Raw genomic sequence first — 56004 nt, 5'->3', positions numbered from 1 at the left:
AACGTGTCCAGCGGAGGCGCATCTTCCAGCGCGTACTCGGGCATCACCGCCAGGCCGTTCTCCGCACGCACGACGCGCGTGCTCGGGCCAATGACGCAGAGCCGATACGTTGGCACCCCACGCCCGAATGAATTGGCCGTCCCGAACACATCCAGCGGCCCGACGAGGTCGAGCGCCTGCATGTCGTCGTAGGCGAGAAGGCCGATGGTCCTGATGGAGGGCGGAACGTTCATCGCTCGCATCGTAGATCGTGTCCCGCCAGCGCGCCTCCCCGGAATGCTGGAGGTGGTCCCCTGTGTCTAAAGTCCGCTTCCGGCCAGAAGCAGACATCTCGGCGATTAGCTGGTCAACCGGCAGCAGCCGCATGCGGCTAATCAAACTAGGGGGTCACCATCACCTTGATCGACTCGCGCGCGTCCATCGCGCGGTAACCGTCGGGCACTTTTTCCAGACCGACGTTGCGATCGAACACGCGACCAGGCTGGATGCGCCCCTCCACCACGTCGGGCAATAGCTCATCGATGTAGGCCCGCACTGGCGCCGGGCCGCCGCTCACGGTCACGTTCTTGTAGAACGTCGGCTGCGCGCCCTCAATCACCTCGTAATGCGGCACGCCGACGCGTCCGATGGTGCCGCCGGGGCGCACGATGCCCAAGGCAGTGGCCATTGACTGGTCGCTGCCGACGCACTCGAGCACGGCGTGCACGCCGAAGCCGCCGGTGAGTTCGCGCACGCGCTCGATCGCTTCCTCGCCGCGCTCGCTGACCACGTTAGTGGCGCCGAACTCGCGCGCCAGGGCAAGGCGGTCCGGGTAGCGGCCCATGATCACGATCTGCTCCGCACCCAGCCGCCTGGCGGCAATCACGCCGCAGAGGCCCACGGCGCCGTCGCCGACCACGGCCACCCGCTTGCCGGGGCCGACGCGTGCGGTCACCGCGGCGTGGTGTCCCGTGCCCATCACGTCGGAGAGGCTCAGCAGCGAGGCGGTCAAGGCGTCGTCCTGCGGCGCCGCCAGCGGGTAGAGCGTGCCGTCGGCCAGCGGGATGCGCAGCGCCTCGGCCTGCGCGCCGTTGAGGCCGGCGTTGCCGAAGAAGCCACCGTGCACGCACGCGGTCTGCAGCCCTTCGTGGCAGAAGTCGCAGGTGCCGTCGGAAGAGGCGAACGGTATGATCACGAAGTCGCCGGCCTTGATGTTTCGCACAGGGCCCTGGGTTTTCGGTGCGGTGTCGGCCATGGGGGCCTCCTTGGGGGAAGTGGTGGAAGGCGTGTGACTCACGCAGCGGCGGTTGGGCCGGCGAGGTACTCCTCGTCGGTCACCTTCTTCATCCAGTCAACGACCCTGCCGTCCAGCGCCTCCTGCACGGTGATGTGGGTCATCGCGGTGGTGGGCGTGGCACCGTGCCAGTGCCGGTGATTGGCCGGGCACGTAACGATGTCGCCCGCATTGATCTCGACGATCGGGCCGCCTTCGCACTGCGTCCAGCCCTTGCCCGCGGTGACGATCAGGACCTGGCCGAGCGGATGGGTGTGCCAGGCGCTGCGCGCGCCGGGCTCGAAGGTGACGGTGGCGCCGGCCACGCGCGCCTCGCCCTGGCCCTTGAATGGCATGTCGATGCGCACGGTGCCGGTGAAGTACTCGGCCGGGCCCTGCACGGAGGGCATGGAGCCGTTGCGGATGATTTGCATGGGAACACTCCAATGGATATAGAAGCGGATGTGGAAAGACGCGAGACGGTAGCCTTGCGACCGATCAACTGACGTATTGCTGCCGTCAAAAGGTGCTGGCGCATTCGTCATTCACGACGGTGATACCGCGAGCTATCGACCGGCCCGGGCGGCCAAGTCCGCGGGATAGCGCTCACCTTGCACACGGACGTGCGCCAGCGCCGCATCGATCTGCCGCACGGCATCGCCACTCAGTTCCATGCCCGCGGCGGCGGCGTTCTCATGCAGACGATGCGACTTGGTCGTCCCCGGGATCGGTACGATCCACGGCTTCTGCGCAAGCAGCCACGCGAGTGCGATCTGTGCTGGCGTGGCCTGCCGTTCGCCGGCAATGCGGCCAAGCAGATCGACCAGCGCCTGGTTGGCCTTGCGCGCCTCCGGCGAGAAACGCGGCACGACGTTGCGGAAGTCGTCCTTGGCAAAGGAAGTGTGCTCGTCGATCTTGCCGGTGAGAAAGCCCTTGCCCAGCGGACTGAACGGAACGAAGCCGATCCCTAGTTCATCGCAAAGCGGCAGGATCGCCTGCTCGGGTTCGCGCCACCACAGCGAATACTCGCTCTGCAACGCGGCTACCGGCTGCACCGCATGCGCGCGGCGGATCGACTCCACGCCCGCTTCGGACAGCCCGAAGTGCCCGACCTTGCCTTCGGCGATCAAATCCTTGACGGTGCCGGCCACGTCTTCCATGGGCACCACGGGATCCACCCGATGCTGATAGAACACGTCGATGCGATCCGTACGTAGGCGCTTCAGTGAGCTTTCGGCCACCGCGTGGATCCGCTCGGGCCGACTGTCCATGCCGGTCTGGGAGTCCCCATTCCGGAACCCAAACTTGGTGGCGAGCACCACGTGGTCGCGGAAGGGCGCTACCGCCTCGCCCAACATCTCCTCGTTGAGGGCGCCATAGGCTTCGGCCGTGTCGAAGAACGTAATGCCCTGCTCGAACGCCTCGCGGATCAGGGCGATGCCCTGCTGCCGATCGAGGCCTGGGCCGTAGCCGAAGCTCAGGCCCATGCAGCCGAAACCCAGAGCGGAAACGGTGGGGCCGAGCTTGCCGAGGGTGCGTGTTTGCATTGGGATAGCTCCAGATGAGGGTTCCGAGGCCCGTCAGTCTGGTCCGAAGGTAGCTATCTGATAAGCCGTGAAATATCGAATGGACTTATGATCTCCATCGATCAATCGCTTCGATGTGCTCATGGCAGGCGAGAACTACAACGATCTTCAGGCATTCCTTACTGTGGCGCGCGAGGGCAGTTTCACGCGTGCCGCCGCACAGCTTGGCTTGTCGCAGTCCGCACTCAGCCACAAGATCCAGGGGCTGGAAGCACGGCTTGGCCTGCGCCTGCTCACTCGCACGACACGCAGTGTCTCGGCCACCCAGGCCGGCGAGCGGCTCCAGCAAGCGCTTGCTCCCAACTTCGAGAATATCGATGCCGCGCTCGCCAGCCTGAGCGAGCTGCGCGACAAGCCAAGCGGGGTGATCAGACTCACCAGTAGCGAGCACGCCGCCGCCACCATTCTGTGGCCGGCGCTGGAACGGTTCCTGCCGGATTATCCGGATGTCCGCGTGGAAGTGGTCAGCGACTCCACCCTCACCGACATCGTGGCTGATCGCTTCGATGCCGGTATTCGCCTTGGCGAGCAGATCGCCAAGGACATGATCGCCGTTCCGATCGGCCCGCCCACGCGGCTTGTAGTGGTGGGAGCGCCGGCCTACCTGGATGCCACGCCGCCGATCGCGACACCGCGCGATCTGACCGGCCACGATTGCATCAATCTACGTTTCCTCACGCACGGCGGTCTCTACGCGTGGGAGTTCGAGAAGGACGGTCATGCGCTCAACGTGCGCGTGGAAGGACGGCTGACTTTCAATAGCCTTGAACGCATCCTAGTCGCCGCACTGGCCGGCTTCGGCTTGGCTTATCTACCCGAGGACATGGTGCGCACGCACATCGAGGCCGCGCGCCTGCGCCAAGTGCTGGACGGCTGGTGTCCGCTATTCCCGGGCTACCACCTGTACTACCCGAGCCGGCGACAGCCCTCGCCTGCGTTTGCGTTGCTGGTTGATGAGCTTCGCTATCGCTCTGGCGGTGCGCTGGCGGTTCGTTGAATCGCATTGAGTAGCGGGCACGAGTCTTTGGTGATGCGCTAGGTGCATTCACACGACCAAGTAGCCACGGCGATGGGCCAGCGTCGAGTCTCGCGCACAGACCAGGTTGAAACGGCTCGGTATGTCCGCTTCGTGTCGAAAGCGGACGCGGAACAGTGGTTCACTTTGCTTCGAAAATCGCGCCCTGAACGGCATGCACGTCGATCGCGGGCATTGGGAATGGGTGAGTTGGAGCCTTCCTCTGGAACCGACCGATGACAGTAGCCACAGCCCGCATTCCGTAGACGCGCAATCCTCGCTCAAAGCTTCGGATGTCCCTGTGCTTTGAGATGCGATCTGACACGGTCAGCTGGACTGCTTCTCCAGGACACCGGGGATCGCTGATGTTCGTTACATCCACACCGGCATAAACCTGGCCACGCACAACGACTTCCTTCCCATCAAACATGCCGGGCTCTGCCTGGATATCACAGACACTCGCCTGAAGCGGCTCCATAGCGGACACGTACGAAGGGAGTCCCGCCATTAGGGTGAGTAGGAGGAACACCTGTGACGGCTTACAGCTCATGCACCCTCCACCGAGATGGCTGTGAATATCTTGCTCTGCCGGGAAGCCAATAAGGGGCCTCGTCGCGAGTCTTAGACGCTTGTCGAAGCACGGTTGAGCTCTTGGCATGAGGGCTCAACCATGAAGACGATTCAATGCAGGGCGCCCCGGAACAAGGGTAAGCTCATCGGGCAGAAAGCACCCCTTAGGCTTCGTGAGCTCTGGGCCATTCGGGTGAGACTTCAATTGTCCGGCTCCGTCCGCGACTTAGCGCTGTTCAACGTGGCTATCGATTCGAAGCTTCGCAGTTGCGACCTCGTCAACTTGCGCGCCCGCTATGTCTCGCAAGGAGCCGCGGTGTCGAACCGCGCAATCGTCCTTCAGCGGAAGACCAATCGTCCGGTGCAGTTTGAAATCACAGAACAGACCAGGGCTGCCTTTTGGCATGGATCCACTCAGCCCGCCTCAGTATTGCCGACTACCTATTCCCTGGCGGCCATAGTCACGGCTCTCACCTGTCTACCAGACAATACGCTCGTATCGTCCATGCACGGGTACGGACCATCGGCCTGGATCCCCTACAGCTACGGCACGCACAGCATGCGCCGCACCAAGGTGGCACTCATCTACCGGCAGACAAAGAACCTGCGCGCGGTACAGTTGCTGCTCGGACACACGAAGCTTGAGAGCACGGTCCGCTACTTGGGCGTCGAGGTCGATGACGCGCTCGAGCTAGCCGAGCAGCCGAAGCATGACCGCTTCCGGCCTGGAGCGGACCTCGCCGCAACGAGTCACCACGGCTTTTGCTGAGAATGGGCCTCGAAGCCTGCTCGAGGAAGGCGCCCAACCCCTTATCGGGCCAGGTAGAAGTCCATGGGAATGAGCTCGACGGCCCATTCGCCTTCTTCGCCCAGCGTGGCGGCCGGGTGCATGGACGCGATGCGCAGGGCCTCTTCATGGCTGTCCGCCTCGATGATGAACAGGCCGCCGACGACTTCCTTCGATTCGGTATAGGGCCCATCGCTGACATGTGTCTTGCCGTTGCGCGGGCGCAGCGTCCTCCAGTTCTCCAGGTCGCCAAGCGACGCGGACACCAGAACCTTGCCGGTAGCGCGCATCTTCTCGTCCAATGCCGGGCACTGGCTTACCAATTTCTTGACGTCGTCCGGCGCCATCGCGGCGAATTTTTCGGGGGTGAAATAGGCCAGGCCGAGGTATTTCATAAGCGTCCTTTGGTGGTGGGATGCACTGACGACGAAGCAGGCGGGCGGGAATCGACAATGCTCCGGGAGAGCTTGTAGTGGTCTCGGCCAGTTGCTTCTTAGGGATGAAAGCCGATACCTACTTCGCCAATCCGCAGGCGACTTTTCGTACGGTGCCATCAACCAAGTAGAGAGTTACCTCGGCAAACCCACCGCCTAACCCACCCGGTTTGCTCCTTCCCAGAAAGTAGGTCCACTGTCCGTCGTTCGATGGATGACCTGGCGTTGGATTGCTTTGTACGAAGTCTGGCGCCCCCCATGCTGAGGCAATTCGCTTGGCCGGAAACCCAACAAGCGCGTCGTCGTCGCGAGGGCAGACGAAGCGCGAGGTGCCTTCGGGAGGAAGCGATCGAACGTATTTGAGCTTCGCACAGACGTCCAAAAAGACATCCGGATAGTCGTGCCCATCGTACGCAGAGCAGTCTGCTGTATCGCTTGGCCTCGGGTGGGACGCTTCCGCCTCATCCATGGTCCTGAAAAGCGAATCCAGCTTCTGTTGTTTGCATGCCCTGCCGCAAGGCTGCGTCGCGGTTTCGGGGGGAGGCGACTGCGCATAGGCGGTCGTGGCGTGAAAGGCTATGGCGGCTAGCCAAATGCATCCATACAACCTCGGGAGCGAATGCCTTCTCATGTTCCGGGGCGAAACTGGCCTGGTCATTTCGGCGGCCGTGCTGTTCGGTGGCGCCATGATCACTTATTTCTCCGGCAGAGCGCGCGCGGCTAGCTCGTGCGGACATGTTCCGGCGCCGGAACTATCACATCGTGCGCCGCCGCTCGGAGGCCGGGCGAACGCGGGCCGTCGTCGTCCCGGCGCTCCGGCCCCTGAGCGATGATGTGGCGGTTGCCGCAATCAGGGCCTCCCGCCTGCGCTTATCGTCGCCTCGTTGATGGCGCGCACCTTGGCCTCGTCGACCTTCAGGATCTTTCGATCGTAGGTGAGCAGGCCGTTGTGCTCGCCCTCGACATCGGTGATCTGGGTATACACGCTCCCGGACATGCCCTTGGGCGCGCCCTTGTCCCGCAGCACGGCCGTATTGGCGACATAACCGGCGGTCAGCGCCGCGCGGTCCTTGACGGAGCCGTAGGGGTTGATCGGCGTGTTGGGCCAGACATGGCCGGGGATACCCAGCGTCAGCCCGCCGTGCTCGCCATCGATGGCGGCACGCCGGGCGTCCGGGCTGGGCAGGCCCGGGCCCTGGTAGTCGTGCACGTCATAGACGTCGCCGGCGTGCGGGTCGCCCTTCATGTCGCAGCAATTGGCGCCGCTGCGCGCATCGACCAGCCGCGACGGATCCAGTTGCTTGACCTGCGCGGCCAGTTCGGCAGCCGCGGGAATGCTCCACTGTCCCCAGCCTTCGTTGAAGGGAATCCAGCCGATGATCGAGGTCTCGCCCTTGAGCTGCTCGACGATGGCCGAGACGTCGGCGCGGAAGGTGGCCTTGTCGGAAGCGCTCAACTTGTCGTTCCTTCCGGTGGGCAGAGCCGGCATGTCCTGCCAGACCATCAGGCCGAGTCGGTCGGCCCAGTAGTACCAGCGCGCCGGTTCCACCTTGATGTGCTTGCGGATGGTGTTGAAGCCGAGATCCCTGGTTTTCTCCAGGTCGAACTTGAGCGCCGCGTCGGTGGGTGCGGTGTAGATGCCGTCGGGCCAGTAGCCCTGGTCCAGCGTGGCGAGCAGGAAGATCGGCTTGCCGTTGAGCACGATGCGGTTGCGCCCACCCACCTTTTCTACCGAGATGGTGCGCAGGCCGGCGTAGCTGGTCACCTCGTCATGCTCGTCGCCGCGAGTGAGCACCACCTTGAAGCTGTAGAGGAAGGGATCCTGCGGGGTCCAACGGTGCGGATCGGCTATGGCCAGATGCATCGGTCGCCCCGCCGGTCCGCTGACCTCGCCCACCGGCTTGCCGTCGGCGTAGGCGGTGACCTTCAGCATCGCGCCATCGGCGTTGCCATGCAGCGCGGAGGTGACGGTGAAGGCGTCCAGGCTGCGCTCAGGCGTAAAGGTCAGTTGCGCCACGCTCGTGGCCGGCACCGGTTCCAGCCACACCGACTGCCAGATCCCCGAGGCCGCGGTGTAGAAAATGCCTTCGGGTTTGAGGCGCTGCTTGCCGACCATCACGTTGGCGCCATCCACCGGGGCATGCACGAGGACGATGATCTCCTGCTCGCCGCGTGGACGAAGCGCGCGAGTGATGTCGGCGCCGAAGGCGGTATAGCCGCCGGCATGGCCGATTACCTTCACGCCGTTGACGTAGACCGTAGCCTGGTAGCTCACGGCGCCGAAGTTCAGTCGCACGTGCTGGCCATGGGCGGTGAACGCTGCCGGGATCTCCACCAGTCGACGGTAGACCATGAAGTCCGAATGCTGCTGTACGCCGGACAGCACCGACTCGACCGGATAGGGCACCAGCACCCGTCCCTTCAGCGTGCGCCCGAACGGTGGCACGCCCTGCCCGTCCGTCGCCGCGTACTGCCACAGGCCGTTGAGGTTCATCCAGCGTGGCTGCTCCAGCGACGGTCGGGCCAATTGCGGGCGCGGGTATTCGGGCAGTGCGTTGGCCGGAGCTACCTCGGCCGTCCAAGGGGTCGCCAACGGGGCCTTCCTGCCGTTCCAGACAGACGCCTGGCCGGGTGCCGCCATCGCCGTCGATACAAGGCCCAGAGCCAAGACGCTGCCCATCCAGGCAGCCCGGCAACGTGTTCCGATCTTCGTCATTGGCTTGTCCTCTTCGGTGGCGGCACACGCGCAAGCGCATCGCTTGCGCAGGCTTTGCAGTTGATCGGTTATGGCAGCCATGTTCACTCGCGCGCCGCCGACATCGAGGGCGGCGCATCGCGCGGATCGGCGCCCCAGGCCTCGTTCGGCGCCGCTCCCATCGTGAGCACCAGCTTACCGCCGCGGGCGATCGCCTCGTGGGCCAGCCACGGCTTGTTCCAGGGCTTGCCGTCGAGCGTGGCGGACTGGATGTAGCGGTTTTCGGCCGAGTTGTTGCGCGCGACGATGTCGAACGTCTTGCCGTTGCCCAGGTGCAGGCGGATGCGGTCGAAGATCGGGCTGCCCAGGATGTAGTCCGCGCTGGCCGGATCGACCGGATAGAAGCCCATGGCGCTAAGCACGTACCAGGACGAGGTCGAGCCCTGGTCGTCCATGCCGGGATAGCCGTAGCCGCTGGCGTCGCTGCCGTAGAGATCGTCAAGGATGCGGCGCACCAGCGCCTGCGTCTTCCAGGGCTGGCCGCTCCATGCGTAGAGGTAGGCGGCCTGCTGGTCCGGCTGGTTGCCCTGCACGTACTGCCCGATCACGCCGGTGCAGTCGCGGCAGATGCCCTTCGGATCGTAGGGCGTGGAGAAGAAGGCATCGAGCTTGGCGTTGAAGGCCCCGCGACCGCCGAGCAGGTCGATCAGTCCCTGCACGTCGTGCGGCACCAGCCACAGCGTGGACCAGCCCGAGGCCTCCTTCATCATGAAGTTGTAGTACGGCTCGCGCGGATCGAACGGCGCGATCCATCGTCCATCGGCGGTGCGGCCGCGGAAGAAGCCTACCGACGGGTCGAACACGTGGCGGTAGTTGGCCGCGCGACGGGCGAACATCCGCGCGTCGTCGGCCTTGCCTAACCGGCGGGCGAGGTCCGCCAGCGCATAGTCGTCCCAGGCATATTCGAGCGTGGTGGCCGTGCCCGCCTTGCCGCCGGCATAGGGCGGGCTGGGGTTGCCCGGCGGAACGACGTCGGCGATCCAGCCGTTCTTCATGTACTCGGCCAGATAGCCGCGCGGCCCGTTGGGGTCGGTCGCGTTCTTGCGCAGGTAGGCATACGCCGCGGCATAGTCGAACGGGATGCCACGGCGCAGGGCGCCGTCGTAGAGCAGCACCGCGTGGTCACCATGGAACGAGGTGTTCATGTAGCCGCGCTCGCGTGCCATGTCCAGTTCGGAACGCATGATGTCCTGCACCACGCGTGGCTCGAGCAGCATCAGCAGGGCGATCTGGTTGCGTCCGGTATCCCAGAACGGCACCGGGCCATAGCGGTCGTAGGCGGCGAGCTGGACCCTGCCGTTGGCGTCGGTGAAGTGTTCGCCCTTGCGCGCGAGCAGCCGCGGGCTGGCGAAGGAGTGGTACAGCGTGGAATAGAACAGCATGCGCTGCCTGGGCGTGCCGCCGGTGACTTCCACACGGTCCAGGAGCCGCGCCCAGGTGGCGCGCGCCTGCGCATGCACGCGCTCGAAATCGCCATCGGGGTCTTCGTCCCGCAGCCGCTGCTCCGCTTCCGCCGCGCTGTGGCCGTGGGCCATCCTCACCTGCACCTGTTCGCCGGCCTGCGTGTCGAAGGTGACATAGGCACCCGCGTAGCTGCCCGACACGCTGCGGCGCCCCTCTTCCACGTCCTTGTCGCCGAGACCCCAGTCTTCGTTGCCGCGGGTGGCATGGAAGGTGCCGTAGCCGGCGAACGGCCGTGAGAACTCGGCGACGAACCATGCGCCGTCGCCATCGTCGGCGTGCCTGCCCCTGGCGACGCCCCGGACGATGCGGTCGCCGACGACTTCCACGTCGCCGCCCTCGCGACGCAGGTTCACGACGACGTTGGAGCGATGGCTTGCGGGGAAGGTGAAGCGCATCAGGCTGGTGCGCCGCGTCGCGGTCAGCTCGACGCGGGTATGGAACGTGTCAAGGTCGACCGCGTAGTAGCCGGGGGAGGCCTTCTCGCTCCTCTTGTCGTAATAGGACTGCGCGTAGGCCGGCGGCACGGTCCAGTCGCCGACCACCGGCATGATCATCGGTTGGGCGCCGCCACCGTAGGTCGAACCGCCGCCTCCGGTGAAGCCGATCATCGTCGGGTTCGTGTAGTAGTAGGGCGTAGGCACGCCGGTGGGATAGCTCAGGTCGATGTTGACGTTGACCGGCGCTGCCTCGGTGGCACTCTGCGGCAGGCGCGCGCCCGGCGAGGTAAGGCCGGAATACAGCGGCTCGCCAGGAGGCGGCGCATTGCCGATCAGCGCCGGTTGGTCGAGCGGTGCGGTGCCGACGCGCGGGTCGGCCTCGTCGACGGCCGTCGTGGCGTTCGGCGACGCATCGCCGGCGTGGGCACGGACCGCGTGAATGCCGCCCAGCGCGAGGGTGATCAACCCGATCCCGAGCATTACGCGACGGTGGGGCCGCGACGAGCCGCGGCGACGAGCAGGTGTGACAGCGATTCTCATGGCATTTCCCACAGGACGGGACGCGTCCTTCGCCGCTCCCGTACGCGGCCATCGAGGACGGCGGACATGCGGGTGGCGACTCTACCGGGCCGCACCCGCCGCGGGATCGGGAAACGGTCCCGACCCGCGTGGGGCCGGGCCTAGTCGGCAGCGCCGAACTTGTACGTAACCCCCAGGTAGTACTGGCGCCCGGCGTATTCGAGCTCGTTCAGCCGCGCGGCCGTGTCGTCTCCGAGGTACGAGCGGGGCATGGAACGGGTCAGGTTGATGACCGACGCGGTGAGCATCAGATGCTTGTTGAACTCGTAATCACCGTTCAGATCGATCTGATGGTAGGGCCGCGTATAGATCGGCAATCCAGCCGACAGCCCCTGCATGGTCCGCCCGATCCAGTTGCTGCTGGCGCGCAGCAGCAGCCCGTCCTTTTCGTAGAACAGCGACACGTTCGCCGCGTACTTGGCGCTGCCGATCAGCTCCGACTTGCCCACCTGCGTATCGCCGAGCGAGACCGGGGTTTCGTTGGTCTTGTTGAGCGTGTAGTTGGCGATGTAGCCGAAGCCCGAGTGGTAGGTGTGCTGCGTGTAGAGCTCCACGCCCTTGGAAGTGCCCGAGCGACCGTTGGCGTTGGTGCTGTACTGCAGGAAGCTCTCTTCGGTGCCGCCGACGTTGACCGTGATGTTGTTGACGGTGACCGGCACGACGAAGTTCTTGACCTTCTTCTGGAACAGGTCCAGGCCGACCACCGACTCGGGCGCGTAGTACCACTCGCCGGCCAGGTCGAACTGGGTGGCCGTGAACGGCTTGAGGTCCGGATTGGCGCCGCTGCCGTACCAGCCCGGCGGGGGCGCGCCGAACTGCTTGCGGTCGTTGTAGTACGCCTGGGTGTCGTTGGTCAGGCTGCCGAGCTGGGCCAGGTCGGTGTAGTTGGCGCGGGCCATCGCCTGCGAGCCGGCGGCGCGCAGCACGAAGTCGTCGGCGAAGGTCCAGGCCACGTTGAAGCTGGGCAGCAGTTTGTTGTAGCGCTTGCTGGTGGACGCGTTCGAGGAGCTCTCGATCACCGACTGCTCGCGCGGCAGGTACTGGAAATCACCCGGCGCGCACGGCCCGCCACCGGCGTTAACGCCGCTGGCCGGGCAGATCAGGATGTTGCCCGCCGCATCGTGGTAGTACACCGCGTTGTTGGTGGTGATCTGGTCGGCGACGGTGATGTCCTGCTGCGTGCTGACAAAGCGCAGGCCGACGTTGCCGCGCAGCGAGCCGGTGTCGAAGTTGGCCTGCACGTAGGCCGCCGAGATCTTCTCGTCGATGGACGAGGTGTCCTGCGGGCGGTTGTAGATCGTCCGGTCGTAGGTCGCGTTGAGGTAGTTGTAGTAGGCCGGGAAATTGATCGCCGGGAAGACGCTGTCGTGGTAGGCCTCGTTGTTGCCGTCGAGCATGCTCGGCAGGAGGAAGCCCGCGGGCAGCTGGCCGGCGGTCGGATCGCAGGTCTGGAACTGCAGCGTGGTGCCCTTGCAGTACCAGCGCACCTCGTTGCTCTGCTGCTCGGCGTGGTTCTTACGGTACTTGACGCCGAACTGCAGCGATTGCATCCAGCTGTCGTCGAAGGCCCAGGTGAAATCGGCCTGGGCGAAGTTCTGCGAGGTGTCGGTGTTGACCATGTTGGAGCCGGTCGAGCCGAGGTCCACCTGTCCCGCGCCCGCTAGCATGTTCTTCAGCACGTCCGGCGAGGCGGTGATGGTCGGCCGGCCGTTGATCGTCCACGCGGCGCCGTTGCTGCCGTCCACCCACTGGCCGTTGACGAAGTTGCGCGGCTTGGCCGCCATGCCCAGCTCGATCGACGGGCCGCCGGTCGCCCAGGTGCGGCCGACGTTGAACGATCCGCTCAGGTTTCCCCCGTTGTCCCATTCCCCTTGCAGGTTGATGGTCTGCGAGGTGGCCTTCTCGACCGAGTAGTTGCCGTTGAGCCATGGAATCTCGGTGGAGCAGACGTCGACCGCCTGGCGTTGCGCGCCGGTGCTGGGGTTGGTCGTCGCGTTGCAGCCCTGGCCTGCGGGCGGGAGCACGTAATTGGCGCCGGTGACGACGGTGCCCGACGGATCGAAGGTCAGGCCGCCGGGGGCGAGCAGCCGGCCCTGTTGGTTACTGAAATTGCTATCGTTGGGCAGACCCCACTCGGGGATCTCCAGCGTGTTGGTGATCTGCGATTGCTCGCGCTGGAAGCGGAAGTAGTTGCCGGTCAGCAGCAGATGATCGGTCGGCTTGAACTGCAGGGTGGCCTGGGCGCCCTTGGTCTTGAGGTCGAGCTGATTGCGGCTGGTGGAGAACTGCTGCGGCATCCAGTAGCCCGAATACTGTTTGCCGGCCTGGTCGACCACGCCGTTGCCCCACAGGTCGATGTTCGAAGCGACGCTGCTGTCGTACGGCTGATCGTGCACGTTGACCGGCGGTTGGGCACACGTCGTGCTGTCGGAGCAGTTGTCCGCCCACCAGTGCCAGCTCGATGCGTTGGCTGTGTAGTCGACGTCGCGCCGCTTCTGGTACGTGCCGGCGAGCAGCACGCCGAAGGTCTCGTCCTTGTTCTTCCACGACCATAGCGCCGAAGCCTGCGGCGTGATCCTGCTGCTGTTGTCCGAGCCGGCTCCGTTCAGCGACACGAAGCCCTCGTTCGCCTTCATTTCGAGCGGGCGGCGCGTGCGCAGGTCCACGTTGCCGCCGATGCCGCCTTCGTCCAGGCGCGCCTCCAGGCTCTTGTAGAGCTTGATGTCCGAGAACATGTTGGCCGGCATCAGCGTGTAGTTGAACGAGCGCGTGAGGCCGGCCGAGGTATCGGCCGAGGCCACGTAGTTGCCGTTCAGTTCGGTCAGCGTCAGCTCCGGCGCAAGGCCGCGGATGCTGACTGTCTTGCCTTCGCCGGACTCGCGGGTGATCACCACGCCGGGTACGTGCGCCAGTGCGTCGGCGATGTTCTTGGCGGGGAACTGCGCGATGTTCTGCGCGTTGATGACCTCGACGATCGAATTGGAATCGCGCTTGTCCTGGATGTTCTGGTCGATGGACTGGCGATAGCCGCTGACGATGACGGTCTGCAGGGTGGTGGGATTGGTGGTATCCCCGGGACGTTTCTTGTCCGGCTTCTTCCGTGCGCCATCGGACGCCTGTGCCGGCGCTGGCGATGCGGGAGCGGCGCCAGGCCCGGTCGTTTGCGCAAAGGCCGTTGCCGGTATCGCCAGGCCTCCGGCGATCGACAAGGTGGCTAGCGCGAGCGCGGTATGCAAAGGCTTGCGGGTAAACACGTGCGGCAGGTAAGTCATTCGATTTTCCCCTAACGTGATGCGCCTTTCGAGAGCCGGCGCGGTGATCCCCCGTTTGATCACTGCCTGGATATGGATCGATCTAAATTTCTTGGTTTTCGTTCCCCTCTTCGATGGTCTGCTGTGGAGCCACGGGCCAGGTCTGTGTCGCGGCAGGCGGAAAACCGGAAGCGGTGCGCGCTGTGAAGGCCGGCGAACAGTTGTATTGCCGTTTGGATCGATCTAAGTTACTAGGACGAAAATAAAGCATCGAACGTCCGGGGCTGTCACGCTGCATCGCAAAAACGTTCAGACCCAGCCTCGGGAAGGATCGCGACCGCCGGGCGCCGATCAGCGGACTGTTGGGATGGCCGCCCACCCTTCCCCGCTTCCGGACCGCCATCGCGCGGTCTCGTATGAACCGACGCGCCCAGGCGCGCCGGAGCGCACATCCCGGCGACGGATGCCTATCCGCGCCGGCCTGCCGAACCGCCGACGAGGAGTTGCTCATGCCATCGTTTATGTGCCCAATTGCGCTGGGCTTGGCGCTTGCCTGTTCCGCCGTTGCCGCAAGCGCGGCGTCGGTCCCGTGGTGGAAGCACGCCGTGATCGAGGAGATCTACCCGCGCAGCTTCGGCGACAGCAATGGCGACGGCGTAGGCGACCTGAACGGCATCACGCAGCACCTGGACTACCTGCAGACGCTGGGCATCGACGCGATCTGGATCGCCCCGATGTATCCCTCGCCCCAGGTGGACTTCGGCTACGACATCGCCGACTACGAGCGGGTGGACCCGCAGTACGGCTCGCTGGCCGACTTCGATGCGCTGCTGCGTGCGGCCAAGAAGCACCACATCCGCATCATCCTGGACATGGTGCTCAACCACACCTCGGACAGGCACGCGTGGTTCGTCGAGTCGGCAAGTTCCCGCGACAACCCCAAGGCCGACTGGTACGTCTGGAATGACGGCGTTGCGGCAGGCGCACCAGGCGTCACCGCGTTCCAGAAGCGCTTCGAACACGACGGCAAGGTGCCGCCGAACAACTGGGAGTCGGTATTCGGCGGCTCCGCGTGGGAATGGGTGCCGGCGCGCAGGCAGTTCTACTACCACCGCTTCTACCGCCAGCAGCCCGACCTCAACTGGCGCAACCCGGCGGTCGAGCATGCGATGTTCGGTGCCATGCGATTCTGGCTGGACCGCGGCGTCGCCGGCTTCCGTCTCGATGCGATCTCCACGCTGTTCGAAGATCCGCAACTTCGCAACGACCCACAGCGCCCCGGCACCAACGCCCAGGGCGACCCCAACCTGAGCACCCGCTACAGCGACAACCTGCCCGAAGTGCACGACGTGATCCGTCGCATGCGCGCGATGGTGGACAAGTACCCGGGCGATCGCGTGCTGATCGGCGAGACCTACACCGCGGATGTCGCGGACCTGGACACTTGGTACGGCGGCAGCCGCCGGGACGAGTTGCAGTTGCCGATGAACATGCTGCCCGGCTTCGGCTGGCGGGCGAAGTTCGACGCCGGATGGTTCCGCAAGACGCTGGAGGGTGCGCAGACGGTGCCCGGCCAGCCGCTGATCGTCTTCGACAACCACGACAACCCGCGCTCGATCGACCGATTTGGCGACGGCCGCCATGATGTGCAGCGGGCGAAGGCGATTGCGACGCTGCTGTTGACCTCACGCGCCACGGCACTGACCTACTACGGCGCACCGTTGGGCATGACCACCGCAACCCCGGCGCGTAAGGAGGACGTGCGCGATCCGATCGGCATCACCGGCTGGCCAAAGGAGAAGGGGCGCGACGGCGAGCGCACGCCGATGCAATGGACGCCGGGACCGCAAGCGGGCTTTTCGACCAACCCGCGGACCTGGCTGCCGGTCAACCCCAACCACGTCACGGTCAACGTGCAGACCGAACTTGCCGAGCCCGGCTCGCTGCTCAACTGGTACCGCAAGTTGATCGCATTGCGCCGATCCAATCCCGCGTTGCGCGATGGCGACATGACCTTCCTGGATCGCACCGATCCCGATGTGCTGGTCTATCGGCGCGGCGGCGCCCACCCCGTCACCGTGCTGGTCAACTTCAGCGGCATGCCGCAGAAGGTGAAGACGGGCATCGTGCAGCGGGCGGTACGAACGCTGGCCGCCACCGATCCTGCGCTCGCCAATACAACGACGTTGGATGGCGCGACGCTGCCCGCCTACGCCACGTGGATCGTAACGCCGGCCAAGTAGCGGCGAGCATCGGGGGCCAATGCGTGGCCCCTATGCCCGGTGCCCCCATGCGGCCGGTTTTCGACCGCCCACTCTTGCGCATCCATGGCTCGATCTCCGCCTGAGGTTCTGGAGTCCGGTGTCTCGCGCCGCTCGCCCGGAATCGCGAACGAGAGGCGGCACGGGCACCGGCCGGCACGGGGACCGGGACCGGGGAGATCGAGCGCCGCGTGCGCGCTGGCGGTCCGCCGCTTCGATCCCTATCCTGCGAGCGCCGCTTTTCCACCCGCGAGGAACCGGTCATGACGCCGCTCGACAAACCACTGAAGCGCGAGCTGACCATCGGGGATGTCGCCTATACGCTGGTGCTCGATCCGGACGGCCTGAAGCTGACGGAGAAAGGCCACCGGCGCGGCGTCGAGCTCCGATGGCAGGATCTGGTCAGCGGAGATGCGGCCCTGGCCACGGCACTGCAGGCTTCGCTCCGGGCGAACTAGCTGTTCGCCCCCCGGGCATGCCGACGACGCGCAAGCGAGCGGGTGGAATCCCGGGCGGCAACTAGCCGTGGGCGCGGCTAACCCGCCCCTTTCGCGCGCTTGGCGTCGGCTTCGCGGATGGCGTTCGCCATTGCGAGGCTGGCGTCGTCTCCCAGACTCTGCAACGCGGCCAGCACCCCCTCGCGATCGGCCCCGGTGCGGTTCTGGCTCAGCTTCCACTTCCCTTCCAGGCGTTCGATCGGCAGGCGCAGGCCGATGATGACCTTGAGGTTCTGATCGATGTACTCGGCAGGAACCTCGTCCAGGCGCCAGGGTTCAGCCATGGTCCGCTCGTGACGATCGCTCAGCTCGCGCAGGTGCCGGCGCAGCGCGGCCGGGTTGTCGAAGGTTTCCAGGGTGCCGTGGGCGTGGACGGCGATGTAGTTCCAGGTGGGGACTTCCCTGCCGTGGGTCTGCCTGCCGGGATACCAGCCGGCGGAAATGTAGGCGTGCGGGCCCAGGAAGATCGCCAGCGATGTCGCACCACCGCCGACGGCGTGGGTGTTGGCGCGGGCGATGTGGCCATAGAGCGTGCCGTATGGACCCTCGTCCGGCGCCAGCAGCAAGGGGACGTGGCTGACCTGCAGGCCGCTGGCGGTGGTGCTGACCAGGCTGGCGAAGGCGATGGCATCGATGGCCGCGTGCAGGATCGGGAGACGTGTTTCCTGGAACGCTGCAGGCGTATACATGGCGCGCTTCCGGGCTGGGTGCGATGGGATGGAACCTCGTCGGCGTCCGCGGAAATCAGCGGCCGAAGATGATTTCCTTGCCCTCGTGGTCGCGGTCCCAGCCGCGCAGTTCGTCGCGGATGTGGGCGATGCGCTGGCGGCCCAGCGCGTTGCGTTCCTCGTCCAGCACCTGGCCGTCGAGCAGTTCGGCAAGGCGCTGGGCGGTGGGCAGCATGGCGTCCCAGGCATCCAGCGCGGGGAGCGGGCCCGGCAAGGTCATGAAGAAGCTGAGGCCCGGCGTGCGCAGGGCATCGAGGCGCGTGAGGTCGAAGTTGCCGGGTTTGAGCATGTTGGCCACGCTGAAGATCGGGCCCTGTTCGCGCTTGCCGTCGAGCAGGCGGTGATAGATGCCCATGTCGCCGTATTCGAGGCCGGCCTTTTCGGCGGCGACGATCAGGTCGGCGCCGTTGAACTGCCCGCCGTCGCGGGCCATCACGAACAGCGTGACGATGCGTTCGACCGGCATCTGCGCCGGGCGCCGGCCGAGGTCGGAGCGCGGTGGCGCCTTCGGCGCGACAGCCGCCGCGGGCTGCGCGGCGGGCGCCGGCGCGACGGGTGCCGACGCGGGCGCAGCATCGGCCGGAGCGCGCAACGCGTCGATGATGGCGGCGGTCTGCCCCATCGGCTTGGACCGTGATGCCGGCGCCGTGCGATCGCCGGCCAGGGTGGCGCCGAGCTTTTCCAGCTCCTCGCGCAGGCCGATTTCGAGTTCGCCCTGTTGCGGCAGCGGATCCTCGCCATGCATGCGCGGCGAAGGATGGTCGTCCAGCAGCAGCCCGTCCGCATCGTCCTCGCCCAGCGTGGGCTCGCGGCGTTCGCCAGTGCCCTGGACAGCCGTCATGCGTCGCTTGCCCTGCTCCTTTTTCGGCTGGCCGAACAGCCAGAGGAGGGCAAGCACGACGGCGCCGACGATCGCCAGCGGCACGCCGACGGCAGGGTTCCAGGCAAAGGCGAGCACGGTCATCGATGGATCCTCACGCAGCTCCGGCCAGTTTAGCCGCTTCGGCCAGGTCCACCTGCACCAGGCGCGACACGCCGGGTTCGCGCATGGTCACGCCGCAGAGTTGGCTGGCCGCCTCCATGGTGGCCTTGTTGTGGCTGACGAAGATGAACTGCACTTTCTCGCTCATCTCGCGGACCATGTTGGAGAAGCGGCCGACGTTGGCCTCGTCCAGCGGCGCGTCCACCTCGTCGAGCAGGCAGAACGGCGCAGGGTTCAGGTTGAAGATGGCGAACACCAGCGACACCGCGGTGAGCGCCTTCTCGCCGCCGGAGAGCAGCGAGATGTTGGACGGCCGCTTGCCCGGCGGCCGCGCCATGATCGAGACGCCGGTGTTGAGCAAGTCGTCGCCGGTCAGCTCCAGGTAGGCGTGGCCGCCGCCGAACAGGCGCGGGAACAGCTCCTGCACGCCGGCGTTGACCTTGTCGAAGGTCTCCTTGAAGCGCTGGCGCGTCTCGCGGTCGATCTTCTTGATCGCGCCCTCCAGCGTTTCCATCGCGCTGTTGAGGTCCGCGAGCTGGTTGTCCAGATAGGTCTTGCGTTCGCTCTGTTCGGCGTGTTCCTGAATCGCGGCCAGGTTGACCGGCTCCAGCCGCACGATCTTCTGCCCCAGGTCGGAGAGCTGCGTGCGCCACTGGTTCGCGTCGGCCTCCGCGGGGAGCTCGGCGAGCAGCGGCTCGAGCTCCAGTCCGGAGGCGGCGATGGCCTCGGCGAGCTGGTCGGCGCGCATCTGCAGGGCCTGCGCGGCGAGGCGCTTCTCCGAGACGCTCTCGCGCAGCCTGGCCAGGCCCTGTTCGGCGAGGTGGCGCTGCTGCTCGAGCTTGCGGAATTCGATGTCGCAGTCTTCCAGCGCACGCCGCGCCTCGACCAGTTGCCTGTCCACCAACAGTCGCTGGTCGAGGTAGGTCTGGCGCTCGGCTTCCAGCTCGGCGATCGGGTCGGAGCCGGCGGCGAGCTGCTCGGCGATCTCGCCGCGACGGGCCTCGACCTGGCGCAGCTGGGTATCCAGGCGGGCGAGCGCCTGTTCCAGCGACGCCAGCGAGGAGCGCTTCGATTCCATCGACAGCGCCAGCGCGTGCGCCTGGTCGGCGGCCTCGCGGGCGTTCATGCGAGCTTCCTCGCGCGCCTCGAGCAGCGCGCGGCGCTCGTTTTCCAGCTCGCGGCGCTGGTCTTCCAGGTCGCCCATGTGGTTGACCGACTCGTCCAGGCGCGCGCGGGCCTCGCGGGTCTGCACCTGCAGCTCGTCCAACTGCTCGATCAGCGTGGACAGCTCGCCGGCCACCTTCTCGGCGCGGGCGCGGGCGGTTTCCACCTTGCCGCGATGGCTCTGCAACTGCCCGGCGAGTTCCGACTGGCGGCGATGGGCGTTGTAGAGCTCGCGTTGGGCGTCGTCGCGGGCGCGCTCGGTCTCGAACTTGGCGGTGCGCAGCTCGTCCAGGCGGACAGTGGATTCCTCTAGCTGCGCTTCCAGCGTCTCGATCTGCCCGGCCAGCAGGCGGATCTCGCGCTCGCGCGCCAGCACGCCGACCTGGTTGCCCTGGGCGCGGCGGACGCGCGCCCACTGCGGGGCCAGCCATTCGCCGTCGCGGGTGATGATGGATTGGCCATCGGCCAGCGAGCCGGCGCGGTTGCGCGCCTCCTCCAGCGTTTCGGCGGTGTGCACCTGTGCGAGCAGGCGCTGTGCCGCGGCCGGGCCGCGCACCTTGGCGGCCAGCGTGCCTTCGGCGCCCTGCCCGCCTGCGGCCGAAGCCAGCAGTGCGAGGTCGGCGTGGCCGAGCGCGCCGAAGTCGCCGGCGAGGGCCAGCGGGTCGTCGACCAGCACGCCGTCGAGCAGGCCGGCCAGCACGGTTTCCACGGCCGATTCCCAGCCGGCGTCGACCTGCAGCGATTCGCCCAGGCGGCGGGCCTTGTCCAGTCCCAGGCCAGCCAGCCAGCCGCTGGCGGCGCTTTCTTCCTGGCCCAGCGCGGCATGCTGCAAGGCTTCCAGCGACGACAGGCGGCCACGCGCGCTCTGCAGCTGCTGGCGCGCCTCGTTGAGCGAGGACTGCACCTGGCGTTCCTCGTCCAGCACCTTCTCGTGGGCGAGCTTGTGCTGGTCAAGCAGGCTGCCCAGCGATTCCACGCGTTCGCGCTGGGTGTCGTGCTCGACGTGCAGCTGCTTGGCAGCGGCGTCGAGCGCGGCCACGTCGGTGGCCTTCTGCTCGGCCTCAAGCGCCTCGCGGCGACGGGACAGATCGATCGCCTGGCGATCGAGGTAATTGAGCTTGGTGCGCTCCACTTCCGCGGCGCGGCTGGATTCGCCGGCGGTGCGCGTGTAGGCGTCCCAGCGCTGCTGCCAGTCGGCGAGCTTGGATTCGGTGCTGCGCGCGGCTTCGGCGGTGTCGTCCTGCATCTGCTGCAGGGCTTCGAGTTTGGGCTCGCCCTCGGCCAGCGCCAGGCGCAGCGTTTCGACCTGTTCGCGGTCGTTGGCGATGTGCGCGGACAGCTCGCCGAACTCGCGCTCGGCCTCGCCCTGGGCGCGCTGCAGGCGCTCGGCGGTTTCCTTGTTGAAGCGCACCTGCTGTTCGACACGCGCGATCTCGGCGCCGACCTTGTAGACCTCCGCCTGCACCTCGTTGAGGTGCTCGCTGGCGCCGGTGTGGCGCTCGCGCACGGATTCGAGCTGCGCCTCGATCTGGCGCTGGCCGGCGAGCTGCTTCTCGATCTCGATCTCGGCGGCGGACAGGCCCTCGCCCTCGCCCTCGTGCTGGCCCTTCAGCGCGCGGTATTCCAGCGCGCGAAGTTCGGCTTCCTTGCGGGTCTGCTCTTCCTTCAGCGCTTTCCAGCGCTCGGCGGCGCGGGCCTGGCGATTCAAGTGTTCGAGTTGCTTGTCCACCTCGTCGCGCACGTCCTTGACGCGGTCGAGGTTTTCGCGGGTGGATTTGATGCGGCTCTCGGTCTCCTTGCGGCGCTCCTTGTACTTGGAGATGCCGGCGGCCTCCTCCAGGTGCGTGCGCAGTTCCTCCGGGTGCGCCTCGATGATCTGGCTGATCATGCCCTGCTCGATGATCGAGTAGCTGCGCGGCCCCAGGCCGGTACCGAGAAAGATGTCGGTGATGTCGCGACGGCGGCAGCGCGCGCCGTTCAGGAAGTAGGACGACTGCCCGTCGCGCGTCACCTGGCGCTTGACCGAGATCTCCGCGTACTGCGCGTACTCGCCCTGCACGGTGCCGTCGGCGTTGTCGAAGATCAGCTCGACGGTGGCCTGCCCCACCGGCTTTCGGGCGTTGGAGCCGGAGAAGATCACGTCGGTGAGCGAGTCGCCGCGCAGGCGGCTGGCCGCGCTCTCGCCCATCACCCAGCGGATGGCATCGATGATGTTGGACTTGCCGCAGCCATTGGGCCCGACCACGCCGGTCATGTTGGTCGGCAGGTGCAGCGTGGTGGGGTCGACGAAGGACTTGAATCCGGCGAGTTTGATCGTGGTCAGGCGCATGCGGGCTCAACAGAATCGGCGGGCCCGCGATGGATCGGGCGACAGGTCACTGTGCCAAACGCCGGGCGTGGTCGCAATGCGAACCAGGCGTGACAACAAGCTGGAGGAAAATATCGCAAGTATATGAAATTGCTTTGCTACGGCGCCTTGGCGTCTATCGAAAGCGCATGGATGCCGCGCTCCATCAAGCCTTCCAGCGCGGCGTACACCATGCGGTGGCGCCGGATCGGCAGCACGCCGGCGAAGGCCGGGCTGACAATGCGCACGTGGAAGTGGCCCTTGCCCTCGTTGGCGTGGCCGGCGTGCCTGTGGCCTTCGTCAAGCACCTCCAGCTCGAGCGGCGCCAGCACGTCGGCCAGGCGCCGGCGGATCTGCTCGACCATCGCCTCGCTCACGGCAAGGTCTTGCGGAACGGCTTGACGCTTACGTCCGCATAGACGCCGGCGGCCACGTAGGGATCGGCCGCGGCCCAGGCCTGCGCCTCGGTCTGGCTGGGGAATTCGGCGATGATCAGGCTGCCGGTGAAGCCGGCCGGGCCCGGGTTCTCCGATTCGATCGCCGGGAACGGCCCGGCCAGCAGCAGGCGGCCGGCATCCTGCAAGGCGTTCAACCGTTCCAGATGCTCGCCGCGAGCGGCCAGTCGGCGCTCCAGCGTGTCGGGATGATCCTTGGCGATGATGCAGAACCACATGGCGTGAAAACCTTCGACGGAAAACCGCCATGGTAGCGGACGGGCGCGCGGCTTGCGGAGCTCGCGTGTCATCCCGATGACCCCTGGCTGCGTTAGCGCTGCCAGCCCCCAGCCATCGAGGTCCCAGCCATGCGCCTGATCACCCGTGTTGCCCGCTCTTGCCGCGGCATCGCGTGGATCGCCGCCGTAGCGGCACTGAGGGCCGCGCCGCTGCAGGCCGCGGATGCGCCTTTGCCGCCCGACGCCATCGCCTGGCTGCAGCGGGACGGCTTCGGCGTAGACAGCACGGCCCTCGCCCAGTACCGGCGGCTGGGCCGCGAGGGCCTGCTCGACGCCCAGTTGGACGACCGGCTGGGCGATGCCTTGCCGGCACCGATCCAGGCGCAGCTCGACTCCATGGACATCGCCCACCTGACGCCCGCTGCGCTGGCAGCCACCCTGGGCGATGCCCGCCGCCGGCTGCGCACGCTGCCGGACCAGGACAAGCGTGAAGCCCGCAAGGACCTGCGCCAGCAGGGCAACGCGCTGGCCGAACAGGCGCGTGAGAACGTGCTGCTGCACGCGGTGTACGGCCCCAACCAGCTCAAGGAACAGATGGTGTGGTTCTGGCTCAACCATTTCAGCGTGTTCGCCCGCAAGGCAGAGGTGAACTGGCTGGTGGCCGACTACGCCGAGCACAGCATCCGCCCGCATGCCCTGGGCAAGTTCCGCGACCTGGTGATGGCCACGCTGCAGAGCCCGGCCATGCTGGTGTTCCTGGACAATGCACAGAACGCCAGCGACAAGCTCAACGAGAACTACGCACGCGAGCTGATGGAGCTGCACACGCTGGGCGTGGACGCCGGCTACACCCAGCAGGACGTGCAACAGCTGGCGCGCATCCTCACCGGCGTAGGCCTGACACCGATGCGTGGGGATGGACCGCGTGGCCGCGGCCATCGCGGTCCCCTGCCGCTGGGGGACGGGTTGGCCGCCTTCATTCCCCGCCGGCATGACGACGGCGACAAGGAACTGCTCGGCCAGCACCTGCGCGGCGGCGGCTTCGACGAGGTACGCCGGGCGGTCGACCTGATCGTGAGCCAGCCAGCCTGCGCGCGGTTCGTCTCGCGCCAGCTGGCGGAATATTTCGTGGCCGATGCTCCGCCGCCCGCGCTGGTCGAACGCATGGCGCAGACCTTCCAGCACAGCGACGGCGACATCGCCCAGGTGCTGCGTACGATGTTCACCTCACCGGAACTGATCGCCGCCCGCGGCGGCAAGTTCAAGGACCCCACGCAGTTCGTCGTCTCCGCGGTGCGCTTCGTGGCTGACGGCCGTCCGGTGGACGATGCCAGGCCCATTGCCCGTTGGCTTGCCCAGCTGGGCGAGCCGCTGTTCGGTCGGCCCACTCCCGATGGCTGGCCGCTGGACGGTGCGAGCTGGTCCAGCGCCGGGCAGATGACCGAACGCTTTGCCGTCGCTCGCGCGATCGGCAACGGCCGCGGATTATGGAAGGACGCGCAAGCGGTTCCGGCACTGGACGGACCGCTCTACCAGGCAGTGCTGGCGCCGCGGTTGTCCGCGCGCACCCGTGCCGCGCTTGCCCAGGCCGGCTCGCGACAGGAATGGAATGCCTTCCTGCTCGCGTCGCCCGAATTCAACTACCGCTGATGCGAGGACATCCCATGGACCGCCGCCAGTTCCTGCGCTCCACCGCGACTACCCTCCTCTGCGCGCCCGCGCTCGGCTTCTCGGGGCGCCTGTTTGCCGCGCCTGCGGACACGCCGCGCTTCCTGCTGGTGTTCCTGCGCGGCGGCTACGACTGCAACCACCTGCTGGTGCCCTACGGCAGCGAGTTCTATTACGAATCGCGGCCGAACCTGGCGATTGCACGTCCTGACGGCTCACACCCGGAAGCGGCCGTGGCGCTGGATGCGCAATGGGCATTGGGTCCCGCGGCGCGCGACGCGCTGTTGCCCTACTGGCAGCGCAAGCAGCTTGCCTTCGTGCCGTTCGCCGGCACCGCCGACCTCTCGCGCAGCCATTTCGAGACACAGGACGACATCGAGTCGGGCCAGGCCGGCGGCATGCACGGGCACGACCGTTCCGGCTTCCTCGCGCGGCTCTCCGGCCTACTCACCGGCGTGCCGCCGATCGCTTTCACCCGCAGCCTGCCCCTGAGCCTCCAGGGCGGCGGCCCAGTACCCAACATCGCGCTCGGCGGAGGTGGCCATGCGCGATTCGACGCGCGCCAGGCGTCCATCCTGGCCGGCATGTACGAGGGCACCGCGCTTGCGCCGGCCGCCCACGAGGGCCTCGCCCTTCAGCAGGAAGTCGCGCAGGACAAGCAGGAGGAAATGCTGGCTGCCAGTCGCGGCGCGCCCGGTGCGGCCAGCTTCGTGACGCAGACCCGGCGCATGGCCGGACTGATGCTCGGCAGGTACCGGCTCGGCTTCGTCGATGTGGGCGGCTGGGACACCCACGTCAACCAGGGTGGCGCGACGGGCCGGCTGGCGACCAGCCTGGCCAACCTCAGCGCGGGCCTCGCCGCCTTCGGCGAAGCGCTGGGCGCAGAGTGGGACAACACCGTCGTGGTGGTCATTTCCGAGTTCGGACGGACCTTCCGCGAGAACGGCGACAAGGGCACAGACCACGGCCACGGCACGGCCTACTGGCTGATGGGCGGCCGCGTCTCCGGCGGCCGTGTCGCCGGCGAGCAGGTGGCGGTGACGGTGACGGCGGGGAACCTGCTGCAGAACCGCGACTATCCCGTGCTCAACAACTACCGAGACGTGCTGGGCGGCGTGTTCCGTCGCCTTTGGGGCCTGTCCGCCGGGCAGGTAGAACACGTGTTTCCCGGCGCACGACCGAACGACCTGGGGCTGGTCTGAGATCCGGCCATGCCGCCCCTGCCGCCAGTCATGCCACCGGCCGCTTGAGATCGGCCGGCACCGTGCGTTCGGGGCCACCTCGCTCGGTGACGGTGGCCGTCGGTAGAGCGACCTAAGCTTCCGGACGCATGTACGGGAACAGCAGCACGTCGCGGATCGAGGCCGAGCCGGTCAGCAGCATCACCAGGCGGTCGATGCCTATCCCCAAGCCACCCGTCGGTGGCAGGCCCACCTCCAGCGCGCGGATGTAGTCGGCGTCGAAGTGCATGGCCTCGTCGTCGCCCGATTCCTTGGCCTCGACCTGCGCCTTGAAGCGGGCGGCCTGGTCTTCCGGGTCGTTGAGCTCGGAGAAGCCGTTGGCGATCTCCTTGCCATTGATGAAGAGTTCGAAGCGGTCGGTGATGCCCGGGTCGGTGTCGCTCTCGCGCGCCAGCGGCGAGACCTCGACAGGGTGGTCGGTGATGAAGGTCGGCTGCACAAGCGTGTGCTCGACGGTCTTCTCGAAGATCTCCAGCAGCAGCTTGCCCCAGCCGTAGCCGGGCTTGACCTGGATGCGCAGCCGCGCCGCATGCGCGGCCAGCGCCTCGCGGTCGCGCAGTTCCTCGCGCCTGATCTGCGGATTGTGCTCCAGCACCGCGTCCTCCATGCGCCAACGGCGGAAGGCAGGACCGACGTCGATCTGCGCGCCTTCCCAGGTGAGCTCGGTAGTGCCGAGCACGTTCTTCGCCGTCTCGCGGATCACCGCCTCGGTGAGGTCCATGATCTCGTGGTAGGTGGCGTAAGCCTGGTAGAGCTCCAGCATGGTGAACTCGGGATTGTGCCGGGTCGACACGCCCTCGTTGCGGAAGTTGCGGTTGATCTCGTAGACGCGGTCGAAGCCGCCCACGACCAGGCGCTTGAGGTACAGCTCCGGCGCCACGCGCAGGTACAAATCCATGTCCAGCGCGTTGTGGTGCGTGACGAAAGGCTTGGCCGTGGCGCCGCCGGGGATGACGTGCATCATCGGCGTCTCCACTTCCATGAAGCGGCGCGGTTCGGCCTCCAGCCACTGGCGCATGAAGCCGATGATCTTCGAGCGCAGCGCGAAGGTGCGGCGCGCCTCCTCGGTCACGATCAGGTCGACATAGCGCTGGCGATAGCGCTGCTCCACGTCGGCCAGGCCGTGGAACTTGTCCGGCAACGGGCGCAGGCTCTTGGTCAGCAGGCGCAGGCTTTCCACCTTGACCGACAGCTCGCCGGTCTTGGTGCGCATAAGCTGGCCCTCGGCACCCACGATGTCGCCCACGTCCCAGCCCTTGAACGCCTCGTAGGTTTCCTCGCCCACCGTGCCCTGGTGGACGAAAAGCTGGATGCGGCCGGTGAAGTCCTGCATCTGCACGAAGCTCACCTTGCCCTGCACGCGCTTGAGCACGATGCGCCCAGCGACCTTCACGCGGCGCGCGGCCGCATCGATGGCTTCGGCGTCCCGATCGGCGAACTCGCTGCGCAGATCGCCCGCGAAGGCGTCGACCTTGAAATCGTTGGGGAAGGCGATGCCCTGCCCGCGCAGGCCCTTGAGTTTCTCGCGGCGCTCGGCGATCAGCTTGTTCTCGTCGACGGGCAGGCTATCGGTGGCTTCGCTCATGGAGGGTTCCGTGGCTGCCGGTCTGTGCCGGGCAGCGAATGGCTCGTGGCTGGTAATGGAATTTGGGAAAACGCGTTTGTGCGGACGCTATCGCTCTAGTCGAACACCTGCTTGACCGCATGCTTGGTGGCGTCCCAGCCTTCGCGTGCGCCATGGCCGACCGCTAAGCCGGCCTTCTTCGCGCCATGGCCGATGCCGACGCCGGCCTCTTTCGCACCGTGCCCCACCTTCTTGGCAACGTGCTTGGTCGCATGGCCGATATCGCGCGCGCCGTCGGCCACACCATGACCGACGGCCTTGGCGTCCTGCTTGATGGACTGACCCGCGCCGCTGCCTTGCGGCTGCGCGGCCACGCCGACCGCAACCAGTCCAAGGCAGGCAAACAGGAGCGTCCCGATGGTCTTGCCGTTCATGCAGGTCACCTCGTCAGTAATCGGATCGCCGGTGATCGGAATCAGGCGTCAATGCGCTTGGCGCCGGCATCCAGGCCCGACTTGAGGCTGGCCTCGATGAACTCGTCCAGATCGCCGTCGAGCACCTTCTGCGTGTCCGAGCGCTCCACGCCGGTGCGCAGGTCCTTGATGCGGCTCTGGTCCAACACGTAGTTGCGGATCTGGCTGCCCCAGCCGATGTCGGACTTGGTCGCTTCCAGCGCGTCCTTCTCGGCGTTGCGCTTCTGCAGTTCCAGCTCGTACAGCTTTGCCGCCAGCATCTTCATGGCGCGGTCGCGGTTGGCGTGCTGGCTGCGCTCGGTCTGGCAGGCGACCACCACGCCAGTGGGCACGTGCGTGATACGCACCGCCGACTCGGTCTTGTTGACGTGCTGGCCGCCGGCGCCGGAGGAGCGATAGACGTCGGTCTTCAGATCCGCCGGGTTGATCTCGATGTCGATGTCGTCGTCCACCTCGGGCGACACGAACACCGACGTGAAGCTGGTATGACGGCGGTTGTCCGAGTCGAACGGACTCTTGCGCACCAGGCGGTGCACGCCGATCTCGGTCTTCAGCCAGCCATAGGCGTAGTCGCCCTCGACGCGGAAGGTGGCCGACTTGATGCCCGCCACTTCGCCGCCGGAGACTTCCATCATCTCGACCTTCCAGCCGCGCGACTCGGCCCAGCGCAGGTACATGCGCAGCAGCATCTCGGCCCAGTCCTGCGCCTCGGTGCCGCCAGCACCGGCCTGGATGTCGACGAAGGCGTTGGCCGAGTCCATCTTGCCGGAGAACATGCGCTGGAACTCGAGCTTGCCCACGCGGGCCTCGAGCTTTTGCACGTCATCGGCGACGGAGCTGACGGTGTCCTCGTCGCCGTCGGCCGCGGCCATCTCCAGCAGCTCCTTGGCGTCGGACAGGCCGGCGGTGAGCTCGTCGATGCCGGTGACCACGGTGTCCAGGCGGGCGCGTTCGCGGCCCAGTTCCTGCGCTCGCGGCGGGTCGTCCCAAACGGTGGGGCTTTCCAGCTCGCGGCTTACTTCTTCGAGGCGCTCACGCTTGGTGGCGTAGTCAAAGATACCCCCTAAGCGACTCGACGCGGTCCGTGAGGTCCGCGATCTGCGCGAGGATCGGATTGGTCTCGATCATGAAAACCTATGGCCGTGGTGGTGGCGCCCGGACGGGCGCTGACGGGAACGAGGAAGAATAGCAAAGCCCCGCCACGGTCGGATACGTGGTGGCCGGCGTGTCGGGAGAACGGCAGGAATACGCCGTCAGTAGAACAGCCGGGCGCTCAGCTGCACCTGGGTCCCGCGGCTGCGGGGCAGCAGGCCGTAGTCGGTGCGGGCGGTGCGCATGCTGTCGATGCGCAGCGCCTCCAGGGTCAGCCGCAACCAGTCGTGCGGACGCCAGTTGAGTGCAGCGGTGACTGCATTGCCGTGCTCGCCCGCATACGCGCCCGGCACAGCGGTTGGATCGCGCGTACTGAAATGGTCCAGCCGCAAGGCCGGGCGCCAGGCGCCCCGGTTCCATCCGACCAATATGAAGGCGGCGCGGTAGCGTGTCACAAAGGAGCGGTTCGCGACCGGTTCGATCATTGTGTCGCCATCCATCGCCTGCGCGATCCATTGGACCGGGCCGGTTTGGGCGCTGGCGCCCAGGCTCCAGAAGCGGGTCCGCCAGGCGTACAGGCGATCCCCGCCGGCATAGGGCACCCATGCGGCGGGATCGGCATGGTTGTCGTAGTGCATCAGGCTGACCCGACCCCAGCCGCGCGCACGCCAGGTGCCCCGGAGGTAGTTGCCCCAGTGCCGTCCGATCCGGCGGAACGGGTCGTAGCGCACCGGCGGCGCATCGCCTTCGTCACGCACGTAGGCATCCGGCTCGCGCAAGCGGCTGCCCAGCCCATAGGTAAGGTCGCTCAGCGACCAGCCGCGGATGGCCAGAAGGTTGCCCGCCGGATCGTTGCGCTGGAACAGTGCACCCCGCAGTTCCCATGTGGCGTTGTCACCGCGCCGTTCGATTCGCGCTTCCGCGCCCACGGAACGCAGCTCCTCGCCGACCCAGCTGTTGATCGCCGACGGCGTGAGCGTCCACGGGCTGGTCCAGCCGATGGCGTCGTTCTCCAGCGAAACCGGCGGAAAGAATGCGCCCGCCTGCACCGACCCACGCCAGCGCGTGGTCGACATCGGGCGCCAGCGCAGCCAGGCTTCGAGCACATCGACGTCAGCGCGATGGCGGTCCTGCAGTTGCAATCCTGCGAACGCGAGCAACGTGGGCGTCAGCTGCGCCGTGCCCACCAGCGCTGCGCCGCCGAAGCGCAGCCCGTCATTGGTGCCACCGTAGCGGCTCTTGCCCAGGCCGCCGTCCACCCAGCTTTGCTCGGCCGGCGCCACGACCAGGCGGGTGTCGACGTAACCATGCAGGCTGAGGTCCTGTGCCCGTGCCGCGAGCGGCAGCACGCCCAGGCAAGCCCATGCCAGCGGACGCAGGCCCGGGCGACGGCTCATGCGACGCCGGCCCGCGCGAACCCGGCCAGTTCCGCGGCAGGCAGCGGGCGGGCGATGAAATAGCCCTGCGCATGGTCGCAGCCGATCGCGGCCAATTGCTCCAGCGCGCGGGCGTCCTCCACGCCCTCGGCGGTGACCTGATAGCCCAGCCGGTGGCCCAGCTCGACGATGGAGCGCACGATGGTCTGATCGCCCGCGTCGCGGGCCAGGTGCCGGATGAAGGTCTGGTCGATCTTCAGCTCGCTCACCGGCAGGTGGCGCAGGTACGCAAAGGCGGATTGGCCCACGCCGAAGTCATCCACCGCGATGCCCACACCCATGTCGGCCAGCCCGCGGAGCACGCGCATTGCTTTTTCCGGCTCGCCGATCACCGCGCGCTCGGTGATCTCCACGGTGAGCAGCCCGGGCGGCAAGCCATGGATTGAAAGCAGCCGCCCGATGCGCAACGGCAGTTCCACCTCTGCCAGGTCGCGCGCCGAAAGGTTGATCGCCACCTTCAACGCCAGCCCGCAGGCGTGCCAGCGGCTGCCCTGCGCGATGCCGGCAGCGAGCGCCCAGCGCGTGAGCCGCTGGATGTTGCCGGTGTCCTCGGCCATGCCGATGAAGTCCTGCGGCGGCACGGCGCCGCGGCGCGGATGGTACCAGCGGACCAGCGCCTCGACGCCGTCAATGCGGCGTGTGGCGAGCTCCAGCTTAGGCTGGTAGTGCAGCACCAGCTGGCCGTGATCCAGCGCTTCGCGCAGCTCTCCCATCAGCGACAGGCGTTCGGCGCGGTGAGGGTCGGTCGCCGCCTCGTAGAAGGCCAGCGGCCGGCTCGCACCGCTGGCGGCGAACTGGGCCACCTCGGCGTGGCGCAGCAGCACCGAGGTCTGCAGGCCGTCGTCCGGATACATCGCGATGCCGATCGCAGGCAAGGTGTCGATGCTGACGTCCGCCTCGACGTACGGGGCGCCGAGCGCATCGAGGATGCGCAGCGCCGACGCCATCGCCTCGTTGCGATCCGCGTTCGGCAGCCAGGCGACGAACTGGGTATCCGTGGCACGCGCCAGGCAGGCCCGCGCGGCAACCCGGCCCAGCCGCCCGCTGACCTCGCGCATCAGCCGGTCGTAGAGCCCGTGTCCCATCGTCTTGATGATGTCCGGCACGCGCGTGAGGCCCACCATCAGCAGGGCGCCACGGCCGGAGCCAGCCTCGCGGGCACGGTCGATCGTGGTTTCGATGGCGACGCGGTTGGGTAGGCCGGTCACGTGGTCGTGCAAGGCCTGTTCACGGATGCGTTCCTCGCGCTGGCGCACCGCCTCGGCCATGGTGCCGAAGGCCGCCGCGAGCTGGCCCAGCTCGTCGCGTCGGTCGAGGCTGGGCGGCGTGTGATAGTCGCCCGCTTCGATCCGCCGGGCCGCGTCGGCGAGCGATTCCACCGGACGGGACACGCTGCGCGCGGTCAGCCAGGCGCCGATCAGGCCCAGCACCAGGCCCAGCGCGAGCAGCAGCGCCCAGGCGATCGCCACCGACCGGAACGGCCGCAGCGCGTCCTCCAGAGAATAGCCGAGCACGGCCACCACGGGAGCGACGCTGTGAGGCTGGCTCAAAGGCTGCGCCAGCACCAGGTATTCGTGGCCGCTCACGAGGCGTACGGAGGGCCGTGCCGGCAGGTCCTGCCCACCGAGGCTGGCTACCAGCCCGGCATGAGTGAGGCTGCGAGCGACGGTACGCCACGGCGCGCCGGCCGGCCGCACCGCCAGCTCGATGTCACCGGGCAGCGCCGACAGCTTGCGCAGGTGATCGAGCAACGCGTCGTCCAGTGGCACGTACACCACCACCAGAGCTACCGGCTGCGGCGCGTAGATCGGCACGACCACCACCCAATACGCCTTAGCCTGCAGCGTCACGACCGCTGCGGTGCGCCGGTCGAATGCATGTTCGGCAAGATCGGGAAAGGCGAAGCGCTGTTCGCTGGTGTGCGTGTCGGCAGTGTCGACTTCCACCAGCCCATCCAGGCCGACCAGTTGCATGCGCGATGCGCCGACTCGCCGCCCGTGGTTGCGCAGTACGGAAAACACCGTGCCATGGTCGCGCTCGGCGATCGCCGAGCGCAGCGCGTAGTCGAGCGAAAGCACTTCGACGTTGCCCGCCACGCGCGCCGACAGGTCGTCCATCTGGGCCACGAAAGCCTGCGCATTGAACGCCAGCCGGCGCTCGCCCTCGCTGACCATGGCGCGGCGCGTGACGCCGTAGACCAGCACGGCGGTGAGCAGTTGCACCGTCACGAGCGTGGCGACGAAGAACAGCGCAAGGCGGAGGCGGAAGCCGACGCGCATCGGGTCTAGTAGTCCAGGTGCTCGCGATCGGCGAACCCGCGAGGATCGGGGATCAGCGACAGCGCGAACTCCGCGTGCGCCGGCGCGTCCTCGGCCACGGTCGCCTCGACGCTCGGTTGTACCTGACCCGGGCGCAATTGCGGATGCCACACCTTGACCGTGTAGTGTCCTGGCGGCAGGTGCTCGAAGACCACCTGTCCTTGCGGGGGCGTTACCAGCGCCTGCCCGGAGGTGATCAACAGGTAGGCGATCATGTGGTCGTGGATATTGCAGCCGACCGCGACCAGGCCGGTCTTGTCCAGGGTCAGCGGCGGCGAGCTCTCGCCCGGACGCAGCAGGAACTCGAACGCCTTCGCCTCGGAGAAGGAATAGACATGGTGGCGGGTGCCGTCGCTGTTGCGGAACACCACACGATCGCCCGGATGCAGCACCTGCACGTAAGGGATGAAGGTCTCGTTGCGCTGGTCCACGTAGCGGGTCACCGGCCGGGGAGCCGGATCGGATGCCGTTGCCGCCATCATCAGGCTTACCACCGCGTCGCCCACGGCATGGCCGCCCGAATCGCTGACCCGCACCACCAGTTGGCCCGCCCATGCCGGGCCTGCACTGCCGGCCAGCAGCCAAGCCATGACGAGTCGCCAGCGCATGACGCGCACTCCCCTGGATATCCCCGGCGCTAGCCTAACCCAGGCATCCGCGCCCCAGTCAATGAGGCCGTTGCACGAGCGGCTGGCTTCTCTCGGGTTGCCTGCGCTGGAGCAGCCTCGCCCCGGCCGCCGCACGCACCATCCGGCACCCGACTGCCGCAGCGGAGCGCGGACCGGAACCGGCCCGGTTCCTGAGGACGCGGGCTCGCGCTCGATAGGGCGCCCCGACCACGCCATGGTTACGCAATGCCACGTAGCTTTCCGGTTCCCACCTCCGGGAGCCCGGCATGCAGAAGAACCGAAGCGAAGACCACCGCGCTTCCGGCGCCAGCGAGGGCTTTTCGCTGTCGCACAAGGAACAGGGCGAGGTCGAACAGAAGCGTCCGCCGCGGGTGGCCGTGCTGCATGAAACCATCCGCCTCGAAGGCGAGGAGGAACTGGAGCGCGGCATCGCCGCGCTGGGCTGGTCGGCCCTGGCGGCCGGGCTGTCGATGGGCTTCTCGATGCTCGCGCGCGGCCTGTTGCACCGCTACCTGGGCGGTGCGCCCACAGGCTTCGGCTTCCTGATCGAAAGCCTGGGCTATCCATTCGGATTCCTGGTGGTGATCCTCGCCCGCCAGCAGCTGTTCACCGAAAACACGATGACCGCCGTGCTGCCGCTGATGACCCATCCGAGCCTGCACACGCTCGTCTCGCTGTTGCGGCTGTGGTCGGTGGTGTTCGCCGGCAACCTGATCGGAACCGGCCTGTTTGCCTACGGCATCCTGCACATGCGCCTGTTCGATCAGGCCACACAAGCCGCCTTGCTCGGCATCGGCACCGAGATGATGGGCAACTCGCCGCTGCAGATGTTCACCAAGGGCATCGTCGCCGGCTGGTTGATCGCGACCATGGTGTGGCTGCTGCCGGCGGCGGAGCACGCGAAGATCACCGTGATCGTGCTCACCACCTACCTGATCGCGCTGGGCGGTTTCACCCACATCATCGTCGGCTCGGTCGAGGTGCTCTACCTGGTGTTCGCGCACGGGCTTTCGCTCGGGGCTTTCGCGTGGCACTTCGCACTGCCGACACTGGCAGGCAACATCGTCGGCGGCAGTTGCATCTTCGCCCTGATAAGCCATGCCCAGGTGCGCAGCGACGAGGCCGAGGAACGTTGAGCGCAAGAATCGGAGGGTGTCCGTCGGAGAAAAACGCCAGACTGGCGCCATGACGAAGCCGCACGCACATGTTCCCGACCTCGACGATCCGCTGATTGCCCTGCAGGCCATGGATTGGACTGCCGTGCATGCCGCTCTGGATGCGCACGGCCAGGCGGTGCTCCCGGCACTCTTGGCCGCCCATACGTGCAGCACGCTGGCATCGCTCTATCCGGAGCCGGAACACTTCCGCAGCCGCGTGGTGATGGCACGGCATGGCTTCGGCCGCGGCGAGTACCGGTACTTTGATTATCCGCTGCCTGCGGTGGTGCACGCGCTGCGCACGACGGTTTATCCACGGCTGGTGCCGCTGGCGAACCGGTGGAACGAGGCGATGGGCCTGGACGTGCGCTATCCACCCACGCACACCCAATTCCTGGAACGCTGCCACGCCGCAGGCCAGCGCCGCCCAACTCCGTTGCTGCTGCGATACGAGGCTGGCGACTACAACTGCCTGCACCAGGACCTCTACGGCGAGCATGTGTTTCCGCTGCAACTGGCAGTGCTGCTGTCTGCGCCCGGCCGGGACTTCACCGGCGGCGAGTTCGTGCTCACCGAGCAACGCCCGCGCCTGCAATCGCGGGCAGAAGTCGTGCCGCTGGCGCTGGGCGACGCCGTGGTCTTTGCCGTCCACCATCGTCCAGTGCGCGGTTCCCGCGGCTATTACCGCGCGAACCTGCGCCATGGCGTGAGCCGGCTGCACAGCGGCTGCCGCCACACGCTGGGAATCATCTTCCACGACGCGGCCACGTAGCCGCGATGCTCTTTTGGCTTGCCGCCTGCCAATGCGGTGCAGGCCCACTGCCTGCGCCGCTGGGTGCGCACAAAGCAGCCCTGCACCCTTGCCGATCTCGCGCATCTTCGTACCGAGAGACAAGGGCATCTGGCGATCATGAGCGGCCGAAGGGAACGAGCTCTCGACGTGTGCGCGATGTGTGTGCGGCAACGATGTTTCGCCGACTGCATTAGCTGCGGAGAGGAACTTCGGCGTTGTTTTCTGCAGAACGGATGACCGGCGTCACGCGGCTCTCACGAATCCTTGTTTTCACGAAGGCTTGGCCCGCACATGGCGGCCGACCTGGGTTTGCTGACGATAGAAAAAATTGATGTCGGCGACAGCATTCACTCGTACGCGATGCCGAATGGATGAACGTGAGTCGAATATGAATCGGCCCGCCCAGGCACTTGCCAGCGACGAGTACCGCCACTACGCTCCCGCGGACTTTCGAATGATGCCCATCGCCTACGGGCATCAGTGCACGCGACGAACCGGAGGGGTCCGGATCGGCGCGACCCGGCAAACCACCGCCGGATGGAACGACCGCCATCGTGCGGAACAATCAAAGCAGCAGCCGCCTTCGAACAGATCATGCATGGTCGCGATTGGCAGTGCGCGCAATGCCTTAAGCCGGTTCGTTCCGGCCTAACGCCACAATCCCGTGGCAAAGCGTCGCGACTTGGTTTCGGTCGTGGCGATTCATCCAGGTGGAACGGCCTGCCCGCCCGTCCACCGCAACGGCGTACGAGATGGATTTTTCATCCCGCACGTACAGCACGCTGGAGGCAGAATGAAACTTTCCATGCTGTTGTGGTTGACGTCCGTCCTGCCGCAGCCGATCGCTGACCAGGCCTGCCTGGCGACGACCGTGTATCTGGAGGCACGCAGCGAGACGACCATCGGTCAGCTTGCCGTAGCGGAGGTTGCGCTGCGCCGTCGTGAACGCGGCCGTTGGGGTGACACTGTCTGCAAGGTCGTCGCCGCCCCGCACCAGTTCGCCATCACCGCCACCCCCGCTTCGTACGACATCACCAATTTTGCCGCCTTTGCGAAGGCGTGGAAGGTCGCCGGCACCTCGATGGAAAACTGGGCGTTGCCGCTTGCGCAGCGCCAGCTGCTGGTGCCCCACGCCGACCACTTCGCCACCGTGGCCATCGCACCCGAATGGTCGCTCAACCACACCGGCACCACCATCGGCGAGCATCGCTTCTACGCGGTCAACTGATCAGGCGCGTAAGCCAAGGAACAAAAAAGGCCCTCGCATGAGGGCCGTTTATTTGGACGTCTAGGTGTCCGAACCTACATGGCATAGACGTGGTCGCCGCGAACCTGGGCGTAGTCACCGACACGAAGGCCGGGATCCTCGCTCTGGGTAACCGTGGCGTACTGGCCGTTGTCCAGTCGCAAAGTGATGCGCCAGGCAGGCTGGTCCCCACTGCCGCTGCGCTTTCCTACCTGGTTGCCGATCACGCCGCCAGCCACCGCCCCCGCAACGGTCGCTGCCTTGCGGCCATTGCCCTTGCCCACCTGGTTGCCCAGCACGCCGCCGGCCACTGCGCCGATCACAGCCCCGAGCGTACCGTGGCCCTCGCCCTGCACGTAAACCTGCTGGATATCCTGCACCACGCCGCAGTTCTGGCAACGCGCAGAACCGTAGTCGGAGCTCTGGTAGCCGCCGTGGTCACGATAACCACCGTTGCCATAAGGCGTGGCGCACCCCCCTAGCGCGAGGCTAGCGGTCAGTACAACGCCGAGAATGGAATTGCGTGATAGAGCGGCCATGGCACGACTCCTCTGCTGTCCGTCGGTGATCGCGTGCGGTCCGTCCATGGACCGTTGATGTGCTTAATGCCTACCTTAGTGAGCGTCGGAAACGGCGACCACACCTTCTTGCACCTGGACGCGATCACCCGGGTCGTGATCCATCCGCACGGTACGGGTGACGCCGTTGTATTCGTAGCGCACGTCGTAGCCCACCACCTTGGTATTGCTGTCGTTGACCGTTTCGCACTTGCGCTCGGTCGAGGTCGTGACGTTGGCATGCTGGCGGCTTTCCTCCACCCTCTTGCCGGCGTAGCCGCCGGCCACGGCGCCTGCCACCGTCGCGAGCGTCCTGCCCCTGCCGCCACCGACCTGGTTGCCGAGCAGCCCACCAGCGATGGCGCCGATCGCCGTACCGGCGATCTGGTGCTGGTCCTTGGGCGGCTCGCTGTTGGTGACCGTTTCGTCGTGGCACACCTGGCGCGGGTTGTTCACCGTCTTGCGTACCGGATCGACGCTCACCACGCGTGCATACTTGGCTGCGGCATCACCGGATGCGCCGCCCAGGGCGCTGGACGATCCATTGGCCAGGCCCGCATCGGCGCTGGCGTCGCGGTTGCAAGCCGAAATGCCCATCGCGAGCGCAGCCGCGATCCCCACCTGAAGCGCATTGACCATCAACCTGTTCATGACTCCCATCTCCTTCGTTCTTTGCGGCGCGCGGAGCGCGCCATGCGTCCGTCGTTCACCTGCAAAACCATTGAACCTTCGCCATACTGAATCCGACCTAGACATTTTATGCCGACGTGCGAACCAGGTGACGAACGCGTGACGGAACCCTCATATCCGGCTCCCGGGACTCCGCTACTGGTCGACAGCCATGTGCATATCGACGATGCCGGTTTCGACGGCGACCGCGCACAGGTCCTGGCGCGCGCCGCCGAAGCGGGCGTGCGACTGCTGGTGGTCCCCGGCATCGATGCAGCGTCCTGGCCGCGCATCGCTGCGCTTTGCGAGCGCCATGCAGAGCTGGTACCCGCATATGGGCTGCATCCGCTGTTCCTCGCGCAGCACCGGCCCGGTCACCTAGAAGATCTGCGCGAACGCTTGCGCGACGGCAGCGCCGTCGCGCTCGGCGAGATCGGGCTGGACTTCTATGTCGACGGACTCGACCGCTCCGCGCAACGGCACTACTTCGAGTCGCAGCTGGCGATCGCCGGCGAGTTCGACCTTCCGGTCATCATCCACGCGCGCCGCGCAGTGGAGGAAATAGTGCTCACGCTGCGGCGCTTTCCGGGTCTGCGTGGCGTGGTCCACAGCTTCGCGGGCAGCGACCAGCAAGCCGAACGGCTTTTCGAGATGGGATTCCTCCTGGGAATCGGCGGGCCGGTTACCTACCCGCGAGCCAGGCGCCTGCGTCAACTGGTGTCGAGCATGCCGATCGGGCACTTGCTGCTGGAGACCGACGCGCCTGATCAACCCAATGCCGGCCACCAAGGGACGCGCAACGAGCCGGTGCGGATGATCGAGACGCTGCGGGTGGTGGCCGAGCTGCGCGGGGAGTCCGCGGAAGCGGTCGCGGTAGCCACCACCGCCAACGCCTGCCGCCTGTTCGGCCTGTCCCTGTCACGCTGAGGCCCGTCGTCGCGTCCTTGTCGGTGCGGCCCGAGCGTGGGCCCCGGTCGGCGTCCGCGATGCGCGGAACCTCTTGCCTACGCAGCACAGGCCCGCTAAATTTGTTCACTGGTGAAATATGAGTTGGTGAAATGGCGCGTCTGGGCGACTGTATCGCGATGATGGACGAGGGAATCGGCCGGGTCAGTCAGGTCATTCCCGACATGCCCGCCACCGAGGCACGCCTGACCCGCCTGCTGCTGATGGTCGGCCAGACCTTCGACGAAGCGGTGGAGCAGGCGCTCAAGCCCAACAAGATCAACCACAGCGATTTCCTCACGCTGATGATCCTGTACAGCCGTCCGGACGGCAGTTCCACCCCGGGCGAACTGTGCGAATACACCTCGCAGGGCGCCACCAACATGACCCGGATCGCCAATGCACTGGTCAAACGCGGGCTGATCACCCGGGGCGCCAGCGAAGAAGACCGCCGCCGCGTGGTCATCCGCATCACCCCCGCCGGCCGACGCTTCGTGCAGAAGCTGCTGCCGCCGCTGTTCCCTCGCGTGAGCTCGGCGTTCGCGGGTTTCAGCGACGCCGAGAAACGCAGTTTCAGCCGCCTGCTGCGCAAGCTCGCCGGCAACCTCGACCGCCTGGACGAGGCTCCCTCCCCGTGAAGAAGCAGCCGTGAAGGACGCCCCCATGAAGCCTGCCCCGCTCCGCCTTCGCACCGCGCTGGCTGCGGCAATCGCGCTGGCGCTGGCCGCCTGTGCCACACCGCCGGCGAAACTCCCGCCACCGCAACTGCGCGACGACGTGCCGCTCGCCGGCATCCAGACCGCCACCCGCGCTGGCTGGCCCCAGGCGCAATGGTGGCGCGGCTACGACGACCCGCAGCTCGATGAACTGATGGATCGCGCGCTGCGCCAGGCGCCCGACCTGGCGCTGGCGCAGAGCCGCGTGCAGAGCGCCGAGCAGTCCGCGCGCCTGGCCGCCGCGCAGATGGGCCTGTCGATCAACGGCAACGCGCAGTTCTCGCGCCAGCGCATGAGCGAGCACGGGTTGATTCCAAGCAAATTCCTCGGCTTCACCTGGTACAACCAGGCCGACCTGGGCGTCCAGCTGAAGTACGACTTCGACTGGTGGGGCAAGAAGCGCGCCTCCGTGGAAGCGGCACTCGACCAGGCGCATGCCGCTGAAGCGCAGCGCAGTGCGGCTTCACTGGCGCTGCAGTACGCCGTCGCCAGCACCTATTTCGGCTGGCAGGCCGACCAGGCGCGCCTGGCGCTGGCGGACCGGTCGCTCGCCGCCCAGCAGCAGCTGCTCGACATCGCACAGCTGCGCGTGCGCCAGGGCGTCGACCTGGCCGACACCGTCGAGCAGGCCCAGGCTCAGCGTGCGGCGCTCAGGCAGATGCGCACGACGATCGACGGCTCGGCCAAGGTACGCCGCGCGGTGCTCGCCTCCTTGCTGGGCGTGGCACCGGCCGAGCTTCCGCCACTGCAGGCCCGCCCGCTGCCGACCGTGGCCCCGGGCCTGCCGGCCGATGCCCGCCTCGACCTGATCGCACGCCGCCCGGACATCGCCGCCAGCCGCTGGCAGGTCGAGGCGGCGCTCAAGCAGACCGACGCGGCGCGCGCGCAGTTCTTCCCCGACCTGAGCCTCATCGCGCTGGCGGGCCTGTCCAGCATCGACATGGGCAAGCTGTTCACCGCCGGCAGCCGCACCTTCGCGGTGACGCCGGCACTGCACTTGCCGATCTTCGAGGGCGGCGCATTGGAGGCGAACTACGGCCTGAGCCGCGCGCAGCTGGACAGCGCCGTGGCGCAGTACCGCAGCGCCGTGCTGGATGCCGCGCGCGATGTGGCCACCCAGGCGCTGGGCGCCGAACAGCTCGCCGCGCAGCGCCAGGAACAGCAGGCCCAGCTCGACGCCGAGCAGCGCCTGCTGACCCATGCGCAGGCGCGGCTGCGCATGGGCGTCCGCGATGCCCGCGAGAGCCTGGCCGCGGAACTGACCTTGTTGCAGCAGCGCGACGCCGCCACCCAGCTGCACGCGCAAGCGCTGGCCACCGACCTGGCGCTGATCAAGGCGCTGGGCGGCGGCTACCGCAGCGATCACCCTACCGACCTCGCCACATCCCCTTCCCCTGGAGCCGACCATGAGCGCCACTGAAGCCGACAAGAGAGCCGACAACGACAGTGGCCTGGCCGCCAAGAATCCGGCCAAGCGCCGCCGCGCGCTGCTGATCGTGGCGGCGGTATTCATCCTGATCGCGCTGGTCTGGCTGCTGCTGTGGCTGTTCGTGCTCTCGCGCCGCGAGAAGACCGACAACGCCTATGTGGGCGGCAACCAGGTGACGATCTCCGCGCAGGTGCCGGGGACCGTGGTGGCGATCATGGCCGATGACACCCAGCGCGTGGACGCCGGACAGGTGCTGGTGAAGCTCGACCCCACCGATGCGCAGGTCCGCCTGGCGCAGGCGCGCAGCGCCCTGGCGCAGGCGGTGCGTGGCGTACGCCAGCAGACCAGCTCGGCCAGCGGCGCCGATGCGCAGCTCGCCTCCAGCCGGCTGGAACTGGCCAGGCTGGAGGCGGACCTGAAGCGCCACTTGCCGCTGCTGGCCGCGCATGCCGAATCGCCCGAGATCGTGCAGCATCTGCGCGACGGCGTGGCGCAGGCGCGCGCGGCAGTGAACGCAGCCGAGGCGCAGGCCGCCGCGGCGCACGCGGCGATCGAGGGCACCGACGTGGCGGAGAACCCTGCCGTACTGCAGGCACGCGCCAATTTCCGCGCCGCCTGGATTGCCGCCCAGCGCAACGCGATCCTTGCGCCGGTCTCCGGCTACGTAGCCCAGCGCAGCGTGCAGTTGGGCAACAGCGTGCAACCGGGCCAGCAGCTGATGACAGTGGTACCGCTGCGCGACCTGTGGATCGACGCCAACTTCAAGGAAGGCCAGCTGCAGCACATCCGCATCGGCCAGCCGGCCCGCATCAAGGCCGACATCTACGGCGGCGACGTCGAGTACCGCGGCAAGGTGGTGGGCCTGGGTGCCGGCACCGGCAGCGCCTTCTCGCTGCTGCCGGCGCAGAACGCCACCGGCAACTGGATCAAGGTGGTGCAGCGCGTGCCGGTGCGCATCGCGCTCGATGACAAGGAACTGGACCGCCATCCGTTGCGCGTGGGCCTGTCCACCGAGGTGACGGTCGATATCACCGATGACCGCGGCCCGGTGCTGGCGCAGGCGCCGGCGCAACAGCCGGTCGCCGAAACGTCCGTGTACGACCGCATGGTGGGCAAGGCCGACGAGGAGGCCCAGCGCATCATCCAGGCCAACCTGCCCCGCGCCGCCAAATAACCCGAAGGCCCTTCCCCATGGCCGCCACGCCCAACGACGCCAAGCCGCTGCAGCCCCTGCACGGTACGGCATTGGTTCTGCTCACCATCGCCGTCGCGTTCAGCACCTTCATGGAGGTGCTGGACATGACCATCGTCAACGTGGCCGTGCCGCACATCGCCGGCAGCCTGGGCGTGAGCCCGAGCGAAGGCACCTGGACGATCAGTTCCTACGCGCTGGCCAGCGCCATCATGCAACCGCTCACCGGCTGGATCGCGCGACGCTTCGGCGAAGTGCGCAGCTTCGTGGTGTCGGTGCTGCTGTTCGTCACCTTTTCCATGGTCTGCGGCCTAGCCACCTCGATGCCGCTGCTGGTGATTGCGCGCCTGCTGCAGGGCGCCGGTTCCGGCCCGATGGTGGCGCTCTCGCTTACCCTGCTGCTGTCCAGCTACCCCAAGACCAAGCAGGGCATCGCGCTGGCACTGTGGGCGATGACGGTGGTGGTGGCGCCGATCTTCGGTCCGATCCTGGGCGGCTGGCTGACCGACAATTTCTCCTGGCCGTGGATCTTCTACATCAACCTGCCGGTGGGGCTGGCCGCGGCGGTGATCACCTGGGGCCTGCTGCACAAGCGCGAGACCAAGACGGCGAAGACACCGATCGACGCCGTCGGCCTGGCGCTGCTGGTGGTGGGCGTGGGCGCGTTGCAGTTCATGCTGGACAACGGCAACGACAACGACTGGTTCGCCTCGCCGATGATCACCACGCTGGGTATCGTCGCGTTGGTGTGCCTGACCTTCCTGGTCGTGTGGGAGCTGCACGCCAAGCATCCGGTGGTGGAGCTGTCGCTGTTCAGGCAGCGCAATTTCAGCGTGGGCGTGATCGCGCTGACGCTGGGCATGTTCGCGTTCTTCGGCATCAACGTCGTGTTCCCGCTGTGGCTGCAGATCACGCTGAGCTACACCGCGACATGGGCGGGCCTCGCCACTGCGCCCGTAGGCATCCTGGCCTTTCTGGTGTCGCCGATCCTGGGCCGCAACATGGACCGGCTGGACCTGCGCGCGGTGGTCACCTTCTCCTTCGTCGTGTTCGCCGCGACCTCCTGGTGGTTCTCCACTTTCGACAGCTCGGCCTCGTTCTCGACGCTGGTGCTGCCGCGCTTCGTGATGGGCATCGCCATTCCCTGCTTCTTCATCCCGCTCAACCAGATCTATCTTTCGGGCCTGCCCCCGGAGCAGATCGCCAGCGCCACCGGCCTGTCCAACTTCTGCCGCACGATGGGTTCGAGCATGTCCACGGCGATCACCGTGACGCTGTGGCAGCACCGCGGCGAAAGCCACCACGCCACGCTCACCGAGAACATCGACCCGGCACACCCGGCGGCCACCCATTTCCTGGGCCAGCTCTCGCACATGGGGCTGTCTCACCGGCAGAGCCTGGGACTGGTCGACCAGTTGCTCACGCGCGAGGCACTGACCCTGGCGGTGAACGACGTGTTCTGGGCCTGCGCGGTGCTGTTCGTGCTGCTGATCCCGATCCTGTGGTTTGCCAAGCCGCCGTTCGGCAGCGCCGGCGGCGCGATGGGACATTGACGCGCAGCGACATGGCGTTCTTTGCTGCACCGGCGGGTGCAGCATGGCCAACTGGTGCGGCGCAATATGTTCTGCTAGCGTGTCCGCATGGCACAAAAACTGCGCATCATCAAGAAGTATCCGAACCGTCGGCTCTACGACACGGAGATCTCCAGCTACATCACGCTGGAAGAAGTCCGTCAGTTGGTGCTGGACGGCGAGTCCTTCGAGGTCCGCGATGCCAAGAGCGGCGAGGACCTGACCCGCTCGGTGCTGCTGCAGATCATCTCCGAGCACGAGGAGAAAGGGCAGCCGATGCTGTCGCCCCAGTTGCTCAGCCAGATCATCCGCTTCTATGGCGACTCGCTGCAGGGTTTCATGGGACCGTACCTGGAACGCAGCCTGCAGGTGTTCCTGGACCAGCAGCAACAGTTCCGCGCCCAGTTGAACAGCCTGATGGGCCAGACGCCCTGGTCGATGCTCAACGAGCTCACCGAGCGCAACCTGGATGCCTGGAAAACCATGCAGCGCGGGTTCCTGGACGCGGCCGCTCAGGCGCCGCCGAGCAAGAACCGCAAGAGCTGAATTTCGCGGGCGCCGCGTGCCAATCCGGCGCCCGGCCCGCTACAGTCCGGCGATGCGAAGCAACGGATCGCCCATGAGCAGCAAGCCCACCCTCACCCTGATCGGCGGCGGCCTGGTTGGCGCCCTGCTGGCGCAACAGCTGGCGCGACGCGGCTTCGGCGTCGACGTGTTCGAGAAGCGCCCGGACCCTCGCGTGGCCGGCTTCGACGGCGGCCGGTCGATCAACCTCGCCCTGGCCGAGCGCGGCCTGCAGGCGCTGCGCAGCGCGGGCCTGGCCGAGGACGTACTGCGCCGCGCGGTCATGATGCGAGGGCGCATGGTGCATACGGCCGATGGGCGCAGCGGACTGCAGCGCTACGGCGTGGACGACAGCGAAGTGATCTGGTCGGTGTCCCGCGGCGGGCTCAACATGCTGCTGCTCGATGCCGCCGAGGCGGTGGGCGTGCGCTTCCATTTCGGCCAGGCCCTGGCGTCGGCGGATTTCGACGCCGGCCGCATCCGGCTCGTGGGCGAGGACGGCAAGGAGCGCGAGGCCGACGCCCCCGTGTTGATCGGCGCCGATGGCGCAGGTTCCGCGCTGCGTGCCGCGATCAACGCCTATCGCCCGCTCGGCGAGCGCACCGAATGGCTGGGGCACGGCTACAAGGAGCTGGAAATCCCGCCGGCCTCCGAGTTCGGGGCAGGAAGGCTGAACGACAGCGGCGGCCGCGACCAGTTCGCCATCGAGCCCAACGCGCTGCACATCTGGCCGCGCGGTGGCTACATGTGCATCGCCCTGCCCAATACCGAGGGCAGTTTCACCGTCACGCTGTTCCTGCCCGCGCAAGGACCGCACCCAAGCTTCGCCACCCTGCCCGATTCCCGCGCCGCCGGCGCGTTCTTCCGCGAGGAGTTCGCCGACCTGCTGCCGCTGCTGCCGCGCTTCGCCGAGGACTACGACGCGCACCCGGTCGGCACGCTGGCCACGCTGTACCTGCAGCGCTGGCACCTGGATGGCCGCGCCTTGCTGGTCGGCGACGCCGCCCATGCCATCGTGCCGTTTCACGGCCAGGGCATGAACTGCGGCTTCGAGGACACCGTGGCGCTGGCCGAGCTACTGCAAGGCAATGACGTCGACGAGGCCTTCGCCCAGTTCCAGCGCCTGCGCCAGCCCAACGCCGACGCGATCGCCACCATGGCGCTGGAAAACTACGTCGAGATGCGTGACTCGGTCGCCGACCCGCGCTATCTGGCCAAGCGCGAGCTGGGTGTGCGCCTGGCTGCGCGTGCGCCGCGGCACTACATGGCGCGCTACCGCATGGTCACCTTCACCGACCTGCCCTACGCCTACGCACTCGAGCGAGGGCGGGCGCAGGACGTGCTGCTGGAACAGCTGCTGGGCGGGTCGAACGACCCGGCCTCGGTCGACCTGGATGCGGCCGTGGCCACGCTTGAGGCCACGTTGCCGCCGCTGCCGCTGCACCATGGATGAGGAACTGCTGGAGGCCTACTGCACCAGCGCCTACCGCGTGCGTCTGGCCTCCGGCGGCGCCGTCACGATCCGCATCGGCGAGCCGTTGCCGACCGCCCTGCGGCCGCTCGCCGGCGCCCGCGACTGGGGCTTCTTCACCGCCTGGAACCCACGCTCCAGGCCGCGGCCGCGCGCGGTCAACCGCCGGGCGCAGCGGCGCCTGCTGGCCGACCTGCACGCCGATGCCGCGCTGGAAGTCCACCCGGCACTCGGCATGGGGACCGACGGCTGGCGCGAACCGAGCTTCTGGATCGTGGGGATTGATGCGCAGAAGCTGGAACGACTGGGCGACCGCTACGGGCAGAACGCCTGGCTGTCCGGGCATGGCTCGGGGGTGGCGCAGTTGCGGTTGCGCTGAAGGGTTCCCGCGAGGCTGCCCCGTCCGGCCTTCGGCATCTCCCATGGGGAACCGGGGCGAAATGCAGATGCCACTACCCGCCTTCTTCCGGGAAAGGTGCCGACAGGTCGGATCGGGAGCCTTGCCGCCAGCCCCGCCGGGTGCGCTCCCACACCGCATGGACAAGCCGCGCGTGCATTGCGGACAATTCCCCGGATGACTTCCGCCCTCTCTATCCCGCTGCTGCAGGCGCGGGGCCTGTCCTTCCTGCGCGCGGACGAACCCGTGTTCGGACCGCTCGACTTCGCGCTGGACGCGGGCGAGCTGGCGCTGGTGGAGGGCGACAACGGCAGCGGCAAGACCACCCTGCTGCGCCTGCTGGCCGGCCTGCTGCACGTGGGTGAAGGCGAGCTGCGCTGGCGCGGCGCGCCGTTGCAACGCGACGCCTGCGCGGGCGAGGTGCTGTTCCTCGGCCACCAGTTGGGGCTGAAGATGGACATGAGCCCACGCGAGAACCTGCACATCGCCGCCGGGCTGCATGGCATGCGCGACGGGCGCAGCGCCGCCTCGGTGCTCGTCGAGGTGGGCCTGGCCGGCTATGAGGACGAGCCCGTGCGGCGACTGTCCGCCGGCCAGAAGAAGCGCGCTGCCCTGGCCCGCCTGCTGCTGCTTCCCGCCGTTCTGTGGCTGCTGGACGAGCCCTACGCCAACCTGGACCGCGCAGGCATCGCGCTGGTCAACCGCCTGCTCGAAAACCATATCGGCGCCGGCGGCGCCGCGCTGGTGACCAGCCACGGCGCGGTGAGCTTCCACGGCGGTGAGCGGAAGCGGATTCGCATGCATGGCTGATCTTGCCCTCCAGAGCATGGCTGCCGGGCGTTGGACGAAAGGCCGACCCCTCTCTGCCACCCATGGCTGGGCCGCGGGAACGAGTGCACCGAGGCCCGCGGCATGAATCAGGCATCGGTTTCCCGCGCCTGTGCGGCGGTGCTGCGGCGCGATCTCACGCTGGCCTGGCGGCGCCGTGGCGACATCGCCATGCCGGTGCTGTACGCCTTGATCGTGGCCACTTTGTTCCCGTTCGCGCTGGGACCGGAGGAGGCGCTGCTGCAGCGAATCGCCGGCGGCGTCGTGCTGGTGACCGTGCTGCTGGCCATGCTGCTGGCACTCGATGCCATGTTCCGCAGCGACATCGAGGATGGTTCGCTGGAACAGCTGGTGCTCGCGCCGCAGCCGCTGGCGCTGATGCTGGGCATGAAGATCCTCGCCCACTGGCTCACCACCGCGCTGCCGCTGATCGTGATCGCGCCGCTGCTGGCCGGCATGCTGCACCTGCCCGTGCCGGTGATGGGCGTGCTGCTGCTGGCCCTGCTGCTGGCCACGCCGATGCTCAGCCTGCTCGGCGCCGTACTGGTCGCGCTGACGGCCGGGACGCGGCGCTCTGGTATGCTGCTCGCCCTGATGCTGCTTCCGCTGTGCGTGCCGGTGGTCATCTTTGCCGCAGGTGCGGTCGCCGCCGCCCAACAGGGTTTACCGTGGGTGGCCCCGATCGCCTGGCTCGGCGCGGCGCTCGCTCTTGCCCTGGTGCTGGCGCCGCTCGCCTGCGCGGCCGCCCTTCGTATTGCGCTGGACGCCTAAGACCATGTCCAAGTGGATCCCCCTCTGGTTGCACAAGCTCGGTTCGCCGCCGATCTTCTATCGCTTCGCCGGCACGTTGCGGCCCTGGTTCCTCGCGCTGGCGCTGATCGCCGGCGCGATCGGCCTCTACGGTGGGCTGGTGCTCGCGCCGGCCGACTACCAGCAGGGCGACGCCTACCGGATCATCTTCATCCACGTGCCCAGCGCCTGGATGGGCCTGTTCGTCTATGGCGTGATGGCGGTGGCCTCGTTCGTCGCGCTGGTATGGCGGATCAAATTGGCCGAGGCGGTGGCGATGGAATCGGCGCCGATCGGCGCGGCCTTCACCTTCATCACGCTGGTGACCGGCTCGCTGTGGGGCAAGCCGATGTGGGGCACCTGGTGGACCTGGGACGCGCGGCTGACCTCCGAGCTCGTGCTGCTGTTCCTTTACCTGGGCGTGATCGGGCTCTACCACGCCTTCGAAGATCGCCGCCAAGGCGCGCGCGCCGCGGCATTCCTGGCCATCATCGGCATCATCAACGTGCCGATCGTGCATTTCTCGGTGAACTGGTGGAACACGCTGCACCAGGGCTCCACCGTGCGCATCCTGGGGCCCTCGAAGATCAGCACCAGCATGCTGTGGCCGCTGCTGACCATGATGATGGCGACCAAGCTCTACTACGTCGCCAGCCTGTTCGGCCGGGTACGTGCCGACCTCATCGAGCTCGAAGGCGGCAAGGACTGGGTACGGCGCATCGCCACCGGGGAAAACACCCCGCCAGGAGAGCAGGCATGAGCCCGTTCTTCGCCATGGGCGGCTACGCCGCCTACGTCTGGCCGGCCTATGCCGTGTTCTTCCTGGTGCTCGCCGCCGATTTCGTCTCTCCGCTGCTGCGCCGCCGCCGCAACCTGCGTGAACTTCGCGCCCGTCTGGCGCGTCAAAGCGCGCGCCAGCAACGCACCGTCTCGCCTGCCGTGAATCCATGAACCCTACCCGCAAACGCCGCCTGATCATCGTCCTGCTCGTGCTCGCCGCCGCGGCGGTCGCGGTGGGCCTGACCGTGTTCGCCCTGCAGCAGAACATGAACTACCTGTTCACCCCGAGCCAGGTGCGTGCCGGCCAGGCCGAGCGCTACGGCACGTTCCGGCTGGGCGGCATGGTCAAGGCAGGCTCCATCGAGCGCTCCGGCGACTCGCTCAAGGTCGGCTTCACCGTGGTCGATGCCGGCGGCGCGATGCCGGTCGAGTACACCGGCATCCTGCCGGACCTGTTCCGCGACAACCAATCGGTGATCGCCACCGGCCACATGGCCGGCGACCATTTCGTCGCCACCGAGGTACTGGCCAAGCACGATGAAACCTACATGCCCAAGGAACTGAAGGACGCCATGGAGAAAGCGCACCACGGCGGCAAGGCCATGGCCGCCAGCGGGGAAGCGCAATGACCCCCGAACTGGGCCAGCTTGCCCTGATCCTCGCCATGCTGCTCGCCCTGGTGCAGGGCGTGCTCCCGCTGGTCGGCGCCTGGCGCGGCAACCGCGCGCTGATGGCAGTGGCGCGCCCGGCGGCGGCCGGCCAGGCGGTGTTCGTGGCGATGGCGTTCGGCCTGCTGGCGTGGGCGTTCCTGCGCTTCGACTTCTCGGTGCAGTACGTGGCCGACAACTCGAACCTCGCGCTGCCCTGGTACTACCGCATCGCCGCGGTATGGGGGGCGCACGAGGGCTCGATGCTGCTGTGGGTGTTCATCCTCAACGTCTGGACGGTCGCGCTGGCCGCGTTCAGCCGCCAGCTGCCGGAAGAGTTCCTGGCCCGCGTACTGGGCGTGCTGGGCATCGTGGCGGTGGGCTTCCTCGCCTTCATCATCTTCACGTCCAATCCGTTCGCACGGCTGTTGCCGATGCCGCCGGACGGCGGCGACCTCAACCCGGTGCTGCAGGACCCGGGCATGACCTTCCATCCGCCCGTGCTGTACATGGGCTACGTGGGCTTTTCGGTGGCCTTCGCCTTCTCCATCGCCGCGCTGCTGGGCGGTGCGCTCGAGCAGGGCTGGGTACGCTGGGCACGCCCGTGGACCAACGCGGCCTGGGCCTTCCTCACCTGCGGCATCGTGGCCGGCAGCTGGTGGGCCTATGCCGAGCTGGGCTGGGGCGGCTGGTGGTTCTGGGACCCGGTGGAGAACGCGAGCTTCATGCCCTGGCTGGTGGGCGTGGCGCTGATCCACGCGCAGGCGGTGACCGAGAAGCGCGGCTCCCTGCGCGCCTGGACCATCCTCCTGTCGATCTTCGCCTTCTCGCTCTCGCTGCTGGGCACCTTCCTGGTCCGCTCGGGGGTGCTGACGAGCGTGCACGCGTTCGCCTCCGATCCGCGCCGCGGCCTGTACATCCTCGCCTTCCTCGCTGTCGTGATCGGCGGCTCGCTGCTGCTCTACGCGCTGCGGGCGCCCAAGGTAGCGGGCGGCAAGGCGTTCGGGCTGCTCTCGCGCGAGACGGTCATCCTCGTCGCAAACCTGATGTTCACCGTGGCGGCGGCCATGGTGCTGCTGGGCACGCTGTTCCCGCTGCTGGGCGATGCGCTGAACCTGGGCAAGATCTCGGTGGGCCCGCCCTACTTCGGCTTCCTGTTCCCGCTGCTGATGCTGCCGGTGGTGCTGCTGCTGCCGTTCGGGCCGTTCCTGCGCTGGGGCAAGAGCGAGGCCGGTCCGCTCAAGAGCGTGCTGGTGAGGGTCGCCCTTGCGGCGGTGGCCTGCGCCATCGTGGCGGCGTTCTTCGTGCAGGGCCAGGCCAGGGCGATCGCCGGCGTGGCGTCGGCGGTGTGGTGCGGGCTCGGCACGCTGCTCTATGTCTACAAGCGCTGGCGAGAGGTGCCGCGCGGACGGCGCTACCCGGCCGAGATGGCCGGCATGCTGCTGGCGCATTTCGGCCTGGGCGTGTTCCTGGTCGGCGTGCTGCTTTCCGAATCGCTGAGCGTCACCCGCGACGTGCGCATGGCGCCGGGCGATACCCAGACCGTCGGCGCCTACACCTTCCGCTTCGACGGCGTGCACGCCACCCGCGGCCCCAACTGGCATGCCGAGCAGGGCACGGTCACCGTGCTGCGCGACGGCCGCCAGCTCGGCGTGATGCACCCGCAGAAGCGCACCTATCCGCGCGGACAGGTGCAGACCGAATCGGCGATCGACCCGGGCGTCACCCGCGACCTGTACGTGGCGCTGGGCGAACCGATGGATCCGAACAAGCTCGAAGGCGTCTGGGCGCTGCGGCTCTACGCCAAGCCATTCGTGCGCTGGATCTGGGCCGGTGGCCTGTTCATGATGCTCGGCGGCTTCGTCGCCGGGGCGGACAGGCGCTTTCGTCCCAAGCGCTCCGCCGCAGCCGTTGCGGCGCCCGAGCCGGCCCTGCCCGTGGCGGAGCGCCGCACATGACCCGCTCGCTGCCGCTGGTCGGCTTTCTGCTGCTGGTCGCGCTGTTCGGTTTCGGCATCTGGTGGAACACCCAGCACGATCCGCGCGAGGTGCCGTCGCCGTTGATCGGCAAGAGCGCGCCGGCGTTCGATCTGCCGCTGCTGGACGATCCCTCGCGCACGGCGAGCAAGGCCGCGATGCTGGGCAAGCCCTACCTGGTCAACGTGTTCGCCAGCTGGTGCGTCGCCTGCGGCGAGGAGCACCCCGTGCTGATGGCGCAGGGCCGCACGCTCGGCGTGCCGCTGATCGGCTACGACTACAAGGACGACCCGGCCGACGCCAAGGCGTGGCTGGCGCAACACGGCAACCCCTACGACCTGGTGGTCGCCGACCGCGAGGGCCGTACGGCGATCGACTTCGGCGTCTATGGCGCGCCGGAAAGCTTCCTGATCGACGCCAAGGGCGTCATCCGCTACAAGCACATCGGCCCGTTCACGCCCGAGGTCATCGAGCACAAGCTCAAGCCGCTGATCGCGAAGCTCAAGCAGGAGGCGCCATGAACCGCGCGCTCCTCCGTGCGCTAGCGACCTTCCTGCTGGCGTTCTCCTGCCTCGCCGCAGCCCAGGCGATCGACCCGCTGCCGTTCAAGGACCACGCACAGGAAGTGCGTTTCCAGAACCTCACCCGCCAGCTGCGTTGCCTGGTCTGCCAGAACGAGAACCTGGCCGATTCCAATGCGGACCTTGCGCGCGACCTGCGTCACGAGGTGTTCGGACTGATGCAGCAGGGCAAGAGCGACGATGCGATCAAGCAGTACCTGGTCGACCGCTACTCGGATTTCGTGCTGTACGACCCGCCGGTGAAACGCTCGACCTGGCTGCTCTGGTTCGGGCCCGGCCTGTTCCTGCTCTTCGGCGCCGCGGTGGTGCTGGTGACGATCCGCAAGCGCAGTCGCGCTGCGCGCATCGACAGCCGGCTGGTCGACAACGCCACGATCGAACAAGGGGACGACTGGTGAAGCTCGCGTTCTACCTGATCGCCGCCGTGATGGTCTTGGCGGCGCTCGCCCTGCTGCTCTGGCCGCTGGTTCGGCACGGCCGGCGCCACGGCCCTTCGGCGGGGATCTTCGCACTGGCGCTCGGCTTGGCCTTCCTCCTGCCGTTGGCGGCCGGCGGGTTGTACCTGCTGGTCGGAACACCGGTGGCGCTCGATGGCGTGCGCGCCGCGCAGCCCGCGCTGGACATCGACAAGGCCGTTGCCGAGTTGCGCGACCACCTCAGGCAGCAGCCGGACGACCTGCAGGGCTGGATGCTGCTGGCGCAGACCGAGGCCGCCATGCACCAGAACGCGCAGGCGCGCGATGCCTACGACCAGGCGCTGCGCATCGATCCGCACAACGGCACTGCCATGGTCGGCTGGGCCGAGGCCGATTCGATAGTGCGCTCCGATCACCGCATCGAGGGCCGCGCCCTCGAGCTACTCGAACAGGCCGTGCAGGCGGACCCGGCCAACCAGCGTGGCCTGTGGCTGCTGGGCATCAGCCAGTTCCAGGGCGACCACTACGCCAGGGCGGCCGCCACCTGGCGCCGGCTCCTGCCGTTGCTCGAACCCGGCTCGACCGTGGCCAAGGCGGTGACCGAGCAGATCGCGGTGGCCGAGGCACGCGCGGGCGGCGCGCCGGCATCCGACCCGGCGTCCCTCAGCGGGCCGCAACTGGCCGTTCAGGTCGAGCTGGCACCCGGCCTGCGCGACAGGCTCAAGCCCGGCGCCGCGCTGTTCGTGTACGCGCGCGCCGAGTCCGGCCCACCGATGCCGCTGGCCGTCGCCCGCCTGGATGCCGGCAAACTGCCCGCCCGCGTAACCTTGACCGACGCCATGGCGATGGCGCCGCAGTTGAAGCTTTCCTCCACCGACAAGGTCTTCGTCGGCGCGCGCATCAGTGCCAGCGGCCAGGCCACCCCCCAGCCGGGCGACCTGGAAGGCGACGCGGGCGTGGTGCCGGTGAATCGCACTGAGCCGATCCGCATCGTCATCGACAAGGTTCGCCCATGAGCACGGAAGCTCGCGACGCCCGCCGTTACCACGCCCTGCCATCGCCCTTCGCGATGAAGCGCGGCGGCCGGCTGCACGGCGCGCGGGTGGCCTACGAAACCTGGGGCCGGCTGAGCGCGGCGCGCGACAACGCGGTGCTGATCCTCACCGGGCTCTCGCCCAGCGCGCATGCGGCCTCCTGCGAACAGGACCCGTCGCCCGGCTGGTGGGAGGGCATGCTGGGCCCCGGCAAGGCGATCGACACCGACCGCTGGTTCGTGATCTGCGTGAACTCGCTGGGCAGCGACAAGGGCTCCACCTGCCCCGCCTCGATCGACCCGGCCACCGGCGCGCCCTACCGCCTCAATTTTCCCGAGCTGGCGCTGGAAGACGTCGCCAACGCGGCCCACGAAGTGGCGCGACACGGCCTGGGCATCGAGCGCCTGGCCTGTCTGATCGGCTGCTCCATGGGCGGCATGGGTGCGCTGGCCTACATGCTGCTGCACCCGGGCAGCGTGCGAGCGCACATCAGCGTGGACACCGCACCGCAGGCGCAGCCCTTCGCCATCGCCATCCGCTCGCTGCAGCGCGAGGCGATCAGGCTGGACCCGCAATGGAACGGCGGCGACTACGACATCGACGACGGCCCCGGCAGCCGCTACCCCGAAATGGGCATGAGCATCGCGCGCAAGCTGGGCGTGATCACCTATCGGTCGGCGATGGAGTGGAACGGCCGCTTCGCGCGCATCCGGCTTGACCCCGAGAAACGCGAGGATGAACCCTTCGGCTTCGAGTTCCAGGTCGAGTCCTACCTGCAGGGCCACGCGCAGCGTTTCGTGCGCAGCTTCGACCCCAACTGCTATCTCTATCTTTCGCGCGCCAGCGACTGGTTCGACATCGGCGAATACGGCGGCGGCGACATCATGGAAGGCCTCAAGCGCATCCGCATCGAGCGCGCGCTGGTGATCGGCGTGAGCACCGACATCCTGTTCCCGCTGGAGCAGCAGGAGCAGATCGCCACCGGCCTGTCCGCCGCAGGCGCCCAAGTCGACTTCGTGGCGTTGGACTCCCCGCAGGGCCACGACGCCTTCCTGGTCGACATCCCCAACTACAGCCGTGCCATCGGTGGCTTCCTGGCCGGCGTGTAAACGGTCGGCGTCCCCGCAAGCACGGGTGCGCTAAACTCGGCGTGAAGCTGCACCTGCGAGAACGCCATGCTCACCACCGAATTCCCCGGCTGCCGCGAACTGATCGGCGCCATCGACCGGGCGGTCGCCCATGACACCACCTTCGCCATCACCGACAGCCTGCGCAACAGTCTGTGCAAATTGATGCGCAGTGGAGCGGTCAAGCTGCCCGACTGCGTATTCGAGACCGCCCAAGGCCGTTACGCCCGCCGCGAGCTCTACCGCAGCGAGAAGCACGGCTACTGCGTGGTGGCGATGACCTGGGGTCCGGGACAGGGCACGCCGATCCACGACCACTGCGGCATGTGGTGCGTCGAGGGCGTCTGGAGCGGTGCGCTGGAAGTGGTGCAGTACGAGCGCCTGGCCGACGAGAACGGCCACTGCCGTTTCCAGCCGGTCGGCTCGATCCAGGCAGGCCCGGGCTCCGCCGGCAGCCTGATCCCGCCGCACGAGTACCACACCATCCGCAACCCCAGCGACGAGGCGATCGCCGTCAGCCTGCACATCTACTCGGGCAACATGACCCGTTGCGCCATCTTCCAGCCGCTGCCCGAAGAAGGCTACGAGCGCTGCGAGCGCCAGCTGGGGCTCGACCCGGTGCATTGAGCCGGGCATAATCGCCATTCTTGTGCCGGTGTGGCGGAATGGTAGACGCGGCGGACTCAAAATCCGCTTCTGGCGACAGAGTGTAGGTTCGAGTCCTATCACCGGTACCACAAGACGGCGCAATGCCAGCAAAAAGCCCGCTTGGAGCGGGCTTTTTTTCGCCCGCCGACCTGGGTCAGCAGGAACAGGAGGAGGCCAGTTCGGCGACCATGCGGAACAGGTCGTCGCGGTGGAAAGGCTTCTGCAACGTGGGCCGGTCCTGCCAGGGCTCGCGCAGGCCGTGGGTGCCGTAGCCGGTGGCGAAGGCGAACGGGATCTCGCGCGCGGCGAGCGCCTCGGCGACCGGATAGACCTCCTCGCCGCCGACGTTCACGTCGAGGATGGCCAGATCGATCGGCTCGTTGCGGGCCGCCTGCAGCGCCTGGTCGATCCGGGCCAGCGGCCCCACGATGGTATGGCCCGCTTCGCTGAGCATGTCTTCCAGCAGCATCGCCACCAGCATCTCGTCTTCGACCAGCAGGATGCGCCGTGGGCCGTGGGTCTTTTGCATGCGTGGATTACCTAGTGCACCAGGGCTGCGGGGTCGGGATCGGACAATTCGCGCCAGCTGCCGTCGCTTTCCTGCACCCGCACCGGCGGGTGCTCCAGGCCCCGGGCGCGCGCCAGTTTGGCACGCACCCGCACGGCTGCCGAGATCGCCTCGGCGCGCGTCGGATAGGTGCCCACCCGGGAGGCATCATCCCGCACGATCCAGGGCGCCTCGGCGCTGAAGGGTATGAACAGGCGAACGGCTTCGGGATTCATGCTGCCTCCCCCTCGGGTGGCTGGCCCACCGTGACATCGGCGAACGGCACGAACCGCTGGCCGGGCGTTGCAGTCTTGCAGATGTCCGGTGGCTTGGATAGGTCGCGGACGGGGCATATTGGCTGGCGTTCCAACTTGGCGTCCATCCTGGTCAGGACCGCGTCTACAGTTCGCGAACGACGCGAAAGCCCACGCGCGCGCTGCGCACGTGGCCGTCCGCTCCCTGCCGGTAGGCCGAGCGCACCTGGTCGGGCGAGCTTCCCCAGGAACCGCCGCGCACCACGCGCACGCTGCAGCCGGGGTTGAGCCAGGCGCTGCCGTCGATCGGGGCGCGCATGTAGCTGTCGTGCCAGCAGTCGGTAGTCCACTCCGAAACGTTGCCGTCCATGTCGTAGAGCCCGAACGGATTGGCCTCGAAGCTCATTACCGGCGCAGGTCCCCAGTAGCCGTCACGGTAGCCCGGAAAAGCGTTGCTCCAGCGCCGT

52 protein-coding genes and 1 tRNA gene (2 of these 53 only partly in view) are annotated in these 56004 nt (G+C 67.5%); 29 read left to right on the top strand and 24 right to left on the bottom strand.

The window, feature by feature from the left end:
• From VGU65_RS06725 to VGU65_RS06710, 4 genes are all read right to left on the bottom strand, one after another.
• On the bottom strand, nt 1–233 hold the 5' portion of the coding sequence (locus VGU65_RS06725) for a GlxA family transcriptional regulator (RefSeq protein WP_327474008.1). It extends 742 nt beyond the left edge of the window; 233 of the gene's 975 nt are visible here — the first part of the coding sequence; the start codon lies at nt 231–233; its stop codon lies beyond the left edge, outside the window.
• Nucleotides 234–379: 146 nt separating this feature from the next.
• Nucleotides 380–1234: a zinc-binding dehydrogenase gene (locus VGU65_RS06720; RefSeq protein ID WP_327474006.1), complete on the bottom strand. Its 855-nt coding sequence runs from the start codon at nt 1232–1234 to the stop codon at nt 380–382.
• A gap of 38 nt (nt 1235–1272) precedes the next feature.
• The gene (locus VGU65_RS06715; protein WP_327474005.1) at nt 1273–1686 is read right to left on the bottom strand and encodes a (R)-mandelonitrile lyase; all 414 of its coding nucleotides are present in this window, start codon (nt 1684–1686) and stop codon (nt 1273–1275) included.
• A 132-nt stretch (nt 1687–1818) separates the two neighbouring features.
• Nucleotides 1819–2799: an aldo/keto reductase gene (locus VGU65_RS06710; protein ID WP_327474004.1), complete on the bottom strand. Its 981-nt coding sequence runs from the start codon at nt 2797–2799 to the stop codon at nt 1819–1821.
• A gap of 121 nt (nt 2800–2920) precedes the next feature.
• On the opposite strand from VGU65_RS06710, the gene VGU65_RS06705 reads away from it, so the two are divergent.
• Nucleotides 2921–3835, top strand: coding sequence for a LysR family transcriptional regulator (locus VGU65_RS06705; protein ID WP_327474003.1), 915 nt, complete (start codon nt 2921–2923; stop codon nt 3833–3835).
• Nucleotides 3836–4523: 688 nt separating this feature from the next.
• Nucleotides 4524–5192 (top strand): site-specific integrase, encoded by a 669-nt coding sequence (locus tag VGU65_RS06700; protein ID WP_327474002.1) that lies wholly within the window; start codon nt 4524–4526, stop codon nt 5190–5192.
• Between the two features lie 41 nt (nt 5193–5233).
• Here VGU65_RS06700 and VGU65_RS06695 read toward each other — a convergent pair whose 3' ends face one another.
• The 4 genes from VGU65_RS06695 to VGU65_RS06680 all read right to left on the bottom strand — a co-directional run bounded on the left by VGU65_RS06695 (nt 5234) and on the right by VGU65_RS06680 (nt 14151).
• On the bottom strand, nt 5234–5605 hold the full coding sequence (locus tag VGU65_RS06695) for a YciI family protein (protein WP_327474000.1): 372 nt from the start codon (nt 5603–5605) through the stop codon (nt 5234–5236).
• Between the two features lie 889 nt (nt 5606–6494).
• Nucleotides 6495–8237: a glycoside hydrolase family 2 protein gene (locus VGU65_RS06690; protein WP_327473999.1), complete on the bottom strand. Its 1743-nt coding sequence runs from the start codon at nt 8235–8237 to the stop codon at nt 6495–6497.
• Between the two features lie 206 nt (nt 8238–8443).
• A complete protein-coding gene (locus VGU65_RS06685; RefSeq protein WP_327473997.1) occupies nt 8444–10780 on the bottom strand; it encodes a GH92 family glycosyl hydrolase in 2337 nt (778 codons plus the stop codon).
• Between the two features lie 200 nt (nt 10781–10980).
• Nucleotides 10981–14151: a TonB-dependent receptor gene (locus tag VGU65_RS06680; protein ID WP_327473995.1), complete on the bottom strand. Its 3171-nt coding sequence runs from the start codon at nt 14149–14151 to the stop codon at nt 10981–10983.
• Nucleotides 14152–14735: 584 nt separating this feature from the next.
• Between VGU65_RS06680 and VGU65_RS06675 the strand changes: the two genes are divergently transcribed.
• Together VGU65_RS06675 and VGU65_RS06670 are read left to right on the top strand one after the other, a co-directional pair.
• Nucleotides 14736–16373: an alpha-glucosidase gene (locus VGU65_RS06675; RefSeq protein ID WP_327473993.1), complete on the top strand. Its 1638-nt coding sequence runs from the start codon at nt 14736–14738 to the stop codon at nt 16371–16373.
• A 281-nt stretch (nt 16374–16654) separates the two neighbouring features.
• Complete coding sequence (locus tag VGU65_RS06670; protein WP_327473992.1) at nt 16655–16849, top strand: hypothetical protein; 195 nt, start codon at nt 16655–16657, stop codon at nt 16847–16849.
• Between the two features lie 77 nt (nt 16850–16926).
• On the opposite strand, the gene VGU65_RS06665 is transcribed toward VGU65_RS06670, so the two are convergent.
• The 5 genes from VGU65_RS06665 to VGU65_RS06645 all read right to left on the bottom strand — a co-directional run bounded on the left by VGU65_RS06665 (nt 16927) and on the right by VGU65_RS06645 (nt 22782).
• Nucleotides 16927–17577 carry an FMN-binding negative transcriptional regulator gene (locus tag VGU65_RS06665; RefSeq protein ID WP_327473991.1) on the bottom strand — a complete coding sequence of 217 codons (651 nt, stop codon included), beginning with the start codon at nt 17575–17577 and terminating at the stop codon, nt 16927–16929.
• Nucleotides 17578–17632: 55 nt separating this feature from the next.
• Entirely contained in the window at nt 17633–18580 is a 948-nt protein-coding gene (gene zipA, locus VGU65_RS06660) for a cell division protein ZipA (RefSeq protein ID WP_327473989.1), read from the bottom strand.
• A 10-nt stretch (nt 18581–18590) separates the two neighbouring features.
• Complete coding sequence (smc, locus tag VGU65_RS06655) at nt 18591–22091, bottom strand: chromosome segregation protein SMC (protein ID WP_327473987.1); 3501 nt, start codon at nt 22089–22091, stop codon at nt 18591–18593.
• A gap of 137 nt (nt 22092–22228) precedes the next feature.
• On the bottom strand, nt 22229–22474 hold the full coding sequence (locus VGU65_RS06650) for a BolA family protein (protein WP_327474108.1): 246 nt from the start codon (nt 22472–22474) through the stop codon (nt 22229–22231).
• A gap of 8 nt (nt 22475–22482) precedes the next feature.
• A complete protein-coding gene (locus tag VGU65_RS06645) occupies nt 22483–22782 on the bottom strand; it encodes a YciI family protein (RefSeq protein ID WP_327473985.1) in 300 nt (99 codons plus the stop codon).
• A gap of 129 nt (nt 22783–22911) precedes the next feature.
• Between VGU65_RS06645 and VGU65_RS06640 the strand changes: the two genes are divergently transcribed.
• Together VGU65_RS06640 and VGU65_RS06635 are read left to right on the top strand one after the other, a co-directional pair.
• Nucleotides 22912–24432, top strand: a complete 1521-nt coding sequence (locus tag VGU65_RS06640; protein WP_327473983.1) for a DUF1800 domain-containing protein — start codon at nt 22912–22914, stop codon at nt 24430–24432.
• 14 nt (nt 24433–24446) lie between these two features.
• On the top strand, nt 24447–25652 hold the full coding sequence (locus tag VGU65_RS06635; RefSeq protein ID WP_327473981.1) for a DUF1501 domain-containing protein: 1206 nt from the start codon (nt 24447–24449) through the stop codon (nt 25650–25652).
• Between the two features lie 112 nt (nt 25653–25764).
• On the opposite strand, the gene lysS is transcribed toward VGU65_RS06635, so the two are convergent.
• From lysS to VGU65_RS06605, 6 genes are all read right to left on the bottom strand, one after another.
• The gene (gene lysS / locus VGU65_RS06630) at nt 25765–27276 is read right to left on the bottom strand and encodes a lysine--tRNA ligase (protein ID WP_327473979.1); all 1512 of its coding nucleotides are present in this window, start codon (nt 27274–27276) and stop codon (nt 25765–25767) included.
• Nucleotides 27277–27371: 95 nt separating this feature from the next.
• A complete protein-coding gene (locus VGU65_RS06625) occupies nt 27372–27689 on the bottom strand; it encodes a hypothetical protein (RefSeq protein WP_327473977.1) in 318 nt (105 codons plus the stop codon).
• A gap of 41 nt (nt 27690–27730) precedes the next feature.
• Nucleotides 27731–28856 (bottom strand): peptide chain release factor 2 gene (gene prfB, locus VGU65_RS06620; RefSeq protein ID WP_327473975.1). Its coding sequence is split into 2 segments (ribosomal slippage): nt 27731–28780 and nt 28782–28856, totalling 1125 coding nucleotides; the frame shifts between segments, so codons are not numbered across the junction.
• Nucleotides 28857–28981: 125 nt separating this feature from the next.
• Nucleotides 28982–30217: a hypothetical protein gene (locus VGU65_RS06615; protein ID WP_327473973.1), complete on the bottom strand. Its 1236-nt coding sequence runs from the start codon at nt 30215–30217 to the stop codon at nt 28982–28984.
• Entirely contained in the window at nt 30214–32535 is a 2322-nt protein-coding gene (locus tag VGU65_RS06610; protein ID WP_327473971.1) for a putative bifunctional diguanylate cyclase/phosphodiesterase, read from the bottom strand. Before VGU65_RS06610 ends, VGU65_RS06615 begins: the two co-directional genes overlap by 4 nt.
• Before the next feature lie 5 nt (nt 32536–32540).
• Nucleotides 32541–33182 carry a cupredoxin domain-containing protein gene (locus VGU65_RS06605; protein ID WP_327473969.1) on the bottom strand — a complete coding sequence of 214 codons (642 nt, stop codon included), beginning with the start codon at nt 33180–33182 and terminating at the stop codon, nt 32541–32543.
• A gap of 287 nt (nt 33183–33469) precedes the next feature.
• Between VGU65_RS06605 and VGU65_RS06600 the strand changes: the two genes are divergently transcribed.
• From VGU65_RS06600 to VGU65_RS06590, 3 genes are all read left to right on the top strand, one after another.
• The gene (locus tag VGU65_RS06600; protein ID WP_327473966.1) at nt 33470–34339 is read left to right on the top strand and encodes a formate/nitrite transporter family protein; all 870 of its coding nucleotides are present in this window, start codon (nt 33470–33472) and stop codon (nt 34337–34339) included.
• Nucleotides 34340–34388: 49 nt separating this feature from the next.
• Entirely contained in the window at nt 34389–35132 is a 744-nt protein-coding gene (locus VGU65_RS06595; RefSeq protein WP_327473964.1) for a 2OG-Fe(II) oxygenase, read from the top strand.
• 814 nt (nt 35133–35946) lie between these two features.
• Complete coding sequence (locus VGU65_RS06590; RefSeq protein ID WP_327473962.1) at nt 35947–36381, top strand: cell wall hydrolase; 435 nt, start codon at nt 35947–35949, stop codon at nt 36379–36381.
• Nucleotides 36382–36455: 74 nt separating this feature from the next.
• On the opposite strand, the gene VGU65_RS06585 is transcribed toward VGU65_RS06590, so the two are convergent.
• Complete coding sequence (locus tag VGU65_RS06585) at nt 36456–36938, bottom strand: outer membrane lipoprotein (protein WP_327473960.1); 483 nt, start codon at nt 36936–36938, stop codon at nt 36456–36458.
• A 75-nt stretch (nt 36939–37013) separates the two neighbouring features.
• Nucleotides 37014–37607, bottom strand: coding sequence for a glycine zipper 2TM domain-containing protein (locus VGU65_RS06580; protein ID WP_327473958.1), 594 nt, complete (start codon nt 37605–37607; stop codon nt 37014–37016).
• 192 nt (nt 37608–37799) lie between these two features.
• Between VGU65_RS06580 and VGU65_RS06575 the strand changes: the two genes are divergently transcribed.
• The 20 genes from VGU65_RS06575 (at nt 37800) to VGU65_RS06480 (ending at nt 54825) form a co-directional block, all read left to right on the top strand.
• Nucleotides 37800–38552 carry a TatD family hydrolase gene (locus tag VGU65_RS06575; RefSeq protein WP_327473957.1) on the top strand — a complete coding sequence of 251 codons (753 nt, stop codon included), beginning with the start codon at nt 37800–37802 and terminating at the stop codon, nt 38550–38552.
• A 131-nt stretch (nt 38553–38683) separates the two neighbouring features.
• Nucleotides 38684–39208: a MarR family winged helix-turn-helix transcriptional regulator gene (locus VGU65_RS06570; RefSeq protein ID WP_327473955.1), complete on the top strand. Its 525-nt coding sequence runs from the start codon at nt 38684–38686 to the stop codon at nt 39206–39208.
• 25 nt (nt 39209–39233) lie between these two features.
• Complete coding sequence (locus tag VGU65_RS06565; protein WP_327473954.1) at nt 39234–40706, top strand: efflux transporter outer membrane subunit; 1473 nt, start codon at nt 39234–39236, stop codon at nt 40704–40706.
• Nucleotides 40693–41889, top strand: coding sequence for an HlyD family secretion protein (locus VGU65_RS06560; RefSeq protein ID WP_327473953.1), 1197 nt, complete (start codon nt 40693–40695; stop codon nt 41887–41889). The genes VGU65_RS06565 and VGU65_RS06560 overlap by 14 nt, the downstream gene beginning before the upstream one ends.
• Before the next feature lie 17 nt (nt 41890–41906).
• The gene (locus VGU65_RS06555) at nt 41907–43460 is read left to right on the top strand and encodes a DHA2 family efflux MFS transporter permease subunit (RefSeq protein WP_327473952.1); all 1554 of its coding nucleotides are present in this window, start codon (nt 41907–41909) and stop codon (nt 43458–43460) included.
• An 87-nt stretch (nt 43461–43547) separates the two neighbouring features.
• Nucleotides 43548–44024 carry a polyhydroxyalkanoate synthesis repressor PhaR gene (phaR, locus tag VGU65_RS06550; RefSeq protein WP_327473951.1) on the top strand — a complete coding sequence of 159 codons (477 nt, stop codon included), beginning with the start codon at nt 43548–43550 and terminating at the stop codon, nt 44022–44024.
• Nucleotides 44025–44097: 73 nt separating this feature from the next.
• Nucleotides 44098–45495, top strand: coding sequence for an FAD-dependent oxidoreductase (locus VGU65_RS06545; protein ID WP_327473950.1), 1398 nt, complete (start codon nt 44098–44100; stop codon nt 45493–45495).
• Nucleotides 45488–45892 (top strand): DUF3293 domain-containing protein, encoded by a 405-nt coding sequence (locus tag VGU65_RS06540; RefSeq protein ID WP_327473949.1) that lies wholly within the window; start codon nt 45488–45490, stop codon nt 45890–45892. The genes VGU65_RS06545 and VGU65_RS06540 overlap by 8 nt, the downstream gene beginning before the upstream one ends.
• 195 nt (nt 45893–46087) lie before the next feature.
• The gene (gene ccmA, locus VGU65_RS06535) at nt 46088–46720 is read left to right on the top strand and encodes a cytochrome c biogenesis heme-transporting ATPase CcmA (RefSeq protein ID WP_327473948.1); all 633 of its coding nucleotides are present in this window, start codon (nt 46088–46090) and stop codon (nt 46718–46720) included.
• A 102-nt stretch (nt 46721–46822) separates the two neighbouring features.
• The gene (gene ccmB / locus VGU65_RS06530) at nt 46823–47509 is read left to right on the top strand and encodes a heme exporter protein CcmB (protein WP_327473946.1); all 687 of its coding nucleotides are present in this window, start codon (nt 46823–46825) and stop codon (nt 47507–47509) included.
• Between the two features lie 4 nt (nt 47510–47513).
• On the top strand, nt 47514–48287 hold the full coding sequence (locus VGU65_RS06525) for a heme ABC transporter permease (RefSeq protein ID WP_327473944.1): 774 nt from the start codon (nt 47514–47516) through the stop codon (nt 48285–48287).
• Complete coding sequence (gene ccmD / locus VGU65_RS06520; protein WP_327473943.1) at nt 48284–48478, top strand: heme exporter protein CcmD; 195 nt, start codon at nt 48284–48286, stop codon at nt 48476–48478. Before VGU65_RS06525 ends, ccmD begins: the two co-directional genes overlap by 4 nt.
• Nucleotides 48475–48936: a cytochrome c maturation protein CcmE gene (gene ccmE / locus VGU65_RS06515; protein WP_327473942.1), complete on the top strand. Its 462-nt coding sequence runs from the start codon at nt 48475–48477 to the stop codon at nt 48934–48936. The genes ccmD and ccmE overlap by 4 nt, the downstream gene beginning before the upstream one ends.
• Complete coding sequence (locus VGU65_RS06510; RefSeq protein WP_327473941.1) at nt 48933–50912, top strand: heme lyase CcmF/NrfE family subunit; 1980 nt, start codon at nt 48933–48935, stop codon at nt 50910–50912. Before ccmE ends, VGU65_RS06510 begins: the two co-directional genes overlap by 4 nt.
• Nucleotides 50909–51451 carry a DsbE family thiol:disulfide interchange protein gene (locus VGU65_RS06505; RefSeq protein WP_327473939.1) on the top strand — a complete coding sequence of 181 codons (543 nt, stop codon included), beginning with the start codon at nt 50909–50911 and terminating at the stop codon, nt 51449–51451. Before VGU65_RS06510 ends, VGU65_RS06505 begins: the two co-directional genes overlap by 4 nt.
• Nucleotides 51448–51909: a cytochrome c-type biogenesis protein gene (locus VGU65_RS06500; protein WP_327473938.1), complete on the top strand. Its 462-nt coding sequence runs from the start codon at nt 51448–51450 to the stop codon at nt 51907–51909. Before VGU65_RS06505 ends, VGU65_RS06500 begins: the two co-directional genes overlap by 4 nt.
• Nucleotides 51906–52943 (top strand): tetratricopeptide repeat protein, encoded by a 1038-nt coding sequence (locus tag VGU65_RS06495; protein ID WP_327473937.1) that lies wholly within the window; start codon nt 51906–51908, stop codon nt 52941–52943. The genes VGU65_RS06500 and VGU65_RS06495 overlap by 4 nt, the downstream gene beginning before the upstream one ends.
• Nucleotides 52940–54070 (top strand): homoserine O-acetyltransferase MetX, encoded by a 1131-nt coding sequence (gene metX, locus VGU65_RS06490; RefSeq protein ID WP_327473936.1) that lies wholly within the window; start codon nt 52940–52942, stop codon nt 54068–54070. The genes VGU65_RS06495 and metX overlap by 4 nt, the downstream gene beginning before the upstream one ends.
• A 66-nt stretch (nt 54071–54136) precedes the next feature.
• On the top strand, nt 54137–54715 hold the full coding sequence (locus VGU65_RS06485) for a cysteine dioxygenase family protein (protein ID WP_327473935.1): 579 nt from the start codon (nt 54137–54139) through the stop codon (nt 54713–54715).
• Nucleotides 54716–54739: 24 nt separating this feature from the next.
• Nucleotides 54740–54825: transfer RNA gene (locus tag VGU65_RS06480), tRNA-Leu, on the top strand.
• A 65-nt stretch (nt 54826–54890) separates the two neighbouring features.
• Here the strand turns inward: VGU65_RS06480 and VGU65_RS06475 are convergent.
• The 3 genes from VGU65_RS06475 to VGU65_RS06465 all read right to left on the bottom strand — a co-directional run.
• Complete coding sequence (locus VGU65_RS06475) at nt 54891–55265, bottom strand: response regulator (RefSeq protein WP_327473934.1); 375 nt, start codon at nt 55263–55265, stop codon at nt 54891–54893.
• An 11-nt stretch (nt 55266–55276) separates the two neighbouring features.
• Complete coding sequence (locus VGU65_RS06470) at nt 55277–55519, bottom strand: DUF2188 domain-containing protein (RefSeq protein WP_327473933.1); 243 nt, start codon at nt 55517–55519, stop codon at nt 55277–55279.
• Between the two features lie 163 nt (nt 55520–55682).
• On the bottom strand, nt 55683–56004 hold the 3' portion of the coding sequence (locus VGU65_RS06465; protein ID WP_327473932.1) for a formylglycine-generating enzyme family protein. The gene runs 1616 nt beyond the window's last position; 322 of the gene's 1938 nt are visible here — the last part of the coding sequence; the start codon falls outside the window, past its right edge; the stop codon is at nt 55683–55685.

Source organism: Frateuria sp., from assembly GCF_035943815.1.
Lineage (GTDB): Bacteria > Pseudomonadota > Gammaproteobacteria > Xanthomonadales > Rhodanobacteraceae > Frateuria_A.
This window is presented reverse-complemented; position numbering and strand designations above follow the sequence as displayed.

Excerpts from the sequence above, each read along its gene's own strand:
- VGU65_RS06720 (WP_327474006.1), bottom strand. The coding sequence starts at position 1,234 with ATGGCCGACACCGCACCGAAAACCCAGGGCCCTGTGCGAAACATCAAG.
- VGU65_RS06715 (WP_327474005.1), bottom strand. The coding sequence starts at position 1,686 with ATGCAAATCATCCGCAACGGCTCCATGCCCTCCGTGCAGGGCCCGGCC.
- VGU65_RS06710 (WP_327474004.1), bottom strand. The coding sequence starts at position 2,799 with ATGCAAACACGCACCCTCGGCAAGCTCGGCCCCACCGTTTCCGCTCTG.
- VGU65_RS06705 (WP_327474003.1), top strand. The coding sequence starts at position 2,921 with ATGGCAGGCGAGAACTACAACGATCTTCAGGCATTCCTTACTGTGGCG.
- VGU65_RS06700 (WP_327474002.1), top strand. The coding sequence starts at position 4,524 with ATGAAGACGATTCAATGCAGGGCGCCCCGGAACAAGGGTAAGCTCATC.
- VGU65_RS06695 (WP_327474000.1), bottom strand. The coding sequence starts at position 5,605 with ATGAAATACCTCGGCCTGGCCTATTTCACCCCCGAAAAATTCGCCGCG.
- VGU65_RS06685 (WP_327473997.1), bottom strand. The coding sequence starts at position 10,780 with ATGCTCGGGATCGGGTTGATCACCCTCGCGCTGGGCGGCATTCACGCG.
- VGU65_RS06680 (WP_327473995.1), bottom strand. The coding sequence starts at position 14,151 with ATGACTTACCTGCCGCACGTGTTTACCCGCAAGCCTTTGCATACCGCG.
- VGU65_RS06670 (WP_327473992.1), top strand. The coding sequence starts at position 16,655 with ATGACGCCGCTCGACAAACCACTGAAGCGCGAGCTGACCATCGGGGAT.
- VGU65_RS06665 (WP_327473991.1), bottom strand. The coding sequence starts at position 17,577 with ATGTATACGCCTGCAGCGTTCCAGGAAACACGTCTCCCGATCCTGCAC.
- zipA (WP_327473989.1), bottom strand. The coding sequence starts at position 18,580 with ATGACCGTGCTCGCCTTTGCCTGGAACCCTGCCGTCGGCGTGCCGCTG.
- smc (WP_327473987.1), bottom strand. The coding sequence starts at position 22,091 with ATGCGCCTGACCACGATCAAACTCGCCGGATTCAAGTCCTTCGTCGAC.
- VGU65_RS06650 (WP_327474108.1), bottom strand. The coding sequence starts at position 22,474 with ATGGTCGAGCAGATCCGCCGGCGCCTGGCCGACGTGCTGGCGCCGCTC.
- VGU65_RS06645 (WP_327473985.1), bottom strand. The coding sequence starts at position 22,782 with ATGTGGTTCTGCATCATCGCCAAGGATCATCCCGACACGCTGGAGCGC.
- VGU65_RS06640 (WP_327473983.1), top strand. The coding sequence starts at position 22,912 with ATGCGCCTGATCACCCGTGTTGCCCGCTCTTGCCGCGGCATCGCGTGG.
- VGU65_RS06635 (WP_327473981.1), top strand. The coding sequence starts at position 24,447 with ATGGACCGCCGCCAGTTCCTGCGCTCCACCGCGACTACCCTCCTCTGC.
- lysS (WP_327473979.1), bottom strand. The coding sequence starts at position 27,276 with ATGAGCGAAGCCACCGATAGCCTGCCCGTCGACGAGAACAAGCTGATC.
- VGU65_RS06625 (WP_327473977.1), bottom strand. The coding sequence starts at position 27,689 with ATGAACGGCAAGACCATCGGGACGCTCCTGTTTGCCTGCCTTGGACTG.
- VGU65_RS06615 (WP_327473973.1), bottom strand. The coding sequence starts at position 30,217 with ATGAGCCGTCGCCCGGGCCTGCGTCCGCTGGCATGGGCTTGCCTGGGC.
- VGU65_RS06610 (WP_327473971.1), bottom strand. The coding sequence starts at position 32,535 with ATGCGCGTCGGCTTCCGCCTCCGCCTTGCGCTGTTCTTCGTCGCCACG.
- VGU65_RS06605 (WP_327473969.1), bottom strand. The coding sequence starts at position 33,182 with ATGCGCTGGCGACTCGTCATGGCTTGGCTGCTGGCCGGCAGTGCAGGC.
- VGU65_RS06600 (WP_327473966.1), top strand. The coding sequence starts at position 33,470 with ATGCAGAAGAACCGAAGCGAAGACCACCGCGCTTCCGGCGCCAGCGAG.
- VGU65_RS06595 (WP_327473964.1), top strand. The coding sequence starts at position 34,389 with ATGACGAAGCCGCACGCACATGTTCCCGACCTCGACGATCCGCTGATT.
- VGU65_RS06590 (WP_327473962.1), top strand. The coding sequence starts at position 35,947 with ATGAAACTTTCCATGCTGTTGTGGTTGACGTCCGTCCTGCCGCAGCCG.
- VGU65_RS06585 (WP_327473960.1), bottom strand. The coding sequence starts at position 36,938 with ATGGCCGCTCTATCACGCAATTCCATTCTCGGCGTTGTACTGACCGCT.
- VGU65_RS06580 (WP_327473958.1), bottom strand. The coding sequence starts at position 37,607 with ATGAACAGGTTGATGGTCAATGCGCTTCAGGTGGGGATCGCGGCTGCG.
- VGU65_RS06570 (WP_327473955.1), top strand. The coding sequence starts at position 38,684 with ATGGCGCGTCTGGGCGACTGTATCGCGATGATGGACGAGGGAATCGGC.
- VGU65_RS06565 (WP_327473954.1), top strand. The coding sequence starts at position 39,234 with ATGAAGCCTGCCCCGCTCCGCCTTCGCACCGCGCTGGCTGCGGCAATC.
- VGU65_RS06560 (WP_327473953.1), top strand. The coding sequence starts at position 40,693 with ATGAGCGCCACTGAAGCCGACAAGAGAGCCGACAACGACAGTGGCCTG.
- VGU65_RS06555 (WP_327473952.1), top strand. The coding sequence starts at position 41,907 with ATGGCCGCCACGCCCAACGACGCCAAGCCGCTGCAGCCCCTGCACGGT.
- phaR (WP_327473951.1), top strand. The coding sequence starts at position 43,548 with ATGGCACAAAAACTGCGCATCATCAAGAAGTATCCGAACCGTCGGCTC.
- VGU65_RS06545 (WP_327473950.1), top strand. The coding sequence starts at position 44,098 with ATGAGCAGCAAGCCCACCCTCACCCTGATCGGCGGCGGCCTGGTTGGC.
- VGU65_RS06540 (WP_327473949.1), top strand. The coding sequence starts at position 45,488 with ATGGATGAGGAACTGCTGGAGGCCTACTGCACCAGCGCCTACCGCGTG.
- ccmA (WP_327473948.1), top strand. The coding sequence starts at position 46,088 with ATGACTTCCGCCCTCTCTATCCCGCTGCTGCAGGCGCGGGGCCTGTCC.
- ccmB (WP_327473946.1), top strand. The coding sequence starts at position 46,823 with ATGAATCAGGCATCGGTTTCCCGCGCCTGTGCGGCGGTGCTGCGGCGC.
- VGU65_RS06525 (WP_327473944.1), top strand. The coding sequence starts at position 47,514 with ATGTCCAAGTGGATCCCCCTCTGGTTGCACAAGCTCGGTTCGCCGCCG.
- ccmD (WP_327473943.1), top strand. The coding sequence starts at position 48,284 with ATGAGCCCGTTCTTCGCCATGGGCGGCTACGCCGCCTACGTCTGGCCG.
- ccmE (WP_327473942.1), top strand. The coding sequence starts at position 48,475 with ATGAACCCTACCCGCAAACGCCGCCTGATCATCGTCCTGCTCGTGCTC.
- VGU65_RS06510 (WP_327473941.1), top strand. The coding sequence starts at position 48,933 with ATGACCCCCGAACTGGGCCAGCTTGCCCTGATCCTCGCCATGCTGCTC.
- VGU65_RS06505 (WP_327473939.1), top strand. The coding sequence starts at position 50,909 with ATGACCCGCTCGCTGCCGCTGGTCGGCTTTCTGCTGCTGGTCGCGCTG.
- VGU65_RS06500 (WP_327473938.1), top strand. The coding sequence starts at position 51,448 with ATGAACCGCGCGCTCCTCCGTGCGCTAGCGACCTTCCTGCTGGCGTTC.
- metX (WP_327473936.1), top strand. The coding sequence starts at position 52,940 with ATGAGCACGGAAGCTCGCGACGCCCGCCGTTACCACGCCCTGCCATCG.
- VGU65_RS06485 (WP_327473935.1), top strand. The coding sequence starts at position 54,137 with ATGCTCACCACCGAATTCCCCGGCTGCCGCGAACTGATCGGCGCCATC.
- VGU65_RS06475 (WP_327473934.1), bottom strand. The coding sequence starts at position 55,265 with ATGCAAAAGACCCACGGCCCACGGCGCATCCTGCTGGTCGAAGACGAG.
- VGU65_RS06470 (WP_327473933.1), bottom strand. The coding sequence starts at position 55,519 with ATGAATCCCGAAGCCGTTCGCCTGTTCATACCCTTCAGCGCCGAGGCG.